The sequence below is a fragment of the Flectobacillus rivi genome, from assembly GCF_030056655.1.
GTDB classification, from domain to species: domain Bacteria; phylum Bacteroidota; class Bacteroidia; order Cytophagales; family Spirosomataceae; genus Flectobacillus; species Flectobacillus rivi.
In genome coordinates this window covers 288,358-346,028 of the sequence record NZ_JASHIE010000002.1, presented here as the reverse complement: position 1 = coordinate 346,028, position 57,671 = coordinate 288,358, and the positions used below count along the sequence as shown (strand labels likewise).

Annotated in this window: 38 protein-coding genes (2 of these 38 only partly in view); 17 read left to right on the top strand and 21 right to left on the bottom strand. The window is 38.1% G+C overall.

The window, feature by feature from the left end; all coding sequences use genetic code 11:
• Positions 1 to 926, bottom strand: the 5' portion of a protein-coding gene (locus QM481_RS03810) for a DUF922 domain-containing protein (protein WP_283380709.1). It extends 148 nt beyond the left edge of the window; the window shows 926 of its 1,074 coding nt (coding positions 1-926); it begins with the start codon at positions 924 to 926; its stop codon lies off the left edge, out of view.
• Between the two features lie 219 nt (positions 927 to 1,145).
• On the opposite strand from QM481_RS03810, the gene QM481_RS03805 reads away from it, so the two are divergent.
• A complete protein-coding gene (locus QM481_RS03805) occupies positions 1,146 to 1,334 on the top strand; it encodes a hypothetical protein (protein WP_283380708.1) in 189 nt (62 codons plus the stop codon).
• Between the two features lie 104 nt (positions 1,335 to 1,438).
• Here the strand turns inward: QM481_RS03805 and QM481_RS03800 are convergent, their stop codons facing one another.
• Complete coding sequence (locus QM481_RS03800; RefSeq protein WP_166551402.1) at positions 1,439 to 2,161, bottom strand: YebC/PmpR family DNA-binding transcriptional regulator; 723 nt, start codon at positions 2,159 to 2,161, stop codon at positions 1,439 to 1,441.
• 384 nt (positions 2,162 to 2,545) lie between these two features.
• Entirely contained in the window at positions 2,546 to 3,091 is a 546-nt protein-coding gene (locus QM481_RS03795; RefSeq protein WP_283380707.1) for a nuclear transport factor 2 family protein, read from the bottom strand.
• A 268-nt stretch (positions 3,092 to 3,359) separates the two neighbouring features.
• Here QM481_RS03795 and QM481_RS03790 point away from each other — a divergent pair, with 268 nt between their 5' ends.
• Positions 3,360 to 5,039: a M61 metallopeptidase family protein gene (locus QM481_RS03790; RefSeq protein ID WP_283380706.1), complete on the top strand. Its 1,680-nt coding sequence runs from the start codon at positions 3,360 to 3,362 to the stop codon at positions 5,037 to 5,039.
• A gap of 142 nt (positions 5,040 to 5,181) precedes the next feature.
• Here the strand turns inward: QM481_RS03790 and QM481_RS03785 are convergent, their stop codons facing one another.
• The 11 genes from QM481_RS03785 to QM481_RS03735 form a co-directional block, all read right to left on the bottom strand.
• Positions 5,182 to 6,414 (bottom strand): serine hydrolase domain-containing protein, encoded by a 1,233-nt coding sequence (locus tag QM481_RS03785; protein ID WP_283370082.1) that lies wholly within the window; start codon positions 6,412 to 6,414, stop codon positions 5,182 to 5,184.
• 265 nt (positions 6,415 to 6,679) lie between these two features.
• Positions 6,680 to 7,342 carry a gluconate 2-dehydrogenase subunit 3 family protein gene (locus QM481_RS03780; protein WP_283380705.1) on the bottom strand — a complete coding sequence of 221 codons (663 nt, stop codon included), beginning with the start codon at positions 7,340 to 7,342 and terminating at the stop codon, positions 6,680 to 6,682.
• Between the two features lie 327 nt (positions 7,343 to 7,669).
• A complete protein-coding gene (locus tag QM481_RS03775) occupies positions 7,670 to 9,415 on the bottom strand; it encodes a GMC family oxidoreductase (protein ID WP_166551397.1) in 1,746 nt (581 codons plus the stop codon).
• 429 nt (positions 9,416 to 9,844) lie between these two features.
• The gene (locus tag QM481_RS03770; RefSeq protein ID WP_283380704.1) at positions 9,845 to 12,118 is read right to left on the bottom strand and encodes a glycoside hydrolase family 20 protein; all 2,274 of its coding nucleotides are present in this window, start codon (positions 12,116 to 12,118) and stop codon (positions 9,845 to 9,847) included.
• Between the two features lie 78 nt (positions 12,119 to 12,196).
• Entirely contained in the window at positions 12,197 to 13,270 is a 1,074-nt protein-coding gene (locus QM481_RS03765; RefSeq protein WP_283380703.1) for a dipeptidase, read from the bottom strand.
• A gap of 98 nt (positions 13,271 to 13,368) precedes the next feature.
• On the bottom strand, positions 13,369 to 14,538 hold the full coding sequence (locus tag QM481_RS03760) for a D-TA family PLP-dependent enzyme (protein WP_283380702.1): 1,170 nt from the start codon (positions 14,536 to 14,538) through the stop codon (positions 13,369 to 13,371).
• Positions 14,539 to 14,667: 129 nt separating this feature from the next.
• Complete coding sequence (locus tag QM481_RS03755; protein WP_166551394.1) at positions 14,668 to 15,156, bottom strand: RidA family protein; 489 nt, start codon at positions 15,154 to 15,156, stop codon at positions 14,668 to 14,670.
• Between the two features lie 161 nt (positions 15,157 to 15,317).
• Positions 15,318 to 16,676, bottom strand: coding sequence for an alpha-L-fucosidase (locus QM481_RS03750; protein WP_283380701.1), 1,359 nt, complete (start codon positions 16,674 to 16,676; stop codon positions 15,318 to 15,320).
• A 107-nt stretch (positions 16,677 to 16,783) separates the two neighbouring features.
• A complete protein-coding gene (locus tag QM481_RS03745; protein ID WP_283380700.1) occupies positions 16,784 to 18,097 on the bottom strand; it encodes a gluconate:H+ symporter in 1,314 nt (437 codons plus the stop codon).
• Positions 18,098 to 18,301: 204 nt separating this feature from the next.
• The gene (locus QM481_RS03740; RefSeq protein ID WP_283380699.1) at positions 18,302 to 19,831 is read right to left on the bottom strand and encodes a SusD/RagB family nutrient-binding outer membrane lipoprotein; all 1,530 of its coding nucleotides are present in this window, start codon (positions 19,829 to 19,831) and stop codon (positions 18,302 to 18,304) included.
• A 259-nt stretch (positions 19,832 to 20,090) separates the two neighbouring features.
• Positions 20,091 to 23,282: a SusC/RagA family TonB-linked outer membrane protein gene (locus QM481_RS03735; protein ID WP_166551390.1), complete on the bottom strand. Its 3,192-nt coding sequence runs from the start codon at positions 23,280 to 23,282 to the stop codon at positions 20,091 to 20,093.
• Between the two features lie 247 nt (positions 23,283 to 23,529).
• Here QM481_RS03735 and QM481_RS03730 point away from each other — a divergent pair, with 247 nt between their 5' ends.
• Positions 23,530 to 24,288 (top strand): DeoR/GlpR family DNA-binding transcription regulator, encoded by a 759-nt coding sequence (locus QM481_RS03730; protein ID WP_095167504.1) that lies wholly within the window; start codon positions 23,530 to 23,532, stop codon positions 24,286 to 24,288.
• Positions 24,289 to 24,662: 374 nt separating this feature from the next.
• Here the strand turns inward: QM481_RS03730 and QM481_RS03725 are convergent, their stop codons facing one another.
• The gene (locus QM481_RS03725) at positions 24,663 to 25,169 is read right to left on the bottom strand and encodes a hypothetical protein (RefSeq protein ID WP_283380698.1); all 507 of its coding nucleotides are present in this window, start codon (positions 25,167 to 25,169) and stop codon (positions 24,663 to 24,665) included.
• Between the two features lie 358 nt (positions 25,170 to 25,527).
• Here QM481_RS03725 and QM481_RS03720 point away from each other — a divergent pair, with 358 nt between their 5' ends.
• From QM481_RS03720 to QM481_RS03675, 10 genes are all read left to right on the top strand, one after another.
• A complete protein-coding gene (locus tag QM481_RS03720; protein WP_166551388.1) occupies positions 25,528 to 25,890 on the top strand; it encodes a hypothetical protein in 363 nt (120 codons plus the stop codon).
• Positions 25,891 to 26,503: 613 nt separating this feature from the next.
• A complete protein-coding gene (locus QM481_RS03715) occupies positions 26,504 to 27,772 on the top strand; it encodes a TolC family protein (protein WP_283380697.1) in 1,269 nt (422 codons plus the stop codon).
• Positions 27,773 to 27,791: 19 nt separating this feature from the next.
• Positions 27,792 to 28,892, top strand: coding sequence for an efflux RND transporter periplasmic adaptor subunit (locus tag QM481_RS03710; RefSeq protein WP_166551386.1), 1,101 nt, complete (start codon positions 27,792 to 27,794; stop codon positions 28,890 to 28,892).
• A gap of 98 nt (positions 28,893 to 28,990) precedes the next feature.
• Positions 28,991 to 32,068 carry an efflux RND transporter permease subunit gene (locus QM481_RS03705; protein ID WP_166551385.1) on the top strand — a complete coding sequence of 1,026 codons (3,078 nt, stop codon included), beginning with the start codon at positions 28,991 to 28,993 and terminating at the stop codon, positions 32,066 to 32,068.
• A gap of 434 nt (positions 32,069 to 32,502) precedes the next feature.
• Positions 32,503 to 35,172, top strand: coding sequence for a DNA mismatch repair protein MutS (gene mutS / locus QM481_RS03700; protein WP_283380696.1), 2,670 nt, complete (start codon positions 32,503 to 32,505; stop codon positions 35,170 to 35,172).
• A 417-nt stretch (positions 35,173 to 35,589) separates the two neighbouring features.
• The gene (locus tag QM481_RS03695) at positions 35,590 to 36,165 is read left to right on the top strand and encodes a hypothetical protein (protein ID WP_283380695.1); all 576 of its coding nucleotides are present in this window, start codon (positions 35,590 to 35,592) and stop codon (positions 36,163 to 36,165) included.
• Positions 36,166 to 36,314: 149 nt separating this feature from the next.
• Positions 36,315 to 37,091 (top strand): RMD1 family protein, encoded by a 777-nt coding sequence (locus QM481_RS03690; protein WP_166551382.1) that lies wholly within the window; start codon positions 36,315 to 36,317, stop codon positions 37,089 to 37,091.
• Positions 37,092 to 37,567: 476 nt separating this feature from the next.
• Positions 37,568 to 39,673, top strand: coding sequence for a helicase HerA domain-containing protein (locus QM481_RS03685; protein WP_283380694.1), 2,106 nt, complete (start codon positions 37,568 to 37,570; stop codon positions 39,671 to 39,673).
• 12 nt (positions 39,674 to 39,685) lie between these two features.
• The gene (locus QM481_RS03680) at positions 39,686 to 41,050 is read left to right on the top strand and encodes a DNA double-strand break repair nuclease NurA (protein ID WP_283380693.1); all 1,365 of its coding nucleotides are present in this window, start codon (positions 39,686 to 39,688) and stop codon (positions 41,048 to 41,050) included.
• Positions 41,047 to 42,177, top strand: coding sequence for a DNA methyltransferase (locus QM481_RS03675; RefSeq protein ID WP_283380692.1), 1,131 nt, complete (start codon positions 41,047 to 41,049; stop codon positions 42,175 to 42,177). Before QM481_RS03680 ends, QM481_RS03675 begins: the two co-directional genes overlap by 4 nt.
• Positions 42,178 to 42,270: 93 nt before the next feature.
• On the opposite strand, the gene clpB is transcribed toward QM481_RS03675, so the two are convergent.
• Positions 42,271 to 44,871, bottom strand: a complete 2,601-nt coding sequence (gene clpB / locus QM481_RS03670) for an ATP-dependent chaperone ClpB (RefSeq protein WP_283380691.1) — start codon at positions 44,869 to 44,871, stop codon at positions 42,271 to 42,273.
• A gap of 390 nt (positions 44,872 to 45,261) precedes the next feature.
• On the opposite strand from clpB, the gene QM481_RS03665 reads away from it, so the two are divergent.
• From QM481_RS03665 to QM481_RS03655, 3 genes are all read left to right on the top strand, one after another.
• A complete protein-coding gene (locus QM481_RS03665; protein ID WP_283380690.1) occupies positions 45,262 to 46,245 on the top strand; it encodes an aldo/keto reductase in 984 nt (327 codons plus the stop codon).
• Between the two features lie 295 nt (positions 46,246 to 46,540).
• Positions 46,541 to 46,942, top strand: a complete 402-nt coding sequence (locus QM481_RS03660; protein WP_095167487.1) for a septal ring lytic transglycosylase RlpA family protein — start codon at positions 46,541 to 46,543, stop codon at positions 46,940 to 46,942.
• A gap of 817 nt (positions 46,943 to 47,759) precedes the next feature.
• A complete protein-coding gene (locus QM481_RS03655) occupies positions 47,760 to 49,061 on the top strand; it encodes an aminotransferase class V-fold PLP-dependent enzyme (protein ID WP_283380689.1) in 1,302 nt (433 codons plus the stop codon).
• 120 nt (positions 49,062 to 49,181) lie between these two features.
• Here QM481_RS03655 and QM481_RS03650 read toward each other — a convergent pair whose 3' ends face one another.
• Positions 49,182 to 49,748 (bottom strand): TetR/AcrR family transcriptional regulator, encoded by a 567-nt coding sequence (locus QM481_RS03650; protein WP_166551375.1) that lies wholly within the window; start codon positions 49,746 to 49,748, stop codon positions 49,182 to 49,184.
• Between the two features lie 281 nt (positions 49,749 to 50,029).
• On the opposite strand from QM481_RS03650, the gene QM481_RS03645 reads away from it, so the two are divergent.
• Entirely contained in the window at positions 50,030 to 51,397 is a 1,368-nt protein-coding gene (locus QM481_RS03645) for a DUF4369 domain-containing protein (RefSeq protein ID WP_283380688.1), read from the top strand.
• A gap of 698 nt (positions 51,398 to 52,095) precedes the next feature.
• On the opposite strand, the gene QM481_RS03640 is transcribed toward QM481_RS03645, so the two are convergent.
• From QM481_RS03640 to QM481_RS03625, 4 genes are all read right to left on the bottom strand, one after another.
• Positions 52,096 to 54,432, bottom strand: a complete 2,337-nt coding sequence (locus tag QM481_RS03640; RefSeq protein WP_283380687.1) for an alpha-L-rhamnosidase-related protein — start codon at positions 54,430 to 54,432, stop codon at positions 52,096 to 52,098.
• A gap of 120 nt (positions 54,433 to 54,552) precedes the next feature.
• On the bottom strand, positions 54,553 to 56,175 hold the full coding sequence (locus tag QM481_RS03635; protein WP_283380686.1) for a S8 family serine peptidase: 1,623 nt from the start codon (positions 56,173 to 56,175) through the stop codon (positions 54,553 to 54,555).
• The gene (locus QM481_RS03630; protein ID WP_283380685.1) at positions 56,162 to 56,890 is read right to left on the bottom strand and encodes a hypothetical protein; all 729 of its coding nucleotides are present in this window, start codon (positions 56,888 to 56,890) and stop codon (positions 56,162 to 56,164) included. The genes QM481_RS03635 and QM481_RS03630 overlap by 14 nt, the downstream gene beginning before the upstream one ends.
• Before the next feature lie 68 nt (positions 56,891 to 56,958).
• Positions 56,959 to 57,671: the final stretch of a M61 family metallopeptidase gene (locus QM481_RS03625; RefSeq protein WP_166551370.1), read on the bottom strand. It continues 1,159 nt past the right edge of the window; only the last 713 of its 1,872 coding nucleotides appear in the window; its start codon lies beyond the right edge, outside the window; the stop codon is at positions 56,959 to 56,961.

The window sequence follows — 57,671 nt, the reverse complement described above, 5'->3', positions numbered from 1 at the left end:
TCGCTGTCATAATCCTCCACAGAAGTAATTTGGCGAGCCTTTTCTTTGAATTTTTCAATGATAGTTTTCGTAATATCAAAATGTAGTTGTTCATGGTCTAATGCCGATTCACTATTGCCTGCACGGGCGTTCCATGAAGAAGATTTTAAGATGTAAGCTTTAAATTGCAAATTGGCAGTAAGGACTCCTTTATTAAATTTTACATCTCCAATATATTCAAAGTTTGAAAAAACTTGGGCTGCATAAGGTGTAAAAATAGGAGGTTTCCCATGAAAATCGCTCCATCGTAATGGTCTTGAAGTACTCCAAAATAGCGTATCGCCTTTATCTGGATGATCGATTTGATAATCTGGGAGAATATTTATTACAAGAGACCTTGCAAGGATTGGATTTTTGTCATAATTCAAAGACATCCATTGATTGAGGTGTTCGGCCCCTCTTCGGAATAATTTCTCAATCATTTTCTGATAATTGTCGTACTCCCCTAATGAGCGTTTGAAAAGGGTTTTACTTTTGAAACTGGTTAATACAACATCCGTTCCAGCTCTATCAAAAGAAAATACTAGTTCAATGCCACATTCACCATGAATCATATTATCCTTAATTTTTTCTTGTATATCTAGATTTTTGATATGAATGGTAATGGCATAGTCAAGCGTATCTCGACGTATAGGGTTACGGAAAAAACTACGACTATACTTGCTTAACGAATAACTTGGCTTGAGTTGTAACAAAGCATTATCAACTCCATAGGCATGGCCAATTCGAGAAGAGTTATTTCGAATATCTGATACTTTTTCGATGTAGAAGTACGTAGGAGTAAGAGGAGGTTCGCTTGTTTGTAAGGGTACAAATTTTACTAGATTTTGTCCCCAATGACAAAATGGCGACACAAAGCACATCATAAAAAAGAAGAGGTGTTTCATCGTAAAATCATTTTTTTCTTTTAAGTAACAGGAAAGCATAAATTAATCATATAACTACGATGCATATTGAATATTTCCTTCTGGTTATAAGTTCATTCTAGTAACAGATTTACTGTTAACTAATAACTTCCTCATACTTACATTAAGGTAAATAAAAATTAGGAGGAATAATTCAAATTGGCTATATTCAATAAAAAATATAAACTATTGACTAAGACTATGGGAAATTCACATCATTCACAAGAAGTAGAAAACGATTTGTCAACATTCGAACTCATTGCATTGTTCGTGGTTTTTTGCGTAATTTTAATTTGGTTAGGAGATACCCTAACAGCTACAGTTGGAATTATATTGGAAGGACTTGTATTTGCTGTTGCTTATAATGCGAAGAATAATCAGATAGATTGAGAGAATGCGATAAATGTAAAGGAAAAATACACGATTACTTAGCCAAAATAAAAGGGAATAAAGCCATGCTTTATTCCCTTTTATTTTGAAAACCTTTGTTGATATTACTCTACAAGCATGTTGTGATACACGTTCTGAACATCATCGTCTTCTTCTAATTTATCAATAAGCTTTTCAATATCAGCAGATTGTTCTTCTGTAAGTTTTTTGAAATCAGTAGGAATACGTTCAAAGTCCGCACCTTGAATTTCATAACCTTGCTCTTCTAAGTATTTTTGAATAGCTCCAAAAGCGGTAAAGCCACCATAAATATTGATTTGGTTAGCTTCTGTATCTAAGAACAGTTCTTCTGCACCAAAGTCGATAAGTTCTAACTCTAACTCTTCGATGTCAGTTGTACCATTATTAGCAATTTTGAAAATACACTTACGGTCAAAAATAAAGTCAAGCATACCCGAAGTACCTACGCTACCACCACATTTGGTAAAGTAACTACGAACGTTGGCAATACTACGGTTAGTGTTATCGGTAGTACATTCTACTAAGACTGCTACGCCGTGTAGTCCGTATCCTTCATATACAATCTCTTTGTAATCCTCTTGGTCTTTCGAAGTAGCACGTTTGATGGCGTTTTCGATATTGACTTTTGGCATGTTTACCGCTCTAGCATTTTGCATGATTGCACGCAAACGAGAGTTTGAGGTAGGGTCTGGACCGCCTGATTTTACAGCGATTGTAATATCTTTACCGATTTTGGTAAAAGTTTTGGCCATTTGGCCCCATCTTTTAAACTTTCTGGCTTTACGGAATTCAAAGGCTCTTCCCATTTTATTTGGTCATTTGAAATTGATGTGGGTCTAGAAAAATACAATTTTCAGACTTTTTCGTATGTTCAGTAATTTATGTATCAAGAAATTAGGCTGATACTTTATTCCAAAAAATAAAGTAGACCTAAAGGGTAATTTTTTGCGAATGCAAAGGTACAAAAGTAGTTGGGAATTTCAGAATGGAATAAAATGATTTTAGTAATCTAGTCTCAGTGTTCCACACTTGGACTTATTTTTTGAATAGTTTCAAACTGCCAATCAATAAAAAAGGTAACTAAGCTATGCCTAGTCACCTTATCATCTATTTCAGAGCTTGAAGATCAAGAAAGTATTTTAAAACGTTACAAGCTGTCGGCTCAAAGCCGATAGCCCTAAGTCTCAATACTACCAACCATCATCAGCTTTTGGTTTTACATTTGCACTTGACTTTTTCACTACAGGGGGTTTTGAAGCAGCAGGAGCACCAGTACTTGGTGCAGCGCCTGTACCTTTTACAGTAGCATCCAAATCGGCACGGCTGAACACACGGCTTACAATTTTCCAATTGTCACCAAACTTCAACATGCTCAATAAGTCCACATACTTGAAATCACCAAAACGAAGTTCGACTGTAGCAAGAGCCGAAACACCAATATAAGAGTAAGAAACTAGTTTGGTCGAACCACCTCTAGTTTGAATACCACCTGCTGGAGTTGTTGCCACAAACTTACGAACTGAAAGGTCTTGTAATGCTCCTGTGTTGGTGTTTACACTACGAAGCAAAGCTGTAGGATGAAAAGCACGGTTGAGACGAGCGGTATCACCTTGCATTACTCCATCAAGGTAATTGTTGATGCAGGCTTTGATACCTTCATCTTCCGATTGCGCTTGCACTTTGATTTGAAATCCTACCAGCATTAATAAGCCGAGAAGTAATGATTTAATCTTCATGATGTTGGAAAAATTTGATTATTGAAGCTTTGGGAAATTTGTAGCGAAAAGAATGCCACGAATGCCTAGGGCTGTAAAGATATGTAATTTTTAAAGTTTTGTACACTTTATCCGTGATTAAACTTTACTATAAACGTATAGTTAATCCAAATAGTGTACAAGTAGCGATTAAGCTTTCTGTATTTCTAAACAACAAAATGCTTATAGTCATTGATTCTTTATCGGTTTTCTGCTAAATTACAATACACCCCGTCTTAATCCTCTTTTTATGATATTTCGCAAAAGCACCATATTTTTACTTTTATGGCTAGTAATTACCTCAGCAATAAAAGCGCAAGATCTCCCTATTATCAAAGAAATTCACTTAAGTCCAGACCTTGATAAGGCTGGAGAAGCCGTAGGGTTGCATGTGCAGTATTCGGTGCAATATGAAACAAATCAAGAGCATAATTTGAAACTATTATTCAATTCGCTACACCCTTATTTAGACAGAACAACGGATGTTATAACTCAGCTTTCTGTCACAGATACTCAAGGAGCTGTCACCTATCGAGCTTATCCCGACACTAGTATCAATGATTTAAACCTTCAAGTTTGGAAAGGGAATCGAGCAGTAAAAGGAAAAACTATTAAAATTGATTATCACATACCAGTAGCGGTATCTATTCCTAAGCGTCGAGGACCCCATATTGATTTACAAGCTACAGGAGGAGGGTTAGCAGGAGCGTTTACGAGCTTTCTATTATATCCCGAAACACTTACATCGGTTGATTTATCCCTAAAATGGCATTTACCCAAAGGTTTTATCGCTGTTACTTCAAAAGGAGAGAATGATTGCCAGATCAAAACCGATTTAGGCGATTTGATGTTTTGCCAGTTTATTGTAGGAAAAATGTTTACCTATCCTGATAAAGGTCGAGATAAAGGCTTTAGCTTGTATGCGTTAGGACGAAAATCAGACGAAATGAAACAGGCTGCTGTTTGGGTCGAAAAAGTGTATGCGCATTTACGTAACCGTCTGAATGGAAATTCTGAGAGCCCTTTCAGAATTTTTATCCGAACTTACGATGGCGGACCTCTCGCCAGTGGCGTTGCTGTAATGGGAGGATATACGCTATATTTACCACCCACCGAAGATGCCACCACCGCCGATATTCACTCCTTGATAGCTCATGAAACAGTACATGCTTTTGTAGGAAGTCTTCATGCACAAGAAGGAGAAGATGACTGGTATAGCGAAGGTATTGCAGATTATTTGTGTATGATATTACCGCTTGAGGCTGGATTATACACTTCCTCGGAATTTGGTAAGCTTATTAATGAGGAGGCGGCACTTTATTATACCAACGCAATTCGTGAAGTTTCGGAAAAAGATATACCAAGCGTAAAGTGGTCGGGGCGAAATGCGTGGTCAATCGGATATTCAAGAGGAGCGATGTATTTTGCTAATCTTGAAGCCAAACTAAAGCGTACGCATAGTCAAGCGACTGTTGTAGGGTTAATCAACCAAATAACCCAACAAGCTCAAGCTGGTGAATATGTCACAAAAGATACATGGGAAAAGCTCTTAGCCACCTCAGTTGGACAGTGGGCAGTAGACGACTGGAAGGCGATGCTAAGTGGAAAGTTAATTGTTCCTGAACCTGATATTTATGAAGGATATACCGTAAAGAAAATCACAACAGGATTATTTGACTTGGGTTTTGCCAAACCAATGAAAGTGCAAAAAGGAGAAATTGTAAAAGGACTAGACCCCAATTCGGAAGCTGCCAAGGCAGGGCTGCAAGAAGGAGACGAAATATTGGCTTCTATTAATATCAACAAAACCTATACAAGCTATTCAAATACATTGACGATTCCTGTTTTGAGAAAAGGTAGAAAATATACGATTACTTTTCAGCCAAGAAAAGGAAGTGTTGAAGCGTACGAGTTTGTGAAAAAGCAATAAGTAACTTGTGGAATTTAGGGTTGTACGAAGGATTTATAACTATTGCAGATTTGGGATGTCTGATTTCGGAAGTGTTAAAAATTAAATTTTACTTCCGAAATCCCAAATCTGATATCCAAGATGATGAATTCATCACTCGCAACTACTCATGTCCGCCTTCTACTTCCTCAGGGAATGCTTCACCTTTCATAAAGTACCAAGCCTTATCAGGATATAAGATAGATTGCGCAACTTTTACACGTGCCAAAGCATGATTGGCTACGTTTTGAAGAATGATAATAGAGGAATTATCTTTTGGATTGTGGAGATAGTAATTCTTGAAACCATGCCACCAACCTGTATGAAAAGTCAACCAAGAGCCATCGTCCATCAATTGTAAACGCCAGCCGTAGCCATAGTTTTTATTAATTAAATTTTTGAAATGATGCGCTGGAACAAAAGCTTCTTGTAAAGTACTTTGCTTGACTAATTTTTCGCTATTCAATGCCATATCCCACTTAAACATATCTTCTACCGTCGAGTAAATTCCTTTGTCGCCCACAGCGCCATCCAAATGATCGAACGGAATTTGCCAGTAACCACCTCTTCTTGGCGTATATCCTAAGGCTGCATTGGCCACCATCTCAGACTTACTAGGGTCATAGATGAAGGTTTTGGACATACCCGCGGGTGCAAAAAGATGCTTTTGGGCATATTCTCTAAACGACATATTTGTTAATTTTTCTACGATATAGGCCAACAAAACATAGTTGGAGTTATTGTAGTTAAAGCGAGCATTAGGCAAATAATTAATCCCTGGCTTATGCTTGGCAAATAAGTTTACGATTTGCTCGTTTGACATAGGCTCTTTTTTATTGATAACCTTGTCGAGCGCATACGCATAGTTGGGAATGCCCGAGCAGTGAGTCAGCAAGCTACGAATCGTAATGCTTGGGTCATAAGGAAAGCTCGGAATGTATTTGTAAACGGGGTCGTTGTAATTAATCAAACCTTTTTCGTGCAATTGCATAATAGCAACCGACGTAAATTGCTTCGAAACAGAGGCTAATTGAAACAACGTTTCGGTAGTATTTGTATCTTTTTTAGCAAAACTTTTGTAGCCAAAAGCTCCTTTGTAGATAATTTTTCCATATTGTGAAACCAGTACTACACCATTGAATTTGGCAGTTTTTTGAAGATTTCTGAAAAAAGTATCCAACTTAGCTGCTTTACGAGAGGCTGTGGTAGCATCAAAAAGCTTGGCTATACTGTCATTACGTACCGATGTGCTGTTTGTGGTGGTATCACCCCACTGGTTTGGCTGATGGGAACAGGCAACAATGCCCAAAACGATTAATAAGGTAAAGTAAAAAAACTGCTTCGTAATCTGCGTCACAACTCTAGAAATTAAGGATGTTTTATATAATGTTATTCAGTGGAGGAGAGAATTCTAGAAAAATGTGATTTGTTGGCGGTAAAATCTCATTTTTCAAACTTCGTATCTGTTTTTTCAGAAGTTTTGCTCAAAACTCTATTGCAATTTACACCACTAAGTGATGTTTTTCAATATTTCTTCCGAAAAAACTATTTGCCAAAAATAAGTATGAAAAATAAAAAAGGGTTTTAACAACACTTGTTAAAACCCTTTTCAAAATTACAATTTATTCGTAGCTCAAGCCATATTGCTTCAAGACATCTTCAGGAACGCCATCCCATTGGTTAGGGCGGTTGCCTTCGTAGCCAATATCTTTAATACCCATTTCGCTTGAGAAAAAGCCTGTTGCAGTCAAGTTTCTCATAAGAGAGAAAAACGAAACGCCTTGCGAAAACTGTGGCTTGGCATTAGCAGGATAAGCAATGTCTTCTACAATTTCAATGCGTTGTTGTGGCGTAATACCTACAAAATCCTTACTAAAGCGCTTGATTGATTGTGAATCTAACCAGCGAAGACCTCCACGCAATGGCGTCTTAAACTCGCTTGGTCTATCTTTAGCGATAAATTCGATAAAAGCAGGCACGCCAGCTTGTGAAGCACTGCCCGACTTGCCATCGGCTGGAATGATAATATCTACCAAAATGGTGATCGTTTTCATTTCGTGCTCAGTGAAAAACTTCTCAGCCATCAATTTGGCGTCACGAATAGCCTCATCTTTGGTACGACCACCAGGGATTTTGATGTCGTCCGATTTGGCAGATGCTGCCTTTGCGCCTTTTTTAATAGGCTTTTGCTGTTCGAGCAACTCTGCGGCTTTTACTTCTGGTCCAAGCACTGCCATTCCCAACGAAGTAAAACCAATATTTTTAAGATAATCTCTTCTTTTCATCTGAATAAAAGGTTTGAATAAGAGTATGTTTGAAAATTTTATTTGGCTTTTGTTATAAAAACAAAATTTCCTATCGACACTATTTACTTTTCTTGTGTCAAGACAAGAAAAGTAACAAAAGAAAGTCAAGAAATCCTAAACTCGCCTGCGGCTCAAACAACAGGATTTCAGAAAATTAAATACAGACTTTTTATTTTTAATGACTTATAAAATTTTAACATGCTCTAAGCAAATAGTAATGCAAAATTAATTAGTAAAGTATTGGTAAATAGGGCTTTATGTGACCAATTTACAACTCATCATTCAGCACTGCTACCTACTCATGTCCTATAGATTTTTCTTTTTCACTTCATTGATAATATATTCCGAAGTACGCATCGAAAGTGCCATGATGGTCCATGTGGCATTTTTGTCACCTTGCGAAACAAATGGAGCAGCATCGGCAACAAATAGGTTTTTCACATCATGTGCTTGACAGTGCTTGTTCAATACCGACTTGTTAGGGTCGTTACCCATACGAGCAGTACCTACTTCGTGAATGATTTTTCCTGGGTCTTCCAAACCGTAGTTTCTGTCAGCTCCAGGTTTTGGTCCCAAAGCAATACCTCCTAATTCATGGATAATTTGTTCGAAGGTATCTTGCATGTGCTTAGCTTGGTTGATTTCGTGTTCACTCCATTTGTAGTGGAAACGAAGTACAGGAATACCAAATTTATCAACTACATTCGGGTCGATTTCACAGTAGTTACTTTCCAAAGGAATAGGTTCTCCACGACCAGCCATACCTACGTAAGCACCATAAAAACGACGATAATCGTCTTTTAACGATGCTCCATAACCACCAGCAGCTTTGGTAATACCCTCACGAGTAGGAAAGCGACCGTTGATGCCTTCGATGCCCCAACCAAAACCATAAGCAGGCATACCCATACCGCCCCAGTATTCGATGTGGTAACCACGAGCAAAATCAAGTTTTTTGTTGTCGCCCCACCAAGGAGTGTACACGTGCATACCGCCTACGCCATCTTCGTTATAACGTTTTCTGTCAAATAAAGCTGGAATAATCGCCGAACGAGAGGCACCTGTTGAGTCATTGATATAGCGTCCTACAATACCACTTGAGTTACCTAAACCTTGAGGGAAACGAGCAGATTTTGAGTTGAGTAACAAGCGAGCTGTTTCACCCGCTGAAGCTGCCAAAATAACGATTTTACCTCTTACAGTGTATTCTTGCATATCAAGCGTACTCACGTATGATACACCAGTAGCCAAACCTGTAGTTGGGTCAGTCAATACCTCACGAGCCATTGCGTAGGTAATCATGGTCAAATTACCTGTTTTGAGCGCTGGCTTAATCAATACCGATGAACTTGAGAAATCGGCATAAGCCTGACAAGAACGTCCGCATTGGTTACAGTAAAAACACTGTCCACGGTCGTTGTTGATAGGTTTTGTCAAAATCGAAAGACGTGATGGAATGGTTGGAATACCCAAGCGTTTGTTACTTTTTTGTAACATCAACTCATGCAAACGTTGTTTGGGAGGAGGCAAGAAAATACCATCTGGCTCGTTTCTTAGGCCTTCAACTGTTCCAAAGATACCCACCATTTTGTCCAAACGGTCATAATAGGGTTTCACATCGTCATAACCAATAGGCCAGTCGTCGCCCAATCCGTCGATACTTTTTCTACGGAAGTCATCAGGTCCAAAACGAAGAGAGATACGTCCCCAGTGGTTGGTACGACCACCCACCATTCTTGAACGGAACCAGTCAAACTTCGTGCCTGCGGCACGCGTATATGGCTCTCCTTCGATTTCCCAGCCACCATAAGCAGCATCAAAATCACCAAAAGGACGAGTTGTTCCTGCACCACGGCGCGGAGATTCGTACGGCCATTTGAGTTGAGTAATGTTTTTAGGATCGGCAGGGTCGAAGGGCTGACCTGCTTCCAAAACGCAGACTTTTGCTCCAGCTTTGGTAAGCTCATGTGCAGCCATACCACCACCAGCACCCGAACCAACAATCACCACGTCGAATACGGTGTTGTTTTCTTTGATTTGAAAATCAAACATAGTTTTTATAGCTTTTTAGGTAATTATTTCGCTTTGTGATAATCGTTTGCTCGATTACCAAATTAAATGTTTTGCAAAAATTGGATGAAATCTAACCCGAAGGTTAAAGGTTTAAGCGCATGAAATTATGATACGAAAATTTCTCTTACAAGTGTTGATACAGTTTTATTTGAAGATTGTTGTAGGTCTCGTTCAAGCTGTTCATATCTTATTATGCCAATTTTATAATCATATTTTACAACTGCAAAATACGACATTTTATAAAAATTCCTACCCTATATTGTCATATTCCTTTAATTGAGAGGTTGTTATGGAGCGATTGAGTGAGTTGTGATTTAGTGATTAGAAAATTTTTCTGTCTTTGCCTGAAATGCAAGGCGTTACGTCTTTGAGGAAAATTAATCACTAAATCACACACTCGCCACTCACTCAATAAATAAACAATTCATCCACTGTCAACCATGCCTTGGCACCAGCACCGTATTCGCCTGCTGGGATAGTGCCTTTATTGACCCCAATTACCTTGATAAATCGGGCGGTTTTGTTTGGTACTTTTAGAGATACTGTATTGATGGCATTTTCTGGAAAATCTTTAAAACTACCTACTTTTTCATAAGCTTTACCATCCTCCGAAATCCAAAACGAAAGTTCTGTAGGTTCCCACATACGTTGCCAGTGATATTTGAGAATACTGATGCCTATTTCTTGAACACTTTGGCTTTTGCCTAAATCAACCACTATCTCTAAATCCTCACCCCGAAAGCCTATCCATTGTCCAGTATTATATCGATGTGTACCGATAATACCATTACTTAAAGCATAAGCATCTGTTGGGAGATAGGGCGTTTGAGGTGCATTTTTGAAAGTAATACTTTTGCCTGTCGCCAAATTAACATTCACCCATTGTTCCCAAACCTGTCCATACGCACCATTTTTATCAAATAATTGAGCTTTGATAAGGGTAGGTTTAAAGATAGAAAGTCCGTCCTTCCAAACGTTGGATTGAGTATTGGGCTGACTACCATCTTCCGTAAAGCGAATAGTGGCATTAGGTAAAGAACTTGTCAGATAGATAGACTCCGAACCGTTGGAATTGGTTTGAAAGCGAGCCTGAATTTCTTCATATCGGTCAAAATAATGTACTTTTCGATGTTTTAAAACTTTTTCTTGAAGTCTTAATCTTTGGAGAAAATCGTCATAATTTTTCTGCGTTTTGGGCGACCAAGCTGTTTCGGCAATCGCCAAAGCTCTTGGAAAAAGCATATATTCGGCTTGTGCTTCAGATACCAAATATTCTGACCAAGCATTTCCTTGAATACCTTTGATATAAGTTTGTTCTGTTGGATTCAATATGGCTGGAATAGGCTCATAGCGATACACTTTTTCAAGAGGAGTAAAACCTGCCGTTGCAATTGGTTCTGAAGCTTGCAAAGATTGATAGTAGTCTAAATAATAGTGACTTTCGGGGCACATAACGACATCGTGATGCTGTTGGGCTGCTGCAATACCGCCAGCTTCGCCTTGCCAACTCATCACTGTAGCTTTTGGACTTAAGCCTCCTTCTAAAATTTCGTCCCAGCCAATCAGGTTTTTACCTTTTGCATTCAGATATTTCTCCATTTTTTGGATAAAATAACTCTGTAGTTCATGCTCATCTTTCAGATGATTTTCTTGCATGCGTTTTTGACATTTTGGGCAACTTTTCCAACGTACTTTTGGACATTCATCACCACCAATATGTATGTATTTGCTTGGAAATAGTGGCAAGATTTCATCTAAAACATTTTGTAAAAAAGTAAACGTACTATCATTCCCTGCACAAAAAACATCATCGAAAACTCCCCAAAAAGTGGCAGTTTGATAGGAACCACCTGTACATCCTAATTGCGGATACGCTGCCAAAGCTGCACGAGCGTGACCTGGCATTTCGATTTCGGGAATGACTGTAATGTGGCGTTTTTGGGCAAAAGCGACGATTTCTTTTACTTCTTCTTGGGTATAAAAACCACCATAAGGTTTACCATCGAAGCGATGAGGCGAGTCTTTTTTATGTCCAATAATGGTTTCGTTTCTATAGGCTGCTACGCTTTGTAATTTAGGATATCGCTTGATTTCTATGCGCCAACCTTGGTCTTCGGTAAGGTGCCAATGAAAGGTGTTGAATTTGTAAAGCGCTAATAAATCGAGGTATTTTTTGAGAAATGTAACCGAGAAAATACGTCGCCCAACGTCTAGGTGCATACCTCTATAACCAAATCTTGGATAGTCTTTGATTTGGACAAAAGGAAGATTGCCTTGTTGGTGAATGAGTTGTAAAAGAGTTTGCGTACCATAAAAAACACCCGCAGCATCATGACCTATTAGCTTGATACCTGTTGCGCTGATAGCAAGAGAATAACCTTCTTTTTGTACTACACGATTGCTGTCTATTGCTAGAGAAATACCCTTTATTGCATTAGGAGTGCTATTTTTTATACTTACAGAACTCGGGCGGATTTGTTGTATTCCTAATCGAAGTAACTGTGCAGTTTCTTGTAAAGCAGAGTTTTGCAAAGAGATGGTAACATTTTTTTCTAACCTAAAATAACCCTTTGAAACTTGCATTTCAACAGGTTTGGGAATGATAGAAATGGTATTTTGGGCAGCAGTTTTTCCCAAAAATAAAAGAGCGAAGAAAAGCGAAAAAAGAGTTTTGGAGCACATAAAACAATGTGTCAATATTGTTGATTGATGAGGTTATTGTATGAAAAAAAAGTGCAAGGGTCGTTACCCTTGCACTTGCTATTTCCAAGCATTTCTTAAAAATCTTAACCAGTTACCGTGCATGACTTTCTCAATATCTTCTTGAGAATAGCCTCTTTTACGAAGCATATCGGGGATTTTTTGAAGGTCGGCGATGGTTTCCAAATCATAAGGGCTTTGTTCTTTTCCAAAAGCCCCATCCAAGTCAGAGCCAATACCGATATGGTTGGCATTACCCGCAATTTGACAAATATGGTCGAGGTGGTCGAGCATTACTTCCAGATTACAGTTCATGTTTTCTGGCGTAGATACGCCTCTCACCCAGTTGGGCACCATCATCCAAGCATCCAAGGCACCACCTATTACAGCACCACGATTGATGAGCTCCTTGATTTGTTCGTCACTAAATTGGCGATTATGATTTACCAAGCTACGACAAAGGTTGTGGCTCGCCCAAATGTTTCCATGAAAATGGTCTAAGGCTTCCCAGAAACTATCATCACACAAATGCGTAGCATCAAGGATGATATTGAGTCGTTCCATTTCTTTGAGCAAATCACGACCTTGAGGACCCAATCCTCCCGTGGCATCTGTGCCTTGCGCATAGCGACCAGGACCATAATGGGCAGGACCAATGGCTCTTAAGCCATATTCATACGCTTTGGCGACATGGTCAACTGTTACGATAGAATCGGCGCCCTCTAGACTTAGGATATAGCCAATAGCTTTCTGTTCGTTTGGAATAGTGGTATCCGACCAAAGAGCAAGATGTTTTTCTAGGCTAGCCAAATCATTGATTTGTATCATTTCGCCACAAGCCTCCATAGCTTGATACCAAGCCACTTGCCCTTGGGTCTGTGCCCATGCCTGCTCGGGCGATGCCCAGCCTGGGAGTGGGTTGTCAGGAGCAACATATCGTGCGATTTGCGTAGCAACAACCAGACCTACATTTCCTTTACGTAATTCAGGAAATGCGACAGTACCTTTCGCACGGTCGGGTTTATCGGAAAGACCTATTTCTCTTTCACGAATTTCAAATACCGTATTTCTTAAATCTCGATTCCATTCCATAGCATTCATGCTAAGGTCGAGATGGGCATCTATAGTGAACATGGGAGTTTAAGACTAAAGGGTTATCGGCTTTCGGTTATCGGTTATCGGCTTTGCCTAAGTTGTTGTAGGAAAATGGCCGAAGGCTGAAACCCGAAAGCCTAAAGCATTAATTTTCTATCTCTTGCTATAACTTTCCAGTACCTATCAGTAATAGATTGGTTTTCTGCAAGATAGGCTCTTTCGTAAAGGGCTACTGTTGGACATACATGGATTGGTACACCATATAAAACTTTACCAATCGGAAAGTCCTGTATATCTGACACTTCCAGCACTAAATGCTCTTCGCTTTGTCCAATAAACTGAGCATCTGGCGCATTGAGAAAGTGAACTCTTCGGTTCAGGTCGTTTTCGGCAGCGACAGATTTGTGTCCTAAATCAATACAAATTCGGTTGGTACTCGGATGAGAAATTACTCGACTCAAAACCAAAGCAGCAGGCTCAAAAGCTTGTTCTGGAAAAGCATCCTTATAGCCTTTATCCCAAAGAGGAAAAGTGCCTGGGCTACATTCTACCTGTGGATTTTGAGCATGAATCGGAAAAGTCGGAGAGCCTCCCGCTACGATTTGAAGTGCTATTCCTTTTTCAGAAAATCCAGAAGCTAATGCAAATACAGGTACAAAAGCTTGGTGACAATTTTCTGTTCTCAACGCCAAATCTTGATCACGAATATGACCATCATAGGCATGTAGTCCTTTTACCGCGATACCTTTTAAGTCAAGAAGTGCATTAATAAGTTCTTCGGCTTTTTGAGGTAAGATTCCTGTTCTGTTCATGCCAACGTTTAGGTCGATATAAACATTTATCGTAATCTCGTGCTGTATCGCTGCCGTGGCGATGGCTTGTCCAACTGACAAGTCATCGACCAAGCAGGAAAATTGGGTAGTAGTATAAGTTTGAATTAGGGTGATAAAGCGTTGCAACTTCGTCGCCACTGGTTGATACGCCAGCAATACATCAGGTGCTTGGCATATTGCGAGCATTTCGGCTTCGGCAATGGTAGCACATTTGAATTTAGTAATGCCTTTTGCCAACATCAGTTCGGTTACTTCCTGACATTTATGTGTTTTGACATGCGGACGAAGTCGATTTACCTCTGGTAACATGGTTACCAAGGTATCGATATTTTGAGCGATACGCGATGGATACCACACCAAAGCGGGGGTATCCAAGGTATCTAAATTTTGTAAGTTGTACCAAGCAGTTTTATCCATTGTGGATTTTTGATTTTTGATTTCGGATACATTGCTCTGTAAGATTAAAGGAAGCACAACCCAATTTTTTGAATCATATTTTACAAAAAATTAAGGTAGCCTTTTATATTTCCGAAATCAGAAATCCCCAATCAGCAATTGTTTGAAATCTTTCGAACACTACACTTTGCTCATTCAATTCACCATTTATTCGCTTACTAACTCGAACAATGCCTCGATTTCAACTGGAATATTGTCTGGCAATGAGCCAAAACCTACCGCACTACGAACACCAATACCGTTTTCTTCGCCCCAAACTTGCGCAAACAACTCACTACAACCATTGATAATGTATGGATGTCTTTCGAAAGTATCTACACAATTGACCATACCCAACACTTTGATTACTCGCTTCACACGGTCGAGACTTCCTAAATGTGTTTGGATGGTTGATAAAATGGTCAAACCCACTTGACGAGCAGCCAATTTGCCTTCTTCCATATCTAACTCACGACCGATGCGTCCAATAATAAGGCTTTTGTCATCCTGTACAGGACCATGACCCGAAACATATAAGTATTTGCCGTCGATAAGATATGGTTTGTACACGCCCAATGGTAGTGGGGCAGGAGGTAATGAAAGTCCTAATTTTGCAAATGCCTCTGAAGGGGTTAATTGTTCTACCAACTGTTCCATAAAATAGTTTTTATTGAAAATGTAACATTAATTAAAAATAAAATTCAAAATTGAGTGTAAATAAATAAGGTTTTTGAGAAAAAACAAGGTTGTAAAGCGTTTAAACAGTTGGGTATTTAGGAAAACACTTAACTCTTTCTAGAATACCCAACCTCAAGCTTCTATTTAGCTCCATCCAAAGTTGATTGCGTTACTTTGGTATGTGTTAATTTTCTAAACTTCGCATTTTCGATTTTGAGCACTACTGCATTTGGCCATTGGTTGTTTGTATAAAAACGTTGTCCATTTACAGCACTTACTACCAATCCGATTGAAGTTGGAGCAACATAAGTGCTTGCATCGAAGCCATCTTTGTATTCTACCAACTCGCTTTTATATCCTAGAATCGAAACTTTGGTTTGAGCGTTGCCTTCAAGGTGTGTCAATACCAAGTTTTTGCGAGTACCGTATTTCCAATCTTGCCAATTAGCTCTTCTTACAATGGCATAGATATACTTTTCGTCATTTGATTGTGTGTACCAAACATTATCCTCACGTACAATAGGCAAAGGTTTTACGGCGTAAATAGCCTCTGAGTTGGCAAAGTTCCAAAGGGCTACTTCTTGCAACAAAGCCTCTTGTTCAATCTGGATTTCGCCATCTTGTTTTGGTCCTATGTTCAACAAAAAGTTACCTCCTTTAGCACGCATTTCAACCAACATATTGATAATTTCTGTACCAGATTTATGTGGGTCGTTAGTAGGTTTGTATTGCCAGTCAGTACCCATGGTGTAATTAGCTTCCCAAGGGCGAGGAAGTGGTTCGTCAGGCGTATTTTGCTCTGGCGTAGTCATCAAATCACGTGTAATGACCAATTCAGGATTGATTGTCCAAGCATATTCTCTCAAACCATCACCTGGGCCATCGATAAATAGAATGTCGATTTTTCCGTATTTGGTCAATAATTCTTTCAATTGTTCCTTGTCATAGGCCATCAAACTAGGGTTTTTAGTAGGAAAATGCTGAGGCAATTGCAAGCGACCAATAGGAATATTGTTTTTATGGAAAGAGTAAAAATCCTCAGGGGAGAAATACAAACCAATAGCGATACCTTCTTTGCGAAAAGCCTCGATGAGTTCTTTGGTAATGTCTCTTTTCAGAGGGGTATTCATTACATTGAAAGGCGTAGTTTTGGTATCGAACATACAAAAACCAGAATGGTGTTTGGCGGTAAATACCACATATTTCATTCCTGCTAATTTGGCCATTTTAGCCCAATCTTCAGGTTTGAATTTGTAGGGGTTAAAGTATTTAGGAAGCTCATTGATGTATTTTTCGACATATTCGGTGGATGCCCCAGCCAAAGAGTGGCTAATCACAGCACCTAGTGTAACATCCACATTCCAGTGGATAAACATGCCAAAGCCAAGGTCTTGAAACCAATTGACTCTATCAGGTTGGTTGGTAACTTGTTGTTTTTGAGCATTTCCGATTGGTGAAAAACTCAACACGAGTAAAAAAATAACTAATAACTTTTTCATAATATGTGCTTTAAAAATCTTCTCTATAAGTAATAACATCCTTTTACTTACAGTTTATAAACTAAAACAAACACTAGTCCGAGACTAAGTCTCAAACTAGGAAAAGCCTATAAAAAGGAATTGATGATGAGTACACCTATCAGACCTACAACTGCGACAAGGGTTTCCATCATTGACCAAGAGCGGATGGTATCTTTTATACTAAGGTTAAAATATTCTTTGAACATCCAAAAACCAGGGTCATTTACATGCGAAAACATTAAACTGCCTACACCAATGGATAATACCATTAAGTTAGGGTCTACCTGTAGCGTCTCTATCATGGGCGCCATAATTCCAGCGGTAGTTAAGCCCGCTACCGTAGCCGAGCCTAGGCATACACGAATAAAAGCGGAAATCAACCAGCCAAGAATCAAAGGGTGAATACTGACATTTTTGAGCAGAGAAGCCATGGTATCACTTACTCCACTTTCCATAAAAACTTGTTTGAGCGCTCCTGCTCCAGCAATGATTAAGAGCACCATTGCTACATCTTTTACAGCTTCAGAATAAGTATTCATCGTTTTGGAAAGCGCCTGACTTGTCAGCCCTCCCAAAGTAGCGGTTGCTACCAAAACTGCCAATAGCATAACCATGGCAGGATCACCAATCAGTTTACAAACTGGTATCAAGGGCGAATCACTTGGCAAAATACTTGTGAGAATAGTGGTTCCTGCCATCATAAAAACAGGAAATAAGGCTGTAAAAAAGCTCAGAAAGGTACTAGGTAAAATTTGATTGGGTTCGGAAGTAGTCGCAAAACTCAAGTTGGGACTTGAGGAAATATTTTTTAGGGTTAGAGAGTAAAGCGGGCCAGCAATAATAATTGTCGGAATCGCAATAATGATTCCGTACAGTAAAGTTTGCCCCATGTCTGCATGAAACTGCGCTACCAATGCAGCAGGCGAGGGGTGAGGAGGTAAGAAACCATGTGCCACCGACAAAGATGCCAGCATGGGTAAGCCAATATACACAGCAGGTAATTTGTATTGATACACCACCGAAAAAATCAAAGGAATCATCAACACAAAACCTACATTATAAAATAGGGGTATTCCGATAATAAAACCTGTACAAACTAAGCCCCATTGAATGTATTTTTCGCCAAAAAGTCCCATCATGACTGAGGCAATACGTTGTGCAGCGCCACTTTGAGCCACCAATTTGCCCAACATAGCTCCCAAGGCAATTACCCCAACTAATGAGCCCAACATGTCGCCTATTCCTTTTTGGATAGACTTGCTGATGAGTTCGAGGGGCATTCCCATGCTGATACCTGCCACTAAGGAGGTAATCAAAAAAGCCAAAAATGGATTGAACTTCGCAACAGTAATCAGTAGCACCAATAGTCCAATACAAGCAATTACAAGCAATAAAATCATAGGAATTTTGAGTGCAGAGTTAAAAGTGATGAGATTTAATTTTATAATTGTTTTATTCTGTAGTCAAAAAATCACTTTTACACATTGTCCACACGCTAAAGTTTACGTCTTATTTTGGGGTATTAAAAAGGATAAATAAGGTTTTTTGAATTAAAGAGTGAGGTTTTTGAAACTCCTCACTCTTCATTCTACACGCCGACTTGGCTAGTTTTTATCCCACCATATACGAGTTGTAAGCGTATTAGCACCTTGACGAGAGATTGCTTCTTTGAGGTTTGGTCCGTTGAGGTTTTCTTCAACAATTGGATAAATCAAACGTCTTGGAATCGTACCATTGGTCAAGTTACCTGTAATGTTCACTGGCGTTAATTTAGGATAACCAGTTCTTCTCCAGTTAGAATATACCTCTACTTCGTCTGGGAATAAAGATACCCACATTTGTGAGTGAATTTGTTCCATTTGCGCATCGAAACTTGCAGGGAAAGCATGAGTCGACAAATAAGCATTAATTTTTGCAGTAGAAATAGCTGCTGCGTCACCGTAGATAGCCATATTACGCATCGAAGCAGATATACCACCTTGGTAGTAACTCGCTGCGTCGCCAGATGCCCAACCTCTTACAATAGCTTCAGCCATCAAGAAATTCATTTCGGCATTACTGATTACAACCATTGGCGCATCTAGTTTCAACACGGTGTTGATATTTGGCTCAGAATACGTAATAAAATCAGCAGGTTTTTGTAACAAACCGTTTTGCATACCTTTTTGTATGGTAGCAGTAGTATCTTGCTTTTTATCTACCCAAACAACTGCAATTGAACTCAAACGAGGGTCTTTGTTAGTTTTCAAGAAAGAAATAAATGTATTTGAAAACTTACCACCTTCGGTATTGTTGTTACCATCTGCCACAGCATAGTTGTTGCCACGTAAAGCCAATGAAACAGGGTTTTTGTTGATGTCTTGACCGTTAGCAATATACTGCACTTTTGCCAAATCCTTATCATCCAATATGATGCCTCCAGCGATGGCTTTTTGTGCCCAAGTTTTTGCCGTTGCTGCGTCCACTTTGGTCATACGCATCGACAAGCGAAGCATTAATGAATAAGCAAACTTTTTCCATTTTGCCACATCTCCACCATATACAATGTCAGCACTTGCGTATGATGATTTGGTTGCATCCAAACTCGTTGCTGCTTGCTCCAATTCTTTCAACATATCCAAGTAGACACTTTGTTGAGAGTCATATTTTGGAGTGAATTTAGAAGCAGTATAACCTTGTGCAGCATCAGAGTATGGAATATCTCCGTACAAATCCGTAATGCGGTGGAAAGTATAAGCACGCCAAATACGAGCTATCGCATAAAGGTTTACTTGTGCAGGATCGTTTTTAACAGCATTGATAACTGTCTGAACTTCGTTTACGCCTAACGGATAAGCGTTGTTGAAGAAGTCATACGGGTAAGTACCTTGTGAGAAAAAATATTTATCTCCAATACCTGGTACATCTTTGTATGTCGAAAAATGTTGAATCGAACCTCCCGCTGCAAACTCATACGTACTAGCACAGCTATTGTTGAGTGCATCGTATTGTGCCTTGCTAAACATATAAGATGGCACAATGATGGGAGAAGTATCGGGGTTGATATTGAGTTCTTCAAAACCGTTGTCGCACGAACTGAAAAGTGCAACACCAGCCATAAAAAGAAGGGTTTTAAATGTATGTCTCTTTTTCATAAGTCTCAGGTAATACGCTATTGAGCTGACTCTTTAGCACAATTTTTTGAATTTATCCTATGTTGAAAATGCTACATGTTGGGGCTTACTGAATAAAGGAAAAGGGATTTCAAAAATGAGTTTTCTTACAGAATATGATATAATTGGGGTTATTGAAAATTTATATTCACAACTCCTGATTCCGCACTCTCTCTGAATTAGTGGGCGAAAAAATTCGCCCCTAAAAACACATCCCGTTTTTCCCTTAGTTCACCACATCCTAGAATTTCACTGTTAAGTTGATACCGTAGCTACGTGCTCTTGGCAAACCAAATGCCTCGAAACCTTGGGCATTGCTGTTGGTATAACTTGATTCTGGGTCAAAGTTTTCTGTCTTTTTGTACAACACAAATAAGTTACGTGCCACAAAAGAGATAGATGCCGACTGAATCTTAGCAAAGCTTAGGTATTTCGCTGGAATTTTGTAGCCCAAAACGATTTGACGTAACTTGATAAAGCTTCCATCATACACAAATAGGTCTGAGTAGTTTTTCAAGTTGTCATAGTAAAGACGCAACTGAGATACTGGTACTGTACGAGTGTAAGAATCGCCGTTGGCAGTTACACCGTTCAAAACTAAGCCATTGTCACGACCTGCTAAAGTACTTTTTTGTAAGCCGAAACGAGTTGCGTACACGTTCATTACCGAGAATACATCGTTGCCGAATTTGCCATCTAACAAGATATCAAAGTTCCAATTTTTGTAGGTAAACGAGTTGCTCAAACCTGTTGTCAACGGCGCTACACCTTGTCCAATTTCTTTGATTGGGCCTTTTACTGGATAACCTGTAGAAGTATCATAAACGATATTTCCTTTTGAGTCAGTAACCATCGTATAACCTTTGATGATACCATAAGGACGACCTGCATCTGTATTGACATAAGCCCAAGAACCTACCGAAGTAGCTAATTGAATCGTATTTACACCTTCAGTCAATTGAACTACTTTGTTTTGGTTATAAGCCATGTTGAAGCTTGCATTCCAACTAAAGTTTTTGGTTTTTACCAAAGAACCCGTCAACAATAATTCGATACCTGAGTTGTCTACTTGTCCAACGTTAACGTAGGTATTTTGATAACCACTTGTTCCTGAAATAGCAGTTTTTACAATATCATTAGTAGTACGACGCAAGTAATAAGTCAAATCTACTCCTAAGCGATTATTGAATAATTTGGTATCAAGACCTGCTTCCCAAGTGGTTGAGGTAAATGGCTTTAAACTTGGGTTGTTAAGAAGATACTCGCCATTAGTCATTGTGATTTGTTGCAATGGCTGTCCGCTACTTGTTACCATACTATAGCTTTGATTCAAGGTATATGGGTCTGGTACACCACCACCTACTTGAGCCCAAGAAGCTCTCAATTTAGCATAGTTGACAAAAGACGGCATTTCTGTAGCTTGTGATAATACAAAGCTGGTTCCTACTGCTGGATAAAGAATTGTATTGTTTTTGATACCCAATGTAGAGAACCAATCCTGACGAGCTGAAGCATTTAAAAACAAGACACCTTTGTAATCAAGGTCTAACGAGCCAAATACCGAGTTTGTCGCCAAACGTTGTGTTACTGGACGAGTCGTAGCTGTAGTCAGGTTGGTAAAGCTGTAAAAGTTTGGAATAATGAATTGTGTACCGTTAGTATAAATTTCAGAACGTTCGAAAGAGCGTTGGTTGCCACCTAACATCGCATTCATGTGAACTGGACCTAAATCGGTATTGTAGTTTACAGTCAACATAGAGTTGTTTTCTGTAACTGTCGATTTGATACCTTGATATTCACCTGCTGCGTTTGTAGTATAAACTGTTCCAGTTGGGATAATACCTGTAAAGTCATAGCTATAGAAGTCGCGGCTGATATTACCTTTTACAAAAAGGTTTTTCAAAATATCATACTTCAAACCAAACTGACCAATAAAGCGGTTTTTGGTATCATCATTTCTAAATTTATTAACAACAAAGTAAGAATTGGAAGCATAAGGAGTTTCGTTCCATTGAACTTCGCGACCCGTTGCGTCATAGCCTGGATCCATCCAACGAATATCTACTGTGTTGGCAATCATGTAGTTTGCCCAGTTAGGGTTACCTGGTGCATCACCAGCACTCGGACGGTTGTGCGCTTTTTCTAAGTTATATTGTGCCAAAGCCTCCATCGAAATACGTTCACCTAATTTAGCATTAATGCTTAGGTTGGCTACTTTACGATTGAAGGTAGAATTTGGCAATACACTCTTGTTATTGATGTCTGCTACTGATGCTCTAAAGTTCAAGGCTTCAGTACCACCACTAAATGAAATGGTATTACTCAAAGTCGAACCTGTACGGTAAAAGTTCTTAATATTGTTTTGTTGTGGAGAATAAGGATGTTCTTTTCCGTCAAAAGCAATATAAGGCTGTCCGTCCATTTTGGCACCCCACGAACGACGCCCCCAGCTTACGGCTTGCGCTTGTGAAGTTGGTTTTACGCCACCGTCTCCTTGACCGTACATATATTGCCAGTCAGTAAAGTCAACGACATCGTCGATTGTAGCAGTAGCATTGTATTCTACACCAATACCTTTACGGACTGTACCTTTTTTCGTAGTAATCAAAATAACACCGTTGGCAGCACGTGAACCATACAAGGCTGCTGCTGTACCACCTTTCAAGACTGAGATACTTTCAATATCGTCAGGGTTGATACCACCAATACCATCACCACGGTCAACGTTGTGACCACTACCACCTGTGGTTGGGCTACCGCCTGGTGTACTATTGTCAATTGGCATACCATTGATTACATACAAAGGTTGGTTATCGCCTGATAATGAGCCATTACCACGAATTACCACTCTACTCGAACCACCCGCACCTGTTGCCAAACTTGTTGCGTTTACCCCAGCAATTTTACCAGAAAGAGCATTGGCTAAGTTGGTTTCACGAGCTTGAGTAAATTCGCTACCACTTACTTCTGTTACTGAGTAGGCAAGTGCTTTTTTGTCTTTTTTCACACCCAAAGCAGTTACTACTACTTCTTGGATGTTTTGTACACTTTCTTTTAAAGTAACTGATACAGCAGTTTGATTAGCCGAAAGTTCTACTGTTTGCGGTTCGTATCCAACCATCGATACGACCAACGTAATACTTGTAATGTTATCAGGAATTCCCAATTTGAATTTTCCTGAAGCATCTGTCGAAGTACCAATTTTGGGATTTCCTTTTACAAAAACAGAGGCTCCAATAATTGGGCTGCCATCTTTGGCAGAGGTAATCACACCAGACACTGGAACTGTGCCAAGTACGTTGAAAGTAATATTGCTCTTATGAGCCAGACGGAGCTCTGCAAGCTCGGTTGCGTAACCTTGAAAGGTCATACTTCCTAGCACAGATAGCCACAGCAACCTTTGTGAGCGAGGTAATAGTCGAGTTTTCATCATAGCTTGTTTAGTTGGAGATTTGGGTTTTGCAAAATTTGCAAGTTTTATTGCGCTATTTGTTTACAAACTTAACATAAATTTTAAATAAACCTGCATTTGTTGCAATTAAATTCTGCAAATTTTTCAAATACTGAGTATTTATTCTCAATTATTGCAAATTTTGAATACTTTACCACTTCTAATAAGGATATAGAAACTTGGTCTTTTTGCTATATTTGCAAACCATAACCAACAACCTTCCTTGAATATGTCAGTTAACCTCCTCAAAAAAGAACGAAAAGATTTAATACTGAAGGAAATCAATGTTCATACCCGTGTAACATTCGCAGAGCTAGTGGATGTATTAAATGTTTCGGAAGATACCATTCGGAGAGATTTGAATGAGTTGGCCGAGGAGGGAGAGATTATAAAAATTAGAGGAGGTGCAATGTCAAAAGCCTATCATTATTCTTCTCAAGTAAAAGAAACCTATGCACACAACTCCAAACAAGAGATTGCTAGAAAAGCATTGGGGTTGTTGAAAGAAGGTATGTTGGTGCTCGTAGGCGGAGGAACTACCATTAGGGAGTTGGTCAAGCTCATTCCTGATACGCTTCGTATCACATTTATGACCGTGAATCCTTTGACTGCAGTAGAGTTGTTGGATAAACCTAATGTTGACATTATTATGGTGGGTGGTCAATTATCACGTTATAGTCAGATGGCAGTAGGAGGTGAGGTACATCAGCGTTTATCCGAAATGCGTGCAGATTTATGTATTATGGGAAGTAACGCTATTGATACACAAGGTGGATTTACAGATTCAGACTGGGAAACGGTATTGGTAAAAAAGGCGATGATTAAGGCCTCTAAAAAAGTGGCAGTGTTATCTATTGCTGAAAAATTAGATTCGGTCATGAAGATGAAAATTGCAGATTTATCAGAAATCAACTACTTGGTGACCGACCTAGACCCCAACGATGCCAAATTAGGACCTTATCAAAATAAAGGAGCAACCCTTTTGTAAGAAAAGAAGTAATATTCTCCAGCTATTCATCAAAAAAGCGGTTGGAAATTGATTTTCGACCGCTTTTTTGATAGTATTATGCTATGATTGACTCTGCTTTAGACGCAAAGCATTGCGTCTCTACAAATTAAAAAATAATAACTCAGTTAGGGATGAATCATGTTTATATCTGTAAGCATATTGCCATAAAAATGAAAAAGTTTGTATCGACTTTACTGAAATCCTGTTGTTTAAGCCGTAGGCGAGTTTAGGATTTCTTGACTTTCTTTTGTTACTTTTCTTGTGTCAAGACAAGAAAAGTAAGGAGTGGCGAACAGAAATTTTGTTCTTATAACAAATACAGAATAAATTTTTAAACATACTTATAAGTAAAACTACACGTTCTCCACCTTGGATTCAATCTTCTCTTTTACTTGTTTCAAGTTCTCCAATAAATGTTCACGCATTTGCACAAACTGCATAATTTCGGTGTGATTCTCCGAATATTTTAAGTTAGGGAAAAATAGTGATGGAAATAAAATAAACTCATGTAGCTGTGATTCAGGTTTTTTCCCTTGCTTTTTTACCGAAAGGGTAATTTTGGGAGCATTAAAATCACGATGTTGACTCGAAGAATCGATATGAATAGATTCGATATGTTCGAAAGGAATTTCTTTGGTAGAGGTTACTGATGTTCCAACGGTGTGAATGTGATATAGCTTCTGGTCTGAAAGTGCTACGTAAACAGCTCTCTTCTTTTTGAAAATACCGTTGATACTATCTCGTAAGTTTTGCAAACCTGACAATTGTGGATATTGTACCGATACTAGGGCATGAATAGGAGCACTAATTGAGTTACTAATGTGTGAAAACGAATCTAATACCTGAAATCTTTTAGCCATGTGAATATGTATGATTTATTAGGGTTGATTGTAAACGAAGTAAGTAATTCCCGAATGTTTGCGATTAGATGAAACCTCTCATTAAGAATGAATATCAAAACAACGGACAATTCAACTGATTTATGATAGTCAAATGAAAAATAAGGTTAAAATTACAACTAATGTGCCAAAATTAGTCTATCTATTCATAGAAAGAATTGCCATAATATTTATTCCAATAAAATCAATAGAGTACAACAATATCTATAATAATTTAACAGTTTTTAAGAACATATAATCAAAACTAATCTGTATCTTTACGACCATCAACTATAGACTTCTTTAAAAAGCTAGTAAAAAACAGACAATTTTGCGTACCATGAAAGCTTTTCGTTTATTCAAATGGATATTACCGCTAGTGCTATGGACAATAGCAATGAGTGGCTATGCCCATGACGGAAAAGTAAAAGGTAGCTATACTAAGGTAAGCAAGAGTGTTACAAAGTTTAGTAAAAAAAGAACATTTGGTCGTCATTTCGAAGTTGAGAATAATGTACTGCTTGATAACCAAGAAGAAAAAGATGAAAGTTCTGAGCGCTCTCACGGACTGACTTCTACTTCAGATTTATCAAGTATCGAACGTGCTATTATGCAAACATTACAACGTTCGGATGTTCCGTTTGTACCTCATTTATCCTTTTCAAAAAAGTTATTTATGCTTCATTGTGTCTATTTAATTTGAGAATAGCACACTACTCACTCGTTATATTTCCCTAAAAACTGTATTAAAAATCAACATTAGCCCATTGAGGTGCCAACAATGCAAGGACAAGTCCGTATAATCATTATACTGAAAAATTGATTTTGCATTGGTCTAAAAAGCTTAGATTGCTTATGTAATTAAGGCTCGCTAGAGAAGGGTAACTTTGCTTAAGGTGTTGTAAAACAAGTATGTAATGTGGTCTTGAACTACATTAATTCTATACGTACGTAATTTTGCTGACATTCGACTCAAATTTATTGCTTCTGTTTACTTCAATACTCTTTCCTGAATTCGGGCTGATTGTATGAAGCTTTCGCTTTAGAAACTCGTTTTGTTTCTGAATCGATAAGCATATAAGAAATAGTGCTAGTTAGTGTAGGTTTTATATAATAATCTACCTACTTGGTATAAATACCAAGAAAATACTAACAAAATATCGGTGCTTTGCTAAATAATCGAAGGCGTTATTACGTCGGATTTTATAAAAAATGCAAGTCACTCAATATTCGTTGGTTTTGTACTATTGCTTAATGTGTATGCGGGGGCATACATAATTTTTGTCCGTTTCATTTTAATCACTTGACTCAAAATTATGAAATCCTATTTGGTATGGATTTTCGGCTTGATGTGTAGTGCCAATGTGGCTTTGTCTCAAAGCCGTGATACATTGCGCCTAAACATTGACGAGGCCGAACAACAGTTTGTCAAAAACAACCTCACTTTGCTAGCGCAGAAGTATAACATCGAAGCTTCTAAAGCTGCAATCATTCAGGCGAAACTTTTGCCTAATCCTAACATCAACTACGAACAAGGGTTGAATACCATGAAGACAATCGCCAATGATGCGCCTATCGGTGCTTTTGGTGAAAGAACTTTACAGATTCAACAGTTGATTCTATTGGCAGGAAAGCGCAATAAACAAGTCAATGTTGCCAAAATCAATGCTGAAATCACAGATTATCAGTTTTTTGAAATAGCAAGAGGTTTGACCTATCAGTTACATGCTAGTTTTTATACAATACATTATTTGCAAAAAACATTAGCCACGTATGAACAAGAAATAGAAACCCTCAATAAACTTTTGAGTGCTTATTCGGATCAAGTAAATAGAGGTAATGTGCCACAAAAAGAACTGATTCGTTTGCAGTCTTTTTTGGTAAGTCTTGAAACAGAACGTTCCAATATTATTTTGGAAATTACTGATAATCAAGCCATACTTAAAGTGCTTTTGTCTGATACTTCCACCAAAACGGTGCATCCAGTTGTAGATGATAACGCTTTGGAACAAAAAAGTGCAGCAGGCTTACAGCTCAGTGAGTTAATCAACAATGCTACTGATAATCGTTATGACCGTAAGATTCAAGAGGCATCTGTACGATTAGCTTCAGCAGATTTGGCGTTGCAAAAAGCAATGGCAACACCTGATTTGACGATTGGCTATAGTTATGACCGTGCAGGTAGTTATCTCAATAATTACCACGGCTTGACGATTGCGATGGATTTGCCTGTGTTTAACAAAAATCAAGGAAATATCAAGATTGCTGAAAATACGATTCAAGCAAACAAACAAAATTTAGCACAAACCGACGTACAAATTAACAATGACGTTTTGCAAGCTTTGCTTAAAGCACAAGAAGCGGAACGTCTATATAAGACACTTGATAAAAACTATTTGCCAAGCTTTAATAAGTTGATTGATGGGGTAGTGCAAAACTACCAAAAGCGTAATATCACTTTATTAGAGTTTATGGACTTTTTGGAGTCGTATAAAATTACCGTTACGCAAATCAATACACTTCAAAATACAAGAATGCAGACATTCGAAAATCTCAATTTTGTAGTAGGCAAAAAAGTTCTTTAAGATTTAAACAGACATCACAATGAAAAAGCATATAAAGTATCTTTCAATTCTTGCAATCTCAACTTTGGCTACTGCTTGTAGCTCTTCACAGGCAGATAATGAATCAAAAGCAGAGGATCAGCCTTTTGAACTTTCACAACGCCTAAAGCAAGAATTGAGCTTGGCACCAGCAACCTTGGAGCCTATTCAAACACAATTGCAGTTGACAGGCAAAGTAATGCCTTACGAAGATAAACAAGTAAAAGTGTCACCTTTGGTAGATGGTGTTATCGAAAAAATCCATGCTAATTTGGGTGATTTTGTCAACAAAGGACAAACACTTGCTGTAGTTCACTCATCAGAGGTGGCAGACGTTGAAAATCAAACGGTTAGTGCTACTTCAGATTTGCTTTCAGCTCAGAAAAACTTGCAAGTACAAAAAGATATGTACAAAGCAGGTTTGGCATCAGAAAAAGACGTGACTTTTGCTCAAAACGATGTATTGAAAGCTCAAGGGTCATTGAAACGCGCCAAAGAAGTTTCGAGTATTTACAGTGTAAAAAATGCGTTTTATACCTTGAAAGCGCCAATTTCAGGTTATGTAATTGAAAAAAACAATGCCATTTCTGATAAAATGTCTTTCCACGAAGGCGAAACAGGAGCATTTTTTACTATTGCCGATTTATCTCAAATTCAAGTGGTAGCAAACGTGTATGAAGCAGATATTGCGAAAGTACATGTAGGCTCGCAGGTTGAAGTAAAGTTGATTTCATATCCTGACAAAGTAATCAAAGGAGTTGTCAACAAAATGAGTAATGCCCTTGATCCTGAAACTCGTACTTTACAAGTGCGTATCAATATGGCAAACCCTGGCTTTTTGATGAAACCAGAAATGTTTGCGCAAGTAAATGTGAGTTATAGCTCGTCAGATAGAAGTATTGCGATTCCTTCGTCGGCGGTAATTTTTGACCAAAACAAAAATTTTGTGGTTGTTTATAAGGATGCCAAGCATTTGGAAGTAAGAGAAATCCAGATTGCGAAACAAAACTCTAATAAAACTTATGTGATTTCAGGTTTGAAAGAGGGTGAAAATGTAATGAACAAAAACCAATTGTTGGTGTACAACGCATTGGTAAACTAATTCGCAAAGTGAAGTAATGGTGTTTTTCAACTGGAAAAGACTATTCAGCTTATGCAATAAATTGTTCAAAACAGTATTCTTATAAATCACTCATTCGGATGAAAAAGCTATTAGCGTTATCGCTCAAATATAAATTTGCAGTATTCTTTTTTACTGCTGTAGTAGTGATTGGAGGTATTTCGAGTTTTATCAATACCCCAATTGACGCCTTTCCCGATGTTACCAATACTCAGGTGACTATCATTACTCAATGGTCTGGGCGTAGTGCTGAAGAAATTGAAAAATTTGTAACCGCTCCGCTCGAAATCTCGATGAACGGGGTGCAAAAGAAAACTACTGTTCGTTCTACAACGCTATTCGGTTTATCTGTAGTAGTGGTTATGTTCGACGACGGTGTTGACAATAACTTTGCTCGTATTCAAGTCAATAATGCCTTGATGGGCGTTGAACTTCCTGATGGCGTAGAACCTGAAGTACAACCGCCTTATGGACCAACGGGCGAAATCTTCCGTTATACCCTTGAAGGTAAAGGAATGACATCTCGTCGTTTTAAGGAAATTCAAGACTGGGTGATTGACCGTAATTTACGCTCAGTACCAGGCGTGGCTGATATTGTAAGTTTTGGTGGTGAAGTAAAAACGTATGAGATTAGTGTAAATCCTAATTTACTTCAGGACTATAAAATTACTCCCCTAGATGTATTTACAGCTGTTGAGAAAAGTAATATCAACGTTGGAGGTGACGTAATAACCAAAAACAACCAAGCTTATGTGGTTCGTGGGATAGGTTTATTGAAGAATATCCAAGACATTCAAAATATCTTGGTCGATAATATCAATGGCGTACCTGTTTATGTAAAAACGGTTGCAACCGTAACGGAGTCGGCTCTGCCTCGTTTGGGTCAAGTGGGTCGTGGCGAAGACAACGATGCTGTAGAAGGTATTGTGGTAATGCGCAAAGGAGAAAATCCATCGGAAGTAATTCAAAGCTTGAATTTGAAAGTAGAGGAATTAAACTCAAAAATTCTTCCTAATGGTGTAAAAATCAAAACGTTTTATAATCGTCAAACGCTCCTAGATTTTTGTATCGAAACAGTAACGCACAACCTTATAGAAGGGATTGTTTTGGTAACATTAATCGTATTGATTTTCTTGGCTGACTGGCGTGCATCCTTGATTGTATCGATGATTATTCCGTTGGCTTTGCTGTTTGCGTTCTGTTGTCTGAAACTTCTTGGTATGAACGTAAACCTACTTTCATTAGGAGCGGTAGACTTTGGGATTATTATTGATGGTACCGTGGTGGTAGTCGAAGGGCTTATTGTGGTTTTGGCTCATCAAGCGGAGCATGTGGGGATGGAGCGCTTTAATAAATTGGCTAAAATGTCGATTATCAAGCGTACAGGTACGAGCATGGGTAAAGCGATTTTTACCTCAAAAATCATTATTTTGATTGCTTTGCTACCCATTTTTGCCTTCCAAAAAGTAGAAGGTAAAATGTTTACGCCATTGGCTTGGACATTGGGTTCAGCCTTGCTAGGTGCCTTGATTTTTACATTGACTTTGGTGCCTGTGATGGTAAGTATCTTAATGAATAAAAACGTAAGAGAGAAAAGTAATTTCTTAGTCGATGCTGTAATGAAGTATTCGATGAAGCTTTTCAACTACTGTTTTACGCATAAAAGATTTACTTTCATTACCACTGGTATTATTACGGTTGTAGGCTTTTGGACCTTAACTATTCACGGAACAGAGTTCTTGCCTCAACTCAACGAAGGCTCTATTTACGTGCGTGCCACAATGCCACGTAGTATTAGTTTGGACGAGTCTGTGCGTTATGCCAACGATATTCGTAAGGTATTTGAAGGCTTCCCTGAAGTTCGTCAGGTACTTTCGCAGGCAGGTCGCCCGAACGATGGTACTGACCCAACAGGTTTTTATAACGTCGAATTTCACGTAGATATTTATCCACAAAAAGAATGGGCTAGTAAGCTTACCAAAGCGCAGCTGATTGAGAAAATGGAAAACAAATTGAGCATTTTCCAAGGAGTTGTATTTGGTTTCTCGCAACCTATTATGGATAACGTAGAAGAAGCAGTTTCAGGGGTAAAAGGTTCAATTGCCGTAAAAATCTATGGAAATGACTTTGAGTTTTTGGAAGGTGAAGCAGAGAAAGTAGAAAAGGTATTGCGTCGTGTAAAAGGTATCGAGGATTTAGGTATTATCCGTAACCTTGGACAGCCAGAATTGCACATTGAGCTAGACCAACAGAAAATGAACTTCTATGGTGTACAAACAGCCGATGCTGATGCCGTAGTAGCCATGGCGATTGGTGGACAGACTGCCAGTCAGTTGTACGAAGGTGAACGCAAATTTGATATTCGTGTACGTTTCCAATCAGAATTCCGTAAGTCAGAGCAAGAGATTCGCAATTTGATGGTGCCATCTATGAGCGGTACTAAAATACCTATTAAGCAAATCGCAGAGGTAAAAACATTGACAGGTCCAAGTTTGATTTTCCGTGAAGATACCAAGCGTTTTATTGCTGTGAAATTCTCTGTTCGTGGTCGTGATATGGGTAGTACCATTGCCGAAGCACAACAAGAAGTGAAAAAAGTCATTCCTAACCTACCAAAAGGATACGACATGAAATGGAAAGGTGATTTCGAAAACCAACAACGTGCGTCTAAACGATTGGCGCAAGTAGTTCCTATTTCGATGATTGCGATTTTCTTTATCCTCTATGTAATGTTTGGTAGCTTGAGAGATGCAGGTTTGGTATTCTCTAATGTACCCTTTGCGATTATTGGTGGTTCGGTAGCCTTGTTGGTTACGCATACCAATTTCAGTATTTCGGCAGGTATTGGTTTTATTGCCTTGTTTGGTATATGTATTCAAAATGGGGTAATTATGATTGAGGTATTTAAAGAAAACCTCCATAAGAAAATGACCTTGCTCGACTCGATTACTGAAGGAGTCAAATCGAGGGTTCGTCCAGTAATGATGACCGCTATGATGGGTATTTTCGGGATGTTACCAGCCGCTACTTCTTCAGGTATTGGCTCAGAATCTCAAAAGCCTCTTGCAATTGTAGTAATTGGTGGGATGATTGGCGCAACTATATTGACGCTCTTTATTTTCCCATTATTCTACGAAAGAGTGTATAGAAATAAATAGAAATACAGAGATAAGGAAACATTTTCCTTAATCTTCTAAAAATATAACAAGCTTTTAGCTTAAAGACTAAATAATCTATTTGTCTGTTTAGGAATCGCTGCCGGCAATGCTGGCAGTGATTTTTCTTTTTTACAAAACAATATTCCTTTAAAAACTCTAATTTTGTAAGCTTGAATAGGAAATGACTGTAGGCGAGTGGGTACATTCAGAAAATGAATAGCCTAAAGCATAGTGCCGAGCATGTTAATGTCAACATACTTTCTATTCTTGATTAGTATTGTATAAAATTTAAGTGTTATATCTGTAGATACGAATTTGGGAGATTAACAATTCTTCTAAGTCCATAATCAAATAGCAGATATCCAAAATATTATCAACAATACCATCAACCAATTATATCGACCCCAAAATCTAGCAATTACATCAATACCATAATGGCAAGACCTTCAAAGAATACAGATACTGATAATAAACCCGCTAAAAAAGCAAACGAAACACCTCTCGCAAAACAGTATAATCAAATCAAAATCAAATATCCTGGCGCTTTGTTGCTGTTTAGGGTAGGGGATTTTTATGAAACTTTTGGAGAAGATGCCGTTACTGCTTCCAAAATTTTAGGTATTGTTTTGACTCGTCGCAACAACGGTACAGCCGATGACCAATTGGCAGGATTTCCACACCACTCTTTGGATACATATTTGCCTAAATTAGTACGTGCAGGTCAGCGTGTGGCCATTTGCGACCAATTAGAAGACCCTGCTACTGCCAAGGGTATCGTAAAACGTGGGGTTACTGAGCTAGTTACTCCTGGAGTATCCTTCAACGATAACGTGCTTGATGTGAAGCAAAATAACTATTTAGCTTCAATTTCTTTTGCAGGTTTTTCAAAAGATGTTATCGGTATTTCGTTCTTGGACGTGTCTACTGGTGAGTTTTTATGCTCGCAAGGAAGTGCTGCTTATATTGAAAAACTTCTACAGAGTTTTATGCCTTCCGAGGTATTGTATTGTAAAAAATACCGACAAGAGTTTACCCAACTTTTTGGCGACAAGTTCAATACTTTCGCTTTGGAAGAATGGGTGTTTACCTATGATTTTGCCTATCCTTTGTTGATTAACCATTTCAAAACCAATTCGTTAAAAGGATTTGGGGTAGAGACGCTCAATGAAGGCATCATTGCCGCTGGGGTAATTTTACATTATCTCGCTGAGACTGAGCACCGAGAAGTGGGACATATCGTTCGTATCAACCGTTTGGAGGAAGATAAGTATGTATGGCTAGATAAATTTACTATTCGCAACCTTGAGCTTGTTCATCCTCAACAAGAAGGTGGAGTACCTTTGATTAACATCATTGACCAAACCCATACGCCAATGGGTGCACGTTTGTTGCGCAAGTGGTTGGTGTTGCCACTTAAAGAAAAGTCTTTGATTCAGGAAAGATTAAATACCGTAGCATTTTTCAAAAAACATCTTGAACTAAGAGAGACGCTACAACAACATCTTAAGCAGATTGGTGACTTAGAACGATTGATTTCGAAGGTGGCGGTACGTCGCATCAATCCTCGTGAGATGTTGCAATTGAAAAAAGCCTTGTCACATATCGAACCAATCAAAGGGCATATCCAAGAGGCACTTTTGGATTTTGGTAATGATTTGGGAGCTGACGTTCTCAAACGCTATGCTGACCAGTTGAACCCTTGTCATTTTTTACTAGAAAAAATCCAGAAAGAACTCCGTGACGAAGTACCTATTGTCACCAATCAAGGGAATATGATTCGTGAGGGCGTCGATGAAGATTTAGATGCTTTATTGAAGGTGGCCTATTCTGGAAAAGACTTTTTGATAAAATTACAAAACCGCGAAATTGAGCGTACTGGTATTACTTCACTGAAGATTTCCTTTAATAAGGTATTTGGATATTATTTGGAAGTGACCAATTCGCATAAAGATAAAGTGCCTGTTGATTGGATTCGTAAACAAACTTTGGTAAACGCTGAGCGTTATATCACGCCAGAACTAAAGGAATACGAAGAAACAATTATAGGAGCTGAAGATAAAATCTTTGTCATCGAACAGCGTATTTTCAATGATTTGGTAAACGTAGCTAATGAATATGTCTTGCAAATTCAACAAAATGCAAGAATGATAGCCGTATTGGATGTGCTGACCAACTTTGCAAAAGTGGCAGAGAAAAATAATTATACGCAACCTAATGTAACTGATACTAAAATCCTCGAAATCAAAGAAGGGCGCCACCCAGTAATTGAACAGCAATTGCCATTGGGCGAAGCATACGTGCCAAACGATTTGCATTTGGACGATGCCGAACAACAGATTATTATCATTACAGGACCAAACATGGCGGGTAAGTCTGCCTTGTTGCGCCAAACAGCCTTGATTGTATTAATGGCACAAATTGGTTGTTTTGTCCCTGCTCAAGCAGCCGAAATTGGGATTGTCGATAAGGTATTTACCCGTGTAGGAGCCAGCGATAACTTGAGTAAAGGTGAGTCTACCTTTATGGTTGAAATGACCGAAACGGCAAGCATTTTGAATAATCTTTCGGACAGAAGCTTAGTCTTGATGGACGAAATTGGACGTGGTACAAGTACTTATGATGGGGTATCTATTGCTTGGGCTATTGCCGAATATTTGCATAATCACTCGCATTTCAGACCCAAAACGCTATTTGCTACGCACTATCACGAACTCAATGAGTTGACCACAGACTTTAAACGTATCAAAAACTTCAATGTTTCGGTAAAAGAAGTAGGCAACAAAATCATCTTTATGCGTAAGTTGATGGAAGGTGGTTCAGAGCACAGTTTTGGTATTCATGTAGCGCAATTGGCAGGTATGCCTGTGAGTGTAGTACATCGTGCCAACGAAATTTTGGCGGAATTAGAACGCAATCGTTCCAAAGAACAGCATCGCACTACCATAAAAGAGATGCCAAAACAGAATTATCAAATGAATATTTTTGAAGCAAGTAATCCAAAACTTGAAAAAATACAGGAAGCTCTTAAGAAATTAGATGTCAATACGCTCTCTCCAATAGAAGCCTTGCTGAAATTGAATGAGTTTAAAAAGATGTTAGAGTAGGGGGCAGCATAAAATTTCAAATGATTTTGCCGTTTTTAAAGCTCCGTAGGAGCGTCAGTATGGTAGAATAATTCTTTAAGAAAACCTTCTCTGAGCGCCGTAGGTGCGAAAGAAAGCAGATTATTTTGCAGTCTTTCGCACCTACGGCGCTCTGTAATGCCAGAGTAGAATGATTCTTTACTACCAAACTGTCGCTCCTACGGAGCTAAAGTAAATGATAGGTTTCTGAAAAATTACTAGTTCAAAACTTAGTCTTGGACTTATTTTTTTAACAGTTTATAAACTGACTAAAGAGCTCATTCCCTCAATCACTCAATATGTTATCCCCCACTTTTGTAATGAAACTTTTCTAACCTAACTTAATAGACAATTTCAAAATAAACCACATCGTTACCTTTAAAACAAACTCACAACACTATGCTCAAATACACATTAATTTTGCTTTTTTCTATCTTTCAAATTACACAATCAAATGCCCAAAGTGTTATCGTTTGGAGCGGAGAAAGTCCATTGAAAATCAGTGATTTTATGGCGAAGTCACCATCGAATAGTGGTAATTTATATGGATGTCAAGCCAGTTGCAGTATCGATTTTGGATTTCGTATGAGCGCAGCCTCGTTTATGTTGACCAAGAATTTTAATAATAAAGTTAAAGCAGTTTTTACTAGAAATACCTCTTACTTAGTGGCAAATACGGAGGAACAAAAACAGCAGTTGGTGGCCTATTCACAGTGTATTTTTGATGTGACAGAATTGTATGCTCGTAAATTTAGAAAGCGCTTATTTGAAGAGAAAAAAGCCTTTTCAAATAGCGAGTTTTACGCCAATGTCCAAGAAGAACTCCAAAAAGAACTTCAAGCGCGTGAAAACTACATTCAAACCGCAACCAAGCTAGGACAAAACACCGAAGAGTTGACTAAAATCAGAACGCAAGTACTAGCCGAAATTGCTGAACTTTCGGATTATTGTTACGACTGTAAGCCCAAGAAATAGTAGAAATGCTGCTAATTAAGAGACGCGAGGCATTGCGTCTCTATATAAATACTCCTTCATAAATTTTTCATATAGAATTAAACCAAGGTAATGGTTGAAAAATGTAAATTTGAGTTAGGCGAATACGCAAAGCCTCAAATTATACTTGTATGAAAATCGATGCATACCAAATATCGGAAGTCTTTAACCTCAAGAAGTTTAAACAAGACTATACCAGCGAACCTTCCCTTTACAACAATTCAGAATTATTCTATAAGCGTGAAGACGATACCTATATCTATTTATTGAGTTATGGATTAGTAGTTTTTGCGGGTGTGGGTGATTTGGAGAAAAGTGAATTTTTGAAATTTATCAAAAACTACGCAGAAGGACTCATTGAAGAAAAGTTTGAAGATGATTTTATCGTCCAGACAGACCCTTCAATTTCGGTTGTTCTCAAACATAACTCTATCACCGTATCTGAGCTTACAGATGATTCTATCCGTATCATTATGCTCAATATTGGTCAGTCTGTGGCATTGGATTATTATGAGGCGTTGACTTATAAAATTGCCACCAGCACTAAGCAAATGACCGATGAATTAGAGCATCATGGGCGTCTCAAAAGCTCCCAAAGTGAACTCCTGAAGTTTATTGGCAAAACCATCAATATCAAAAATAGTATTATCGATAACCTCTACATCTTTGACTCTCCCGAAGAGGCTTGGGAAAATGAACATCTAGAACGCATAGACAAGGGCTTAAAAAAGACATTCGACCTCAAAATGCGCTATCAAGACATTGAATACAAACTCAAAATCGTTCAGGAAAACCTTACCCTTTTCATGGAGCTAGTGCAAAATCGAGAAAGCACCCGCCTCGAATGGGTTATCATTATCTTGATTTTGATAGAAGTGTTTGACTTGATATTTACGAAGATATTTTAGGTGTTAAAGTAATAAAAGCAAAAGGGACAAAGTGTTTAAATGCTTTGTCCCTTTATTATTTTAGAGTTATTGACCGTATAATAAGCATTATTAAATTTTGTTAGGGACAGATAATGAAAATTTATATTTTTCAATGATATTATATATCTTTAAGCATGGCAAAACATAGATTTTTTCTTTAATAGATGACCTAAAACATTATTTGAAAAGAATTTAGAAATTTTAAGATTTAAGGGTACATCTGTAATAATGAATTATTTTGCTGCCAAAGCTATTTTGTAAATAAAGAAAACTTTGTAGCTAAACCTCAAATAATGTATGTAATTTTATATTAGTTGAAAATTACTATTTAAGAGTTGTAATTTTTTGATTAACAAAAATCTTTGATTTTGGTAAAGATATAGTGAAAAGTCTAAATTTATTAAAATAGATAAAACACTACACTTTATATATTTAATATTTTAGGTAAAATTAAAATGAGCATAGAACAAGGACTTAACACAAGACTTAAAAGCGACAAGCAAGTTGAAAGCCAACAATGGTTTCAAAAGCTTATTCAGACAGACCAGTATGTTGGTGATATCTACTCTATTAATTATGAAACAGCAAGGGTAATCATTCACGACTTTTATAGAGAAAAAGTTGGAGGAATACCAAGTTTAAGTTTTCTAATTGCAACAAGGGTTGATCCAAGCAAGGCAGACATAGACTTTAAAAAGGAAGATACTTCATTTGTTCTTCTACGGGTAATGGACGCAGCCGCTTTGCCGCAAGATAAAGAAGCAGAAAGAATAAGAGTTGAAACTGCACAAAGAATAAGTGGAGAAACAGAAAAACATTGGGATGATGCAGGGTCAATGGACTTGCGGACAAAAAATATTCTTGGTTTTGCAGGTGTTCAATGCCGAATTATAGGCACATTCTTTCTTGAAGAAAACGGACACAATGGAGAAAAACCTCTAAACCTAAAATTTGGAAGTGATATTTCTAATTATTACCCTAACAGGGGGTTGAAAGTTTATAAACCAAATGATAAAGCACTTGAACATATAGTTAATTACGCTGATCCGTCAAGTATTCTAGCTCACACAGAGAAATACGGAAATACAGAAAGAGTAAAGCTTGGGTTCGTTCGATATGCTTCGACAAATCGCAAGTATCAGGCAATAGATGATGTTCCAGTTTACATATATCCCGCGGACTTACTTTCTCAGAAATCTGCATTGTTCGGTATGACTAGAACGGGTAAATCAAACACCACTAAAATTATCGCGAAGTCAGTATTTGAATTACGAACAAATGAAAATCCAAACGATAGACCACTACGAATAGGGCAAATTATTTTTGACCCAAATGGTGAGTATGCAAATGAAAATGTTCAGGATAATAATTCTGCACTAAAAAATGTTTGGCAACTTTTGCCAAATGGAGTAAAGGCAAACGAAGTTGTTACCTATGGGATTACGAGACATCCAAATGACCCTGAGAGAACCTTAATGCTTTTGAACTTCTTTGAAACAAGTAATACACAGATTGGAAAAAGTATAATTGATAGCATTTTATCAGAAGATAGCACTAATTACATCAAACAATTTTGCCAAGTAAGCTTTGACGAACCTGACCCAAATGACCGTAGTGCAACTACACGTTATAACAGACGGTTATTAGCCTATCGTTCAGTATTAGCTAGAGCAGGTTTTCAAGTTCCATCAAGTTTAAGGGCAAGCACACGGGGGCTATTTAATCAAGATTTGATTACTGCCCTTCAAACGGGAAGAAATAATAATCCCCCAACCCCTGAGTATGTTTCAGCAGCACAAGTATTCTCAAATCCAAACCCTGCGTGGGGACAACTTGCTAATGCTTTTGAAGCATTAGATAAATTCATTCGAGACAGCAGTAGCAATTACACAACATTTGAAAATGCTTATGTAAGTCGTCCCAATGGCTCAGGCGACAGATGGGCCGATGAAGATTTGAAAAAAATCATTGGTATTTTTCAATATCCTAACGGAACTAGAAAAATCGGTAAAGCGGCAGAACAACATAGTGCAGACACAACAAGTGATTATGCTGAAGATATTTACAACCACCTTGTTCAAGGTAAATTGGTAATAATTGACCAATCAAGTGGTGAACCCGAACTCAACAAATCTTCTGCAACCAGAATAATGACAAAGATTTTCAAAGAAAATCAAAGAAAATTTGTTCAAGGGGAAACTAACATTTCTGAAATTTTGGTATATGTAGAAGAAGCACACAATATTTTGCCTGCAGGCAACGATTTAGACTTGTCAGACATTTGGGTTAGGACGGCAAAAGAAGGTTCTAAGTATCGCATCGGAATGGTTTATGCAACACAAGAAGTGAGCAGTATTCAAAAGAACATTCTGAAAAACACTGCCAATTGGTTTATTAGCCACTTGAACAACACTGATGAGACTAAAGAACTATGTAAGTATTATGACTTTGCAGACTTTGAACCATCTATAAGACGAGCACAAGACAAAGGATTTTTAAGAGTAAAAACATTAAGTAACCTATTTGTCATTCCTGTCCAGGTTGATAAGTTTGAAGTTTAAAACACTATCATTATGAGTTTTGAAGGAGAATTTGCCAGTTATGAGCCTTTGAGGCGGTTACTTGATAGTGAAAAAGTTAAAGCACTTCAAAACCGACTTAAAATAAGGCAACAAGAAGAAACAGAAGACTTTGAAGGTGCAATAGTCAATAAATCGGATTTGACTGAAAGCACTTTGCAACCTGATTTAGTTCTTGCCATTGATGGAAGCTATTTAGCTTCAAAAGCAGAAAATGGATTTCCAGGAGCTGAGTTTGGCTATGTAACAGTTGCTTCCGTATTAATCGACTTAAAGTTAATTGGAGAGCTAGAAAAAAAGGAATTTGTTGAACCAAAAAAATTTCGTGAAACAGAGAAGGCATCAACTATTGATAGTGTTTTTCCTGGCTGTAACGTAATTCTTGATGAAGAAAAAGATGCAAAAGCTTCTTTAAGGAGAGCATTGTTTGAAGAGCTAAAAAGTAACACTATTTTTACTGATGGAGAAACTTTGCTTGAAACATACGAACATCTTTTCAAGATAAAGCGTGAACATTTTAAGGAAAAGAATTTACCAAGGAGCCCAATCGAAGGAATTGAAGAAGAAATGACTTATGATTATGGGGAATATATTTGTCCTCATTCAGGTGAGTCACTTTTCTCAACTGATGCTTTGCGTTTGCACGAACTAATGAACACTGGAGGTAGTAATGGTGAAATGTTTGGACAAATTATGTCTACACTTGAAAAACTCTGGCTTGTTCACATTCTAAGAGCATTTGAAAGGAAAGGTTGGTTAGCAACACTTCGGAGAGTTGCTTTTGTAATGGATGGCCCTCTAGCTGTTTTCAGTACATCATCTTGGCTGACAAAAGTTATTAGCTACGAGTTAAGTAGACTGAATGACCTTCAAAAGAAGACGAACGGACAAGATCTTTTAATTATTGGAATTGAAAAATCAGGAACATTTTTTAACCACTTCATAGAGATAGATACCACCAAAGACGGGGTAACTGATAAATTTCCAAAACAATCTGCCTTGCTTTTAAATGACAATTATATAAAACGTAATATCATTTTTTCTGAAAGTACTAAACCGTATGGACAAGACACTTATTTTGGAAGAAAGCTTTTTTATAAAGCTGCGTCGGGTCAAAAAATTGTTCCAGTTGTAGCATGCTTTGATGACTATCAACGAAACATAGATACGGCATATATCAACCAATTTACAAGATTAGCTGATGTATTAAATTTGCTTGATCAACTTGTGTCTAACAGGTACCCAAATTCTATTTCACCATTAGTTTCAGCACACGCAGAAGCTGCAATTCCGTTGAATTTAGGTAGACGTATTTTTGAAGACATAGCAAATGAAATTAAAAAGAAATCAAGAGAATGATAACAAAGGAAAAAATATTAAAAGGTTTTGAAACAGCTGAAGCACGATGGGCAAGATTTGGACCATACTATGCTATGTTTCCTTTGGAATTTGCATTTGATGTAGTTGAGAAATATTCAGAGAAAGGCGATTATATCATTGACCCTTTTGCAGGCAGATGCAGCAGCATTTATGCTGGTGGTGTTTTAGGAAGAAATAGTTTAGGAATTGAAATAAATCCTGTTGGTTGGTTGTATGGAACTGTAAAACTTCAGCCAGCAGAGAAGGAGGAGGTTATAGACCGACTTCTTGAAATTTATGGAAAGAGGAATTATTACAATCGAGCTATTCAGCGAATGCCTGAGTTTTATCGCATTTGCTATTGTGATGAAGTTCTTAAATTCCTTTTAGCTGCCCGAAACCACTTAGATTGGAAGAATGATAGTGTTGATGCTACCTTGATGTCAATACTTCTCATTTACCTTCATGCAAAACTTGGAGAAGGACTTTCTAATCAGATGAGAATGACAAAATCTATGGGGATGAATTACTCAGTTCAGTGGTGGAAGAAAAATAAGATGACCACACCTCCTGAAATAAATCCTTGCGATTTTATTCTCAAAAAAATTAAGTGGCGTTATGAGAAAGGTAAGCCTAAAGTTACTGAAAGTGCCGTTGTATTTGGAGATAGTTCAAATGAATTAGTGAACATTGCAGAACGAGCAGTAGGTAACGATTTAAGGTTTTCATTGTTATTCACCTCACCACCTTATTGTTCAATTACAGATTATCACGCTGACCAATGGTTACGCCTGTGGCTTTTAGGTGGTTCTGAAAACCCACAATCACTAAAGGACAAACACAAAGGACGATTTGTTAATAAGCAAGAATATTACGAGTTGCTAGATAATGTATTTGGTCTGTGCTCTAAATTAATGAAAGTAAAAAGTACTGTTTACGTTAGAACAGACAAACGAGAATTTACATTTAAATCAACTCTTGAAATATTGAAAAAGCATTTTCCTTTTCACAAGGTTAAAATAGTAGAAAAACCATTGTCTGAGAATACAAAAACACAAACAAAACTCTATGGTGATAAGACCTTAAAGCCTGGGGAGGTAGATATTATTCTAACTAGAGAATCTTAATTGATATTTGTTAATAAAGTTCAAAGGAGACTACCACACAACCCATCTCTCAACTCTGTAGTCTCCTTTTTTCTCCTCAACCAACTATTTGACTTAAACCTCGACTGTAACGTTCGAGAATTTTAATGATTTATCTTCGTCCAATTCCATCATCACAATAGAATCTTTGCTTACGTAATGTCCAAGAATTTGTTTTGACAGTTCGTTCAAAATTCTTCTTTGCAATACACGCTTGAGTGGACGAGCTCCCATGGTTGGGTCATAACCTTCTTCAGCTAAGAATGTCAAGGCTTCGTCGGTAGCTTCCAGAGTGATACCCTGCTCTTTCAAACGGTCTTGGATTTGTTTGAACTGTATTTCAACAATCTTATGAAGGTTGTTTTTAGAAAGTGGCTCAAACATTACAATTTCATCCACACGGTTCAAAAACTCTGGACGAACCACTTGTTTCAATAAGCTCATGACTTCTTCTTTGGCTTTTTCCAAGATGATATGGTCATTCCAGCCTTCCATTTCTGCCAATTTTTCTTGAATAATATGACTACCAATGTTTGAAGTCATAATGATAATTGTATTCTTGAAATTGGCAATGCGGCCTTTATTGTCGGTCAAACGACCATCGTCTAGTACTTGCAAAAGGATATTCCAAACGTCTGGGTGTGCTTTCTCAATTTCATCGAGCAAAATTACACTGTAAGGTTTACGACGCACTGCTTCGGTCAACTGACCACCTTCATCATAACCTACGTATCCTGGAGGTGCTCCAATCAAACGGCTTACCGCATGACGTTCTTGGTACTCAGACATATCGATTCTGACCATCGCATTTTCATCGTTGAATAGATAATCAGCAAGTGATTTGGCTAATTCGGTCTTACCAACCCCTGTTGTACCCAAGAAAATAAATGAACCAATCGGGCGGCGAGGGTCTTGCATACCAGCGCGTGAACGACGCACTGCATCTGAAATAGCCTCAATCGCTTCCTCTTGTCCAGCTACACGTTTGCCTAGTTCTTCTTCCATGTGCAAGAGTTTTTCTTGCTCGGCACGCATCATTTTCGATACTGGAATGCCTGTCCATTTCGCTACAACTTCGGCAATATTCTCAGCTGTTACCTCTTCCTGAAGCATGGTGTTTTCTTCTACTTTCGGTGTTTGTAGCTCTTTGAGCTTGTTTTCCGCCTCAAGCAATTTACCATATCTTATCTCTGCTACCTTACCATAATCGCCAGAACGTTCTGCTTGCTCTGCCTCTAATTTCAAGCGATCAATATCTTCCTTGATTTTGCGAACATTATCGAGCACCGATTTTTCGGATTGCCATTTGGCCATCAAACCAGACTTTTTCTCAGTCAATTCTGCCAATTCACGACTGATAATGGTTTCACGCTCTTTATTATTTTCACGACGAATCGCTTCTCTTTCAATTTCGAGTTGCATGATACGGCGTTGTAAGTCGTCAATTTCTTCAGGAACAGAATCAATTTCCATACGCATTTTTGCAGCTGCTTCGTCCATCAAGTCGATGGCTTTATCAGGTAAAAAGCGATCTGAAATATAGCGGTTTGACAGCTCAACCGCTGCAATTACTGCATCGTCCTGAATGCGTACTCCGTGGTGAAGTTCATATTTTTCTTTGATACCTCTCAAGATAGAAATGGCATCTGTCACATCTGGCTCACCAACGTTTACGGCTTGGAAACGACGTTCGAGTGCTTTGTCTTTCTCGATATATTTTTGGTATTCCTTGAGCGTAGTCGCACCAATCGCATGCAATTCGCCACGTGCCAAAGCTGGTTTGAGCAAATTGGCCGCATCCATAGCACTATCGCCACCGCCTCCTGCGCCAATCAAGGTATGTATTTCATCAATAAACATGATGATTTCACCCTCTGCGTCGGTTACCTCTTTAATAACAGCCTTCAAACGCTCTTCAAACTCACCCTTGTATTTGGCCCCCGCAATCAACAAGCCCATGTCTAGGGTATAAATCGTTTTGCTACGAAGGTTTTCGGGTACGTCGCCCAATACGATTCTTTGTGCTAAACCTTCTACGATAGCGGTTTTACCTACGCCAGGCTCACCAATCAACATGGGGTTGTTTTTGGTACGGCGAGAAAGAATCTGTAAAACACGACGAATTTCTTCGTCACGACCAATCACTGGGTCGATTTTTCCTGATTTGGCTAATTCATTTAGGTTACGAGCATATCGTTCTAATGAACGATAGGTTGCTTCTGCATTTTGGTCTTTCACGTTGGTGTTACCTCTAAGTTCTTTAATCGCTGATTTGAGTGTATTTTCTTTGAAGCCGCTATCTTTCAATAAAGTAGCTACTGAATCTTTTCCTAAAAATAAGCCCATCAAAAGTAGTTCTACACTGACAAACTCATCCTCAAAATCTTTCAATAAGTTTTCGGCTTTTGTCAGAGCAGCGGCGGCGTCATTGGCCAAATAAGGTTGTCCGCCTGATACTTTTGGATAGGAGTTAACAATACTTTCAAGTTTGGCCAATAGGATATTTTCATTCACACCCATTTTCTTCAACAAAAAGCCCGAAGTATTGCCGTCTTCTTCAAGAATAGCTTTCAGCAAGTGCCCCGCTTCGATGGCCTGCTGACCATTACCCGAGGCAATCGTAGCTGCCTGCTGGATAATCTCCTGGGTTTTGGTGGTGTATTTATTAAAGTTCATATCAGTAGTTTTGTTTTGTCCTGATTTGTTTCATTTGCTAATTATTTATCAAATATGAATCCAATCCGTATAATCGGAAAAAATGTCTTATTTTGAATGATTTAGGGAATTTTTATCAGTCAAAATTTCAGTAGAATACCTCCAAATCAGCATTTATAATGTCATATTGTCTTTAGATTTGTAGAGGAATAAATTTTAGTATTAATGCTGAATTGCGATTGTATTTTGTAATATCTGTATTTTACAATAAAAATTTACTAACTGTTATTTGGCAAGATTACTCATGATTATAAGCACTGGTAATTAATTGAAAAGTTACATTCACAATTCACCATTCGCTCATTCATAATTAAACATTATCACTAAATCATTCATTCACAATTAATCATCATGCAACTCAGAAAATTTCAAACAGAACTTATTAGTGAAATCGGTCTTGGTACTTGGCAGCTAGGTAGTGCCGATTGGGGAAATGTAACTGAAGAGTCCGCCTTCGAAATCCTCAATCGCTTTGTGGATTTAGGAGGTAACTTTATCGACACAGCCGATGTATATGGTGGCGGTATTAGTGAGCAAGTTATTGGCAAGTTTTTGAAAACTCGTTCTGAAACACTGTATGTAGCGACCAAACTCGGAAGAAGAGGAGATAATGGAAACGGTTGGCCACAAAATTTTACGTATGAAGCCATTAGACGCCATGTAGAAGAATCTCTTCAAAATCTTCAATTAGAGCAGTTGTATTTGGAACAATTACACTGTATCCCAACCGAAGAATTGCAAAAAGGTGATGTTTTTGACTCATTAAGAAAACTGCAAGACGAAGGTTTAATTAAATATTGGGGGGTAAGCGTCGAGACGGCTGAGGAGGCTCTTATTTGTTTGGAGCAGGAAGGTTTGGCTTCTTTACAAATTATCTTTAATCTATTCCGTCAACATTTGGCAGACGAAATCTTTGCGAAGGCTCAAGAAAAAGGCGTTTCATTAATCGTTCGAGTTCCGTTAGCGAGTGGCCTATTGAGTGGAAAATATACCAAGGACACGACTTTTGCTACTACTGACCATCGTAATTATAATGCCAATGGGGAGTTTTTCAATGTTGGTGAAACATTTTCAGGAGTGGCTTTTGAACAAGGTGTAGAATTTGCTCAGAGCCTAGGAAATCTTATGCCAGATGAGCGTTTGGCACAATGGTCGTTGCGCTGGATTTTGGATCATCCAGCAGTTACCACGGTTATTCCTGGCGCTACCAAAATCCCGCAGGTAGAGTCAAACGTAAGTTCAAGCGATTTACAACCTTTATCTGCCGAAATTCATACAGCTTTGAGAGAGGTATATGATACCCAAATTAAGCCTGCGATTCGTGGCAAATACTAATGAAATAGCCTATGTAAATTTGTTAATATTTGTTAAAATTGGCTTTTTAGAAATATTTTTTTTAGAAAAAATAAGAGATTCTTATCGTAGAAAAAGAGTTGGTAAGATTTCTTTAAAAAGTGGGCTATCTCGACAGATAGCCCACTTTTTTGTACTAATCTAAGAAGTGTTACAAATTGAAAAAACTAAAATGTATATCAATAAAGTACAATGCCGTAAACTCATAAGTATTGTGCAAGCTTGTAAATGACAGGTTTTTACCGTAATTTTGCACTCCATCATCCAAAAAATAGACATGGTAAAATCCATTTTATTGCTTATTTTTTGTAGTGTAATTTCACTATCAATTGTAGCAAAAGATGCACGGTCATTTCAGGGTAAAGCTTCGTTTTATGCTCGTAAATTCAACGGCAGACGAACTTCAAGTGGCGAACGCTACAAAAATAATGGCTACACAGCAGCTCATCGTAGTTTGCCTTATGGTACCTTGTTGGAAGTAACCAACAAATCCAATGGCAAAAAAGCTGTGGTACGTGTAAACGACAGAGGCCCGCATAGAAGAAAAGTACTTTTAGACTTAAGTTATGCGGCTGCCAAAAAAATTGGAATAGTTAGAAGAGGTATAGGTAATGTACGTGTTAGGGTCCTCTCTAAACAAGAAATTCCAAATGCACTTTATGCAAGTGCACGCAATTAGGAACAATCTTTTCCTTTTATGAATCCTCATATCTTCGGGTATGAGGATTTTTTGTTTTTTAAGGTTCAAAGGGATAAGGCACAGAGGCACAAAGTGGTTTTAGGGGATAGGGGAGAGGGGTTAGTTAAGGAGTTTTTTGTTTTTTAAGGTTCAAAGGGATCAGGCACAGAGGCACAAAGTGGTTTTAGGGGATAGGGTTGAGGGGTTAGTTAAGGATTTTTTTGTTTTTTAAGGTTCAAAGGGATCAGGCTCAGAGGCACAAAGTGTGTTTTAGGGGATAGGGGTGAGGGGTTAGTTAAGGAGTTTTTTGTTTGGAGGTTCAAAGGGATCAGGCAAAGTGTGTTTTGGGAATAGGGGTTAGGGGATAGGGTTGAGGAGTTAGGAGATGAGTTGTTGTGAGGGGATTTTTTGATTTTAACATAGAAACTGTTTAAACTTTTCAAAAAACACATTTTATTGATTAATTCTTCGTCTTACTTTTTGTCTTGAAACAAAAAGTAACAAAAAATTCAAGAATTTATAAACTCGCTTCGCTCAAACAGTATAAATTCATTGCTTACGCAAGCAATTTTAAGAAAGTTTAAACAGCTTCATAGATAGAATCCCTTTTCCTAATTTTCAAACTATCAAATCTTCAAATTTATAAATTACAGCTATTCTTTATTAAATTTAGGGAGGATTTGACTTGATGCTTCCCCAAACACTGAGATAAAACACTTTGTGCCTTTGTGCCTTTGTGCCTTTGTGCCTTTGTGCCTTTGTGCCTTTGTGCCTTTGCCAAGCCAAGCCCTTCTTACCTCAAACGCTCCAAACTATAATGCAACGACGTAATTTTCTACAAAATCTTGTACTCGGTACAGGAAGCTTATCTGCCTTACCTTTTGCCAGTCAAGCTACTCAGCAAAATCTCCAGCGTATTCTTAGTTACGCACCCGAAAAGGATGTCACTACCGATGAAGATTATTGGGCGCAAATTCAGTTGGCCTTTTCTGCTTCGCCCAATTTGATTAATATGAGTAATGCTGGGGTAAGTCCACAACCTATTATGGTACAAGATGCCCTAACACATTACAACAAGCTGTGTAACGAAGCGCCAACCTATTATATGTGGCGAATTTTGGATGAAAACCGTGAGGCTGTTCGTAGCAAACTGGCAGATTTAGCAGGGTGTTCTCCTGAAGAGATTGCTATTAATCGCAATGCTACTGAGGCGTTGGATACGATTATTTTAGGTTTAGACCTACAAAAAGGCGATGAAGTAGTTATGTCTCTACAAGATTATCCTAATATGTTGCACTGCTGGCGACAGCGAGAAAAACGAGAAGGAATTGTGATTAAATATGTCAATCATGACCCATTACCTTGTGAGGATAAGGATTTATTAGTCAAAAGATATGTCGATTTGGTGACTGAAAATACGAGAATCGTTCATGTTACACACATGATTAACTGGACAGGGCAAACTTTACCCGTAAAAGCTATTTCCGAAGCGGTAAAAAAGAAAAATCCTAAGATTAAAGTAGTGGTCGATGCGGCGCATACCTTTGCACAAATTGCCTATAAAATCCCCGACTTAGGTTGTGACTATTTGGGCGCAAGTTTACATAAATGGCTTTGTGCACCTTTTGGAACAGGCTTACTGTGGGTCAAAAAAGAGCATATTGCTAGTTTGTGGACACATACCCCCTCAGATAATCCTTTGAAAGATGATATCCGAAAGTTTGAAGGACTAGGTACTCGTTCTTTTCCTATTGAAATGGCGATTGGTCACGCCGTGAATTTTCATAATGCTATTGGTACTGAAAGAATCCAAAAGAGGTTACAATATCTCAAAAACTATCTATTAACTCGTTGTATAGACTTGCCAAATTTTTATACCCAAACGTCTCTAAAACCCGAATTTTCTGGTGCGATAGCCCTCATAGGATTTAAAGGAATGACTTCCTCAGAGTTACATGGAGCATTGATGAAAAAAGCCAGAATTTATACCTCTCCCGTAACTTGGGAAAATATTGTGGGTGTGCGAGTCACCCCTCATATTTATACGCCTATCAAAGACCTAGAAAAGGTAGTAAAGGTGGTTCAAGAAATAGCTTTAGAACCAAAAAAGAATCATTGAAGCAAAGCAATATCAAGATAACATCAGAGAAATTATCGAAGCAATAACCTGTAAAGTTTTGAGATATAATAGTGTGCAATTGATATTGCCAAGCTGAAATCTGCTTGTTCAATACAATCCTTATGAATCAGTTTCAACGCGCTGAATCATTCGTTTTTGAAAATCCTGAAAGATGCTCGGATTACTATATAGTTTAGAGAACATAATGGCCCCTTCTAATTCCATAAGGGTTTGTTGTGCCAATATATGCGCTTGTTCTTGTGTGTGAAGTTCTTGATAAATAGCAGTAAAGCTTTGGATAATTCCATCCATGATGGTGGTAAGCAATACTCGAAACGATGGATAAATATTGGCCGTTTCTAAAATCGTATTTCCCAAAATACAACCCCCATTTTTGTGCACAATCACCTTACTTAAACCTTTCAGAAACAACTTCATTCGTTTAGAGGCAGGATATTGCTTGTGCTGGGCTAGGGGATAAACACTGCTTTTTAACTCGTAATCAATACTTTCAAGAATTTGCAACATTAATTCTTCTTTACTAATAAAGTAATGATAAAAGCTTCCCTTCAGCAGACCAACTTCCGCAGCGAGATCTGACATAGAAGTGTTGTGGTAACCTTTATTGCTGAACACGTTTAGGGCTTTGGCTATTATCTCATTTTTAGTAACTTTTTGAATAGGCATACTTGATGGCAAGATAGTTTTAGAAAAAATTAATTGAGCTAATTTACAAGTATTTAGCTGACAATAAGGAGCATACTCAGGAAAAATGCCCTAGAGTTTATTAAATGGTAAATAGTAGTTTGAATCCTACAATTTTTTATATTTTTTGTACCATATTATCTTCCTAGATATTCTTGTTAAATCATGATAAAATACTAAAGAGCTGTGTTAATCTTTTGTTAATCACAAGGTACAGCCGAGATAATTATGTAAATTCGTTTTCAAAAAAACTTTATATCAGAATGAAGAGATGGATGATTTGCCTTCTATTTTTGGGCATGATGACAGCTAAACTGAACGCACAACATCGTATTGAGATTCAGGTAAAAGGCCTGAGAGATTCTACATTTTATTTGGTGAATGGCTTTGAAAAAAGCTATTTGGCTTTGGATACTGCCAAAGCGGATGGTGATGGAAAAATCCTATTTCAAGGTAAAAAAGATTTACCCTTGGGTTTTTATGTGTTGGTACAAGGGAATCAGCGGATTTTTGATTTATTGATCACTAATCAGAATTTTAGCATCAATACCGATAAGGCTGATTTATATGGTAAAATGGAAATTGTTGGTTCTGAAGAAGCTCGTCAATTTGCCGAATTTTTGAGAACAGTCAACGAAAAAGGGGCTAAAATTCAAAATGCTCCTGCCAACGAACGCCCCAAACTCATAGCCGATATTGACGCTTACAAGAAAGCTTTTGTCCAGAAGTATGGAAAAGAATCTTTGGCTGCCAATATTGTTCGTATCAATACCGAAATTGTTGCTCCTCCATATCCTGCCAAACCTACTACCGAGGATACAATCAGACACAATGAATATTTATTAAAACATTATTTTGATAATGTTGCCCTTGAGGACGAACGTATGATGCGAACGCCATTTCTTGGACCTGTCTTAGAAAATTACCTCAAAACAGTAGAAGGTCCTTATTCTCCAGATACCTTAATTCAGATTTCTGATAGGTTACTTGACCGCACGCCACCCAAATCTGACCAAAGAAAGTACGTGTTTAGTAAAATCGCACAGAAATTTCTTTCGACAGATTACCTTGGAAAAGAGGTAGTGTACACCCACGTAGCTGAGAAATATATGATCAAAAATGTGGCGTTATGGGATTCTGCCACAGTGGTTCGCAATTTTGAGTACGTGTATCGTATGAAAAAGGTTTTGATTGGTAATACGCTCAAGGATTTACCCATGAGCGATACCCTCGGTAAACCTGTGAGTCTTTATCAAACAAAATCGAAATATATCTTGGTCATGATTTATGACCCTAATTGTCATCACTGTCAAGAAACAACCAAAAAGTTGGTAGAAGACTATCCCAAATTACAAGCAAAAGGCGTAAAGGTTTTTATGGCTTGCGGGGTACGTGGACAAGAAAAAGATAAAAAGGATTGGAAGAAATTTATCAAAGATTTTAAAGCTCAGAAGTTTATTCATGGATACGACAATACTTCGAGTATTGACTTTACCAATGATTACAACACCCAGACCTATCCAAATGTATTTTTGCTAGATGCAAATTATAAAATACTCGCTAACAAAAAATTAGATACAGAGCAGTATTTGAATTTGATTAATGCGGAAGAGAAGAAGAGAAAAAAATAGGCGCAAAGGCATAAAGTAATAAAGGCACAGAGGGAGTAATTTATATATTTTTCCTTTCCTCCATATTTTAAATTAATTAATGCTTGAAGAGAAGATAGGCACAAAGGCATAAAGTAGCAAAGGCACAGAGGGAGTAATTTATATATTTTTCCTTCCCTGCATATTTTAAATTAATTAATGCTTGAAGAGAAGATAGGCACAAAGGCATAAAGTAGCAAAGGCACAGAGGGAATAATTTACATATTTCTCCTTACCTCCATATTTTAAATTAATTAATGCTTGAAGAGAAGATAGGCACAAAGGCATAAAGTAGCAAAGGCACAGAGGGAATAATTTACATATTTCTCCTTACCTCCATATTTTAAATTAATTAATGCTTGAAGAGAAGATAGGCACAAAGGCATAAAGTAACAAAGGCACAGAGGGAGTAATTTATATATTTTTCCTTACCTCCATATTTTAAATTAATTAATGTGGAAGAAAAAATAGCACAAAGGCATAAAGTAACAAAGGCACAGAGGGGGTAATTTATATATTTTTCCTTCCCTGCATATTTGAAATTAATTAATGCTGAAGAGAAGATAGGCACAAAGGCATAAAGTAGCAAAGGCACAAAGGGAGTAATTTATTTTTCCCTCTGTGCCTTTGCTACTTTGTGCCTTTGCCACTCTGTATCTTTGCTACTATGCGCCTTATCCCTACCTCTTATTCTTCCCTACAAAAACAATTTTCCCTCCATTTTTTACTTCAAAGTTAAGATAATGCTCATTGCCTGGGACTAAGTCTAGCCATGGGAGGGCGTTGATGTATTTGTCATTGGCAAAAATTACAGTTCCGTTGCACGTAATTTCTGTATAAATATCTGCTAAAATCGGAATTGAAATGACCCCTTGCATCCCTATTGGCACCTCTGCGCTCAAAGTAAATTGCTGAGGGGTATTTTGAATATTGACTTTTATCAAACCCGCTGGACAGGGGGCTTGTGCTTTTATCGAAGTCAAAATGCCTATTTGAGGCTGTATTTTATAAGTTTTAAATCCATTTGCCAAAGGACTAATCCCTGCCACATATTGTGAAAGAAGCGTAGCTGGTCCGCCAGTCCAACCATGATTGTACGTGCCACCGCCGTAAGTAGCGCTGTTGAGCTCCCAGCCTTCCCACAAGGTGCTAATAGGGCTATTGACCATAGATTTATAGCGCGTCTTCATGCGAGCAATAGCTTTTTTATCTTCTCCGATAAGAAACAAAGCTTCCAAAATATATTTCTCCATGTAGGGGCTAGCATGTAACTCCTGACTTAAAAATAGACTAATAGAACCATATTGTTCTGGGCTACTCAATCCTGCCACTACGGCCAAGCCATTGCCTCTATCATCAGTAATACCTTTGTAGTTGGGGCTTCTATAGAAATTACCACGCCAATAGGTATCGTTAAAAGCATCTTTCATTTCTTGCATTTGGTAGGAATAGGCTGCTACATCTTCCTCCAAACCAAGTAAATGTGCCATTTTGCATAATCCTTTCATGGCCAAATAATACCACGCATTGTCCAATAGCTCCACATCTATATTTTGTCCCCAGTCATGCCACATCCAACCACCAGGACGATGTTTTACCAAATGATGCTCATCTATTTTCCAAAGTGCAAGATATTTTTTGATGGCAGGGTATACCTCAGCAATGAGTGCCGAGTCGCCTGTATAGCGATAATAGTTCCAAAAACCATATTCACCAATACTAGCCAACATTTGGGCAGGAAGTTCTCTATCCCAATTACCTGCTGGAATTGGCGAAAAAAGCGTTCCATCAGGTTTTTGCCAAGCTACTAATTCACGAATGGCTTTTTGTAAAGATTGATGCCCTGCTTGATTCCAGTAGTAAAACATTTCTCCTTCATTGATTACTACATCGCCCCACCACTGTGCACGCTCACGGTCAGGACAGTCAGATATGACATCACGCACATTGAGGTTGAGTGTAGTCAGCGCTTTTTCCTTCAGTTTATTCAAAAAAGCATCATTGCAAGTGAAATCTCCTTGTATTTCATAGTTATAACGAGTCGCTCTGTACTGAACTGCTAATATTTTAATTCCTTTTGGGAAAAAGTATTTGACTGTATGACCATTAAAATAGGCGGGACTTTCAAACTCCTGCACACCATTTTTGGTAATATACTCAGTTCGAATATTGGGTTCGCTACCGCCATAATAGTTGTCGGTACGAATATCTATTTTTTGCCCAGCTTTTGCTTCAATTTTAAAATAAGGAGTAATTGCTAAATTTTGAGGTAATTGTAATAACAAGGTATCACCTACACTAACGAGTGGGAGCGGAGGGGTATTGGTATAGTTTTGTAAATTACTGTAATGCCATTGAGGAATAGGACGTTCTAGAAGTTGATTCCATGGCGCGTCACCTGCTGCTCCTAATTCAGTAGCCGATTCCCAGCGTGAATCATCAAATTTGGGTTCGTACCAACCCTCGATATCTTCTTGAGCATTGAAATGGATGTTAGATTCCGCTAGGCGATAATTGGGAAATGGCGCTTGTGTTTCGCCAAAGGCAGGATGAACTTTACAAAGCCAAGAAGCATTGCTAACCCAATTGTTTCCGCTTGGCGTAGGCAAATCAAAAAGGAGTCCTGCTTGTCCAGAACTGTTATGACTGAATCCTTTTTTACCAAAATACCAAACCAAAATACCAACAGTATTTTCTCCAACTTTCAAATATGGGGCTAAATCAACATTGTCATAATAGGTATCTTGTGGATTAGGACCACGTTTGAGCCCTCCTTCACGCACCACCAACTGTCCATTTACCCACAACCAATATTTGGAGTCGACAGCGATTTTGGTAATGGCAGTTGCCATGGCTTTTTTGAGCGTAATTTTTTTACGAAAGCAAATCCATTGATTTGCTTTTTGAGGTTCGGTCACACTAATCCATCGAGCTTCACGATGAAACTGAGCATACGATGAAACTGAGTAAATTATGGCAGCAAGAAAACAAAGACTTTTGTATAATATTGACCTCATGCTATAGTGGGGAATAAACATTCGATAAATATAAATAAATCTTTGGATAGATTGGATTTGAAATACAGATTTCAGCTAGTCTAGTCCTCTTAATTTGCCTAATCATTGCCTCTACAAGCGTTATATCTTTATAATTTTATGTTCCACCGTTTGTTGATCTACCTGAAGTTTGAGAATATAAATACCTGCTGGCCAACTACTACTATCTACAAATGTTATAGCATTGGCGATACTTCCTTGCGAAATGGGATTTCCAAGCATGTTGAAAACTTGATACGAATAGTTTTTTTGAGCAGAAAAGTCCGATAATGCTATTTTTAACTGGTCATTGATAGGGTTAGGAAAAGCCAGCGATATGCCTTCGAATAATGGGATTTGAGCTTTCAAATACGCAATAGTAAAATTAGGAATACCATAACCAATGGTATTGTTTGGTGCGCTATAGTCACTAGCTGATTCTTTCAATAATTGGATGATTTCCTGTGCTTTTTTATTGGGTAAAGCTTGCCACAAACCTGCTACCATACCACAAAGGATAGGAGAGGAAAATGACGTTCCACTCGATACTGTAGCGTTTCCAGCGGTGTTTAAGACGGCAACACTTTGTCCCATTGCCGATAAGTCGGGCTTAATTCTACCATCAGCGCTTGGACCACGCGAGCTAAATGATGCAACATTACGCGTACTTGAAACGGCTCCAACCGCAATAATCGAGTCGGCATCGGCTGGGGTAGAGATATACTTCCACGCATCGGCGCCCTCATTACCTGCACTAATGGTACAAATGATACCTCTTTGCGCTGCCCACTTGGCTGCTCTAGCCGCAATTGTAGTTTTACCATTCATATCCTGATAGGTATGACTGGTATTAGAGTCTTCAAACACCGTATATCCTAAAGAGGAATTGATCAAATCTACCCCTAAACTATCGGCACGTTCGGCGGCAATAAGCCAATTGACTTCTTCTAAAATCGACTCACTCTCATCGTCTTCAGTTCTGAATAGCGCATAAGATGCTTGTGGTGCTGTGCCAATCATTCTGCCTGTTTGAAGCGATGCCATACAGGATAGTACGTTGGTGCCATGAGAGTGATAGTTGTACACAAACGTATTATTTTCAACAAAATCATACGTTTGAACCACCCTGTTATTGTTGAATAAATGACTAAAGGCAGGAATGGTATTTGCGCCAGTAAAACCCGCATCAAATACTGCAATGAGCATATTTTGTCCTTGAAAACCTTGATTGTGCATGGCATCGACACCAAGCATAAGGTTTTGAGTTTCGGATAAGCCGTAACCTGTTGGGGCTGGGCTATCCTCCATCGCAAATTTAGATACCCTTCGTGCTGCTGAAAGGATACTTGCATAGTTTCTTAGAGGTTCTGTCCCTTCCAAACCTTTTACAAAACTCAACGACAATACTTTTGAAAGTTGTTCAGCCGTTGCCTCGATTACGACGCCATTCATCCAACGGGAGGTGTACCATACCTTTGCTCCAGTTTGCTTGATTTGATTGATATAGGTAAGATTTACAGGTAAATCTTGCGTATTGATAGCAATATTTTGTTTTGCTCGTCGAGCAATTGCTCTTGCCGATAAAAATTGATTAGGCTGAGATATTTGATAGGTTGAGTTATTTTTATCTTTTAGTAAAACCAAATATTTAAGTGCGCCTTGTCCAAAACTTGAAAGACTAAATAAGAGGAGAAAAAGTGGGAGAAAAAGTTTATTCTTTGCCATAATCTATCAAATCATAAGTGATAACTGTTCCATAATTGATTTGCCCTTTACCTAAGCAATTACCTTCATAACAATAAGAAACATTTGATTCTTTTGAGAAAACAATGCCCCAATTGGGTGCCAAAATGACTTGTTTCTTTTGTAAACTTAAAGCACTTGAATCTTTAAACAACTCAACCTCTATCAGATTTGACATCGTTTTGTTGGCATAGATTGCTTGAGGTAAAAAACGAATAATTTGAGCTTGCTGAGCTTTTGCTTGGTTATACAATTGAAAGTTCCACTGGGTGCCAACTTCAATTGGATTGACCAAAATACATTGTGTTTGGTTGCTTTGAATTTCTATAATTTTGCTATTTTGTAAAACTACCAATTTCCTGCCAGTTTCAATCCAATTCGCATTTTCTTGATTTTTACGAAAGATAACAACTAATACACCCTCATGAGTAGGATGGTCGATCACGGTATGCTTTTCGAAAAAAAGAGATTCTGTCGGTTTGGAGTTGAGTGTGTAGGATAGTTGATGAACTGAAAAAACGCAAAACTGCCCTTTTTCTTGCATTAGGTAGTCTTTTGAAGATAAAATGATAGGCTGTAACTCTGTAGAATCCAAAGATGAACAGGCATAAAAAAGCGTTGCTAGAAAAAAATAAAAGCCACGAGTCCAATAACTATCTGATAGTTTTAGGCATTTGATAGGGTAGATTTTTTGCATAAAAAAAGTCTAGCATTGTTTAAAATGCTAGACCTGAATATAATTCATTTAAGCGCAAAAGTCAATGCTTATTTGCTTGCTGGCGACAACCATGCTTTTAATAAAGTAACTTGAGCCTCACTAGGAGAAGCTACTGGTTTAAGCAAGTTTTTCTCCGTAATTTCTGGAATAAATAATGGCGCCGAGAGTTTTACTTCTACTTTTTTGTCACCTTCTTTACGCATTACCACCATATTGATAGTATCATTTTCTTTAGCATTTTGCATAAAGTCAGTACGAGTATTACGGAAGTTCGCTAAATCCAACGATTTGCCATTTAGTGACACAAATTCGTCACCAGCTTTTAATCCTAATTTTTTACCGAAAGCATCAATGCCTTCATCTTCCAAGATATAAATAGCTTTTGACTCTTGGTTTAGACCTAAGCTATATACTGATACCCCAATAGATTTCTCACGAACCTTCGCTTCTTTTTGGAATTCAATTCCTACACTTTGGAAAATTTCTTCTAATGGTAAAGGTTGGTTTCCTTCTACATATTTTGCAAAAAACTGACGAAGTTCTGGGAATTTAGTAATCTCCGTGATTTTGTCGAACAACTCAGGGTCTTTAAATGATTTTTCTTTACCATAATATTTTGACAAATCACGCATCAAATTTTGCGTTCCGTAAGCTCCTTTCGAAAGCTGACGAAGTTTGATATCCAAGCACAACCCAATCAAAGCACCTTTTTCGTACACGTTTGGATATTGATCTTTGTATTTTTCCAAAACATCAGCAC

Coding starts and splice junctions, on each gene's coding strand:
- QM481_RS03805 (WP_283380708.1), top strand. CDS start 1,146: ATGGGAAATTCACATCATTCACAAGAAGTAGAAAACGATTTGTCAACA.
- QM481_RS03800 (WP_166551402.1), bottom strand. CDS start 2,161: ATGGGAAGAGCCTTTGAATTCCGTAAAGCCAGAAAGTTTAAAAGATGG.
- QM481_RS03795 (WP_283380707.1), bottom strand. CDS start 3,091: ATGAAGATTAAATCATTACTTCTCGGCTTATTAATGCTGGTAGGATTT.
- QM481_RS03790 (WP_283380706.1), top strand. CDS start 3,360: ATGATATTTCGCAAAAGCACCATATTTTTACTTTTATGGCTAGTAATT.
- QM481_RS03780 (WP_283380705.1), bottom strand. CDS start 7,342: ATGAAAAGAAGAGATTATCTTAAAAATATTGGTTTTACTTCGTTGGGA.
- QM481_RS03775 (WP_166551397.1), bottom strand. CDS start 9,415: ATGTTTGATTTTCAAATCAAAGAAAACAACACCGTATTCGACGTGGTG.
- QM481_RS03770 (WP_283380704.1), bottom strand. CDS start 12,118: ATGTGCTCCAAAACTCTTTTTTCGCTTTTCTTCGCTCTTTTATTTTTG.
- QM481_RS03765 (WP_283380703.1), bottom strand. CDS start 13,270: ATGTTCACTATAGATGCCCATCTCGACCTTAGCATGAATGCTATGGAA.
- QM481_RS03755 (WP_166551394.1), bottom strand. CDS start 15,156: ATGGAACAGTTGGTAGAACAATTAACCCCTTCAGAGGCATTTGCAAAA.
- QM481_RS03750 (WP_283380701.1), bottom strand. CDS start 16,676: ATGAAAAAGTTATTAGTTATTTTTTTACTCGTGTTGAGTTTTTCACCA.
- QM481_RS03745 (WP_283380700.1), bottom strand. CDS start 18,097: ATGATTTTATTGCTTGTAATTGCTTGTATTGGACTATTGGTGCTACTG.
- QM481_RS03740 (WP_283380699.1), bottom strand. CDS start 19,831: ATGAAAAAGAGACATACATTTAAAACCCTTCTTTTTATGGCTGGTGTT.
- QM481_RS03735 (WP_166551390.1), bottom strand. CDS start 23,282: ATGATGAAAACTCGACTATTACCTCGCTCACAAAGGTTGCTGTGGCTA.
- QM481_RS03730 (WP_095167504.1), top strand. CDS start 23,530: ATGTCAGTTAACCTCCTCAAAAAAGAACGAAAAGATTTAATACTGAAG.
- QM481_RS03725 (WP_283380698.1), bottom strand. CDS start 25,169: ATGGCTAAAAGATTTCAGGTATTAGATTCGTTTTCACACATTAGTAAC.
- QM481_RS03720 (WP_166551388.1), top strand. CDS start 25,528: ATGAAAGCTTTTCGTTTATTCAAATGGATATTACCGCTAGTGCTATGG.
- QM481_RS03715 (WP_283380697.1), top strand. CDS start 26,504: ATGAAATCCTATTTGGTATGGATTTTCGGCTTGATGTGTAGTGCCAAT.
- QM481_RS03710 (WP_166551386.1), top strand. CDS start 27,792: ATGAAAAAGCATATAAAGTATCTTTCAATTCTTGCAATCTCAACTTTG.
- QM481_RS03705 (WP_166551385.1), top strand. CDS start 28,991: ATGAAAAAGCTATTAGCGTTATCGCTCAAATATAAATTTGCAGTATTC.
- mutS (WP_283380696.1), top strand. CDS start 32,503: ATGGCAAGACCTTCAAAGAATACAGATACTGATAATAAACCCGCTAAA.
- QM481_RS03695 (WP_283380695.1), top strand. CDS start 35,590: ATGCTCAAATACACATTAATTTTGCTTTTTTCTATCTTTCAAATTACA.
- QM481_RS03690 (WP_166551382.1), top strand. CDS start 36,315: ATGAAAATCGATGCATACCAAATATCGGAAGTCTTTAACCTCAAGAAG.
- QM481_RS03685 (WP_283380694.1), top strand. CDS start 37,568: ATGAGCATAGAACAAGGACTTAACACAAGACTTAAAAGCGACAAGCAA.
- QM481_RS03680 (WP_283380693.1), top strand. CDS start 39,686: ATGAGTTTTGAAGGAGAATTTGCCAGTTATGAGCCTTTGAGGCGGTTA.
- QM481_RS03675 (WP_283380692.1), top strand. CDS start 41,047: ATGATAACAAAGGAAAAAATATTAAAAGGTTTTGAAACAGCTGAAGCA.
- clpB (WP_283380691.1), bottom strand. CDS start 44,871: ATGAACTTTAATAAATACACCACCAAAACCCAGGAGATTATCCAGCAG.
- QM481_RS03665 (WP_283380690.1), top strand. CDS start 45,262: ATGCAACTCAGAAAATTTCAAACAGAACTTATTAGTGAAATCGGTCTT.
- QM481_RS03660 (WP_095167487.1), top strand. CDS start 46,541: ATGGTAAAATCCATTTTATTGCTTATTTTTTGTAGTGTAATTTCACTA.
- QM481_RS03655 (WP_283380689.1), top strand. CDS start 47,760: ATGCAACGACGTAATTTTCTACAAAATCTTGTACTCGGTACAGGAAGC.
- QM481_RS03650 (WP_166551375.1), bottom strand. CDS start 49,748: ATGCCTATTCAAAAAGTTACTAAAAATGAGATAATAGCCAAAGCCCTA.
- QM481_RS03645 (WP_283380688.1), top strand. CDS start 50,030: ATGAAGAGATGGATGATTTGCCTTCTATTTTTGGGCATGATGACAGCT.
- QM481_RS03640 (WP_283380687.1), bottom strand. CDS start 54,432: ATGAGGTCAATATTATACAAAAGTCTTTGTTTTCTTGCTGCCATAATT.
- QM481_RS03635 (WP_283380686.1), bottom strand. CDS start 56,175: ATGGCAAAGAATAAACTTTTTCTCCCACTTTTTCTCCTCTTATTTAGT.
- QM481_RS03630 (WP_283380685.1), bottom strand. CDS start 56,890: ATGCAAAAAATCTACCCTATCAAATGCCTAAAACTATCAGATAGTTAT.